The organism is Nonomuraea sp. NPDC003707 (assembly GCF_053587055.1).
In genome coordinates, this window is sequence record NZ_JBSFNK010000011.1 from 95,782 (window position 1) to 152,552 (window position 56,771).

The window sequence follows — 56,771 nt, forward strand, 5'->3', positions numbered from 1 at the left end:
CGTCCGGCCCTCGTCCGGCCCTCGTCCGGCCCTCGTCCGGCCCTCGTCCGGCCCTCGTCCGGCCCTCGTCCGGCCCTCGTCCGGCCCTCGTCCGGCCCTCGTCCGGCCCAGTCCGGCCCGCCCGCGGGCCGGACGGGAAGTCGGCTCAGGAGGCGCCGAGGATGTCCACCACGAACACGAGGGTGCTCTTGGCGGGGATGCCCTGCTGCGCCTGGTCGCCGTAGCCGAGGTCCGGCGGGATGCTCATCACGACCCGGCTGCCGACCGGCACCCCGGCCAGGCCCTGCTGCCAGCCCTTGATGACCCCCGACAGCGGGAACTCGGCCGGCTGGCCCCGCTCCCAGCTGGAGTCGAACTGCTTGTCGCTGCCCCACAGCTTGCCCGTGTAGTGGACGGTGAGCGTCTGGCTCGCCTCCACCTTCGGCCCGGTGCCCTCGATGAGCGTCTTGACGACGAGCTTGTCCGACGGCTTCTCATCGGTCTTCGTGGTCAGCGTCGGCGCCTTGTCGCCGCCCGGGCTGACGACCTTGACACCCTTGAGGCTGTCGCCGGTCTCCTTGCCGGTGGCGGCCTTCAGCGGCGGCGGCTGGGTGCCGACGATGTCGAACACGAACACCTTGGTCGGCTCGGCCGGCTGCGTGGCCTGCTGCTGGGCCATGCTGTCGTTGGCGAGCACGGCCAGCAGCCGCCCGCCGTGCTTGACCTTGGTGAAGCCCTCCTGCAGCACCTGCGGGATCTGCTGGTCGACCGCGATCGTCTCGGGCTTCTTGGTGTCGTAGGAGGAGCCCTGGACCGCGTTGCCCTTGCCGTCCCAGTTGTAGACGGTCAGGTTGACGATCACGCGGTCGCCGGCCTTGATCCCGTCGCCGGTGCCCGGCTGGATCACCTCGTACGACGACTTGCTGGCGGGCGTGCCGGCGGGGAAGGTCACCGTGGGCTTGCCGCCCACGTCACCGGTGACCTTGACCCCCGCCCCGGCGCCAGCGGCGGTGGCGGTGGCGCCGGTGCTCGCACCGTCGTCGGATCCGCAGGCGGCGGCGAACAGGATCAGTGGCACGGCGGCCAGTACGGCCATAGCGCGGCGCATGGGTTTCCCTCGGGAAGACGGCAGATTCGCGTCACCCTACCCGACATCCTGGTAGGCCCGAGGTAAACCACGCGCTACATCCCGGCTATGAGCTTGTCCACCCTCTCGTCCACGCTGCGGAACGGGTCCTTGCACAGCACCGTGCGCTGCGCCTGGTCGTTGAGCTTGAGATGCACCCAGTCGACGGTGAAGTCGCGCCGCTTCTCCTGCGCCTTGCGGATGAACTCGCCGCGCAGCCGCGCCCTGGTCGTCTGCGGCGGCACCGACTTGGCCTCGAAGATCTTCAGGTCGGACGCCACCCGCTCCACCGAGCCACGCTTCTGCAGCAGGTAGAACAGGCCGCGCTTGCGGTGCACGTCGTGGTAGGCCAGGTCGAGCTGGGCCACCCTGGGCGAGGACAGCGGCAGGTCGTACTTCTTCCGGTAACGCTCGATGAGCTGGTATTTCGTCACCCAGTCGATCTCCCGGGAGACCAGGTCGAGGTTGCCGGTGTCGACCGCGTTCAGCGTGCGCTCCCACAGCTCCAGCACCCGGTGGGCGATGGCGTCGCCGCCGCGGCGGTCGACGAAGTCCTTCGCCTTGGACAGGTATTCCTGCTGGATCTCCAGGCTGGAGGCCTCCCGGCCGTTGGCCAGGCGCACCCTGCGGCGGCCGGTCATGTCGTGGGAGACCTCGCGGATGGCCCTGATCGGGTTCTCCAGCGACAGGTCCCGCATCACCGTGCCCGACTCGATCATGCGCAGCACCAGGTCGGTGGCGCCGACCTTGAGCAGCATCGTGGTCTCGCTCATGTTGGAGTCGCCGACGATGACGTGCAGGCGGCGGAACCGCTCGGCGTCGGCGTGCGGCTCGTCCCGGGTGTTGATGATGGGCCGGGACCGGGTCGTGGCGCTGGAGACGCCCTCCCAGATGTGCTCGGCCCGCTGCGAGACGCAATAGACGGCGCCGCGCGGAGTCTGCAGGACCTTGCCGGCCCCGCAGATGATCTGCCGCGTCACCAGGAACGGGATCAGCACGTCCGCCAGCCGCCCGAACTCCCCGTGCCTGCCGACCAGGTAGTTCTCGTGGCAGCCGTAGGAGTTGCCGGCTGAGTCCGTGTTGTTCTTGAACAGATAGATGTCACCCGCGATGCCCTCTTCGCGAAGCCGTTTCTCGGCGTCGACCAGCAGGCCCTCGAGGATGCGCTCACCCGCCTTGTCGTGCGTGACGAGCTCGATGACGTTGTCACACTCGGGTGTTGCGTATTCAGGATGGCTGCCCACGTCGAGGTAGAGACGCGCGCCGTTGCGGAGGAAGACGTTGCTCGATCGGCCCCAGGACACGACCCGCCGGAACAGGTAGCGCGCGACCTCGTCGGGCGACAGCCTGCGCTGTCCCCTGAACGTGCAGGTCACACCGTACTCGTTCTCCAGCCCGAAGATGCGACGATCCATCACCTCACACTATGCCCATGGATCCGCGAGCGGGAGAGATCTTCCAGGTGTTTTCCCACCCGGCCCTCTGTGACCCCTCCTTTATCCCCTTGTCCCGCGCCCGCCCCCACGGGGCGCGGGTCCTTTTTCCCGCGTTTTCCAGGGCCCTCGTGTCAGGGCGTCCAGATCTCCTGAACCTGGACGATCTTCCCCTTGTAGACGGTGATGAGCGCGGGTTTCCCCTCCCGCTTCATCAGCACCGACCTGGAGCAGCGCTTGTCGCCCAGCCCGGTGTCCCGGTTGATCGTCATGCCGCCCTCCGACTTGCCGCAGCCGAACGCCGACAGGTAGACCACGTCCTTGGCGACGGGCGAGGCGTACGCCATGACGTCGCCCTCGGGCGGGCCCACGAAGTAGCCCTCGGTCTCGGTGCCCTTCTTCCACTTGATCGGCTGGTACTCGGCCACGTCACCGCGGATCAGGGTGATCCGGCCGCGCAGGATGCCGTCATGACGGGAGTGGATGCCCTTGGTGAAGTCGTGCTTCGGGTCGGACTGGAGGGTCGTGCCGAAAGGCTTGGGCGCCTTGAAGTTGGGGAACGCGGCGGCGTACCCGGAGGACGCGCCGACCACCGCGGAGGCGGCGTGGGCGGCGTGGGCGGCCACACCGGAGCTCAGCACCACGGCCACAGCGGCACCGGCCGCCAGGAGGCCACGCATGGGAGTGTTCACGGATTCTGAGATCCCATATCACCCCCCGAAGTTCGCCTCAACCCCAGTGATACAAGTCACACTCCCCCACACCTTCACCACCGATACCGCCTTCCCCACCACCCCACACCACCTCACCGACCTCTCCACCCCCTCACCACTCACAGCTCCCCCGCACACAGCACCCAACGGACCGCTGCCCATGCACCGGCCCGCGCACTCACCGCCCGTGCCCCGCTACCCCGACGCCCCGCTGCCGTGTCGCGCGACCGCCCGCACCCCTTCGGGCGACGGGCGCGGCGTCCGACGAGCCCCCGAGGCACCCGTCCAGGCCCGCGCCGCGAGTTGCCGAAATGACGGCTGTGCCCCGGAGTAATCGCCGCCGCCCCGTACCGGACCCGGGAAACCGTGGCACCCGTACCAGGCCCGGAAACCGCCACACCCGTACCGAGCCAACGAAAAACCCGCCAGGGGCTGCCGTAGCGGCCCCTGGCGGGTGTGAGAAGAGTGGACGGCTACAGCGGCGACGAGCCGTCGTCCACGTCGCCCTCAGGCCCCGTGGGAGGCGGGGTGTCCTCGGACGAGGGCTTGGCCGCGGGCGGCGGGGTGGCGGCCGGGGGCGGGGTGGTGGTCTGGGCCAGGAGGCGCTCCAGGCGGGCGCCCGTGAGCCGCAGGAACTTGCGGTGCTCCCGGTTGCGGTCGAGGACCGCCACCTCGAGCTGCGCCACCGGCGGCCGCTCGCCGCCCGGCTCGGTGAGCGCCGTCAGCGCCACCTCCAGCGCGTCGGCCAGCGACATCGAGTCGCGGTAACGCTCCTTGAGCCGGGTGGACACCGCGTCCGCCTGGCCGCCCATGGCCGCGAAGCCGTGCTCGTCGAAGACCGACCCGTCGAAGGTGAGCCGGTAGATCGCGTCGCCGTCCTTGGTCTCGCCGACCTCGGCGACCACGACCTCCACCTCCAGCGACTTGATCGACTCGGTGAAGATGCGGCCCAGGTTGGAGGCGTACAGGTTGGCCAGGCCGCGCCCGGTCACGTCGGAGCGGTCGTAGGTGTAGCCGTTGATGTCGGCGTAGCGGATGCCGCCGAGCCGCAGCTCCTCGAACTCGTTGTAGCGGCCCACGGCCGCGAACCCGATGCGGTCGTAGATCTCGCTGATCTTGTGCAGTGCCCGCGACGGGTTGGGCGCGACGAACAGGATGCCGTCGACATACTGCAGCACGACGACGGAGCGGCCCCGCGCGATGCCCTTGCGCGCGTAGTCGGCCTTGTCCCGCATGATCTGCTCAGGGGACGCATATCCAAAAGGCATGGACACGTGCGGTGGTCCTTTCTAGCGCAGCGGGGCGATGGGGCCGTCAGGCGAGATCAGGCGGGCTTCGAGCATCTGCTCCACATAGTCGGAGACCTGCTCCTCGCTCAGCCTGCGGAAGCCGTCGCCGTCGATCACCGACACGATCGGCCAGATCTTCCTGGTGACGTCGGGCCCACCGGTCGCCGAGTCGTCGTCGGCGGCGTCGTAAAGGGCCTGGATGAGCGTCATCACCATGTCGTCGGCCGACGAGCCGTCGCGGTAGAGCTTCTTCAACGACCCGCGCGCGAAGATCGAGCCGGAGCCGATCGCGTCGAACCTCTCCCGCTCGTACGGCCCGCCCGCGACGTCGTAGCTGAAGATCCGCCCCTCGTCCTTGTCGGGGTCGTACGCGGCGAACAGCGGCACCACCACCAGCCCCTGCATCGCCATCGGAAGGTTGCCCCTGATCATGGTGGCCAGCCGGTTGGCCTTGCCCGCCACCGACATCGTGCGGCCCTCGAGCTTCTCGTAGTGCTCCAGCTCCACCCGGAACAGCCGGGCGAACTCGATGCCGGTGCTGGCCGTGCCCGCGATGCCCATGCACGAGTAGTCGTCGGCGCGGAAGACCTTCTCCACATCGCGCTGGGAGATGATGTTGCCCGACGTCGCCCGCCGGTCGCCCGCCATGATCACGCCACCGGCGAAGGTGGCGGCCACGATCGTCGTCGCGTGCGGGACCTGGTCGCCGATCGGGGTGGCCAGCACCTCATTCCGCTGCGGCAGCAAATCAGGCGCATACGAGCTGACAAACTCCGTGAACGAGGAACTTCCGGTGTTGCGGAAAAGCTGGTTGACCAAGCCGGCGGGCAGATCCCTGTGCGATGCCACGCGACTCCCTCCAAACGTCAGTGTTCCTAGGGCGACCCTACTCATGTTGCGTTGTTGTCTGCACTTCCCACGATCAGCTCACGGCGAACCCGCGTGATCACACGCCGCCCCGTTCCGTGTTCAGATCGTTTCTTTACGGCTCCCGGCGGCCGTGCGACTGTCGGTATGTCTGCACGTCCTGAACAGGAGGCCGACATGCGATTCCCCAGCCGACCTGCGGTGATCGCCACCCTGGCCGCCCTCGCCCTCACGTCCTGCGGCACCGGCGCGGACTCCGGCGCAGGCAGCGTCTCCCTGACCATCGCCGCCAACTCCATCTCCGGCGGCAAGAACTCCGAGTCCGCCGACTGGATCAAGCGGTGGGTGATCCCCGAGTTCGAGAGGACGCACCGCGACGTCAAGGTCCTCTTCCAGCCCAGCGGCGTCGACGACGAGCAGTACAAGACGAAGATCGCGCTCGACCTCAAGTCCAGGACCGGCGCCGACGTGATCGACATCGACGGCATCTGGGTCGGCGAGTTCGCCCAGGCCGGCTACATCAAACCGCTGCCGGAGGTCGGCGGCGCCACCGTCGAACAGTGGGAGGGCTGGTCGCAGATCCCGCAGGCCGTGCAGAGCCTGGGCATCTTCGACGGCAAGAAGTACGGCCTGCCGCAGGGCACCGACGGCCGCGTCCTGTTCTACAACAAGACCCTGTTCGCCAAGGCCGGCCTGCCCGGCCCGTGGCAGCCCAAGAGCTGGCAGGACATCATCGACGCCGGCACCAGGCTCAAGGCCGCGGGCGTGCCCGTCCCCATCCAGATCGACGCCGGCACCGCCATGGGCGAGGCCACGACCATGCAGGGCGTGCTCCCCCTGCTCGCCGGCGCCGGATCCGAGATCTACGCCGCCGGCAAGTGGACCGGCGCCTCCCGGTCGCTCAAGGACGCGCTCGGCTTCTACCGGCAGATCTACGGCGGCAGCGGCCTCGGCGACCCCAAGCTGCAGCAGGAGGCCAAGGGCCGCGACAAGTCCTTCGCCCAGTTCGCCGCCGGCAAGATCGGCATCCTCGCCGAGAGCGACTACTTCTGGCGCTCCGTCGTCGAACCCCGGGCCGGCGTCGCCCCCATGAAGGACCGCGACCAGGTCGTCGGCTACGCCAAGATCCCCGCCGAGCGGCCCGGCGCCGGCGTCCGCGGCCAGGACTTCGTCAGCATGTCCGGCGGCGCCGTCCGCGTGCTCAACCCGAACTCCAAGAACCCCAGGCTCGCCTGGGACCTGCTCGCCTTCATGCACTCGGCGGCGGCCACGAAGGCGCAGCTGGCCGGGCAGGCGCGCATCAGCTCGCGCGCCGACGTCAACGACGAGGTGCTCACCGCCGACCCGATGCTGAAGTTCGTCGCCGACGAGGTGCTGCCCCTCACCGCCTACCGCCCCGGCCTGGCCGTCTACCCGCAGGTGTCGGCCGCGCTGCAGGAGGCCACCGCCGCCGTCGTCAGCGGCACGAGCCCCGACGAGGCCGCCGCCGCGTACCAGGCGAAGCTGGAGGACCTCGTCGGCGGCCCGGCCCACGTCGGCGGCTGAGCCCGGCCCCGCCATGAGCGGTGAGCCGACCACACAGACGAGGGAAGACACAGGATCCCGGCGATCGAGGGATCGCCATGAGCACCGACGCCGCAGGGCTCGGCAAAGGCAGGGCGGTCGCATTCGTGCTGCCCGCCCTCGTCCTCATCGCCGTCTTCCTGATCTTCCCCGCGCTGTGGACCATCTACCTCGGACTCACCGATCACCGCCTCACCGGCCTGGCCGCCGCCGAACCGCAGGTCGTCGGGCTCGGCAACCACGCCTCTCCCGCGTCCGCGTGCCCGGCCGGGACGCACTGCTCTACCTGCTCCTGCTGCTGTCATCGGTCGTCACCGGCACCGCCGCCATGGTGCCCATCTTCGAGCCGGCCACCCGGCTCGGCCTCATCGACACCCACCTCGGCGTCATCCTCGTCGTCTCCAGCGGCCTGCCGCCCACCGCGATCTTCATCCTCAAGGACTTCATGGACGAGACCCCCACCTCGAACGAGGAGTCCGCCCGCGTCTTCGGCGCCTCTCCCCTGCAGATCCCGCGCCACCTCGTGATCCCGCTCGTCCGCCCCGGCCTGGCCACCATCGCCGTGGTCCGCCGCTGGCCCGTCCGGCTGCGACAAGACCACGCCGCCGCGCACCATCGCCGACCCCGAAACCCCCACTGCCCCCGGAACCCCCGCCACCCTCATCCAGGCCGTCGTCCAAGAAGGCGACACACCACCCATCGGCAACCCCGCCTGGGCAGCCCCCGCCACGCCCTCACCTACCGCGACGACCGCCTCCACACCGCCTCACGACATACTGAAAACCATGAGGGACTGGATCCTCCACGTCGACCTCGACCAGTTCATCGCCGCCGTCGAGATCCTCCGCCACCCCGAACTCCGCGGCAAACCCGTCGTGGTCGGCGGCTCAGGAGACCCCACCCAACCCCGCACCGTGGCCGCCACCGCCACCTACGAAGCCCGCGAACACGGCATCCACTCCGGCATGCCACTGCGCACCGCACTCAAACGCTGCCCCGAAGCGATCTTCCTGCCCAGCGACCCACCCGCCTACGAAGCCGCCTCCGCCCACGTCATGGCCGTACTCCGCGAATTCCCCGTACGCGTCGAAATCTGGGGCTGGGACGAAGCCTTCCTCGGCGCCACCACCGACGACCCCGAAACCCTCGCCGCCACCATCCGCCAGACCGTACGCGAACGCACCCAGCTGTCCTGCTCCATCGGCATCGGCGACAACAAACACCAGGCCAAACTCGCCTCCGGCCTCGCCAAACCCGCCGGAATCCACCGCCTCACCAGCGACAACTGGGCCGAGACCATGAACGACCGCCCCACCGACGCGCTCTGGGGCATCGGCGCCAAGATCTCCAAAAAACTCGCCGCCCTGGGCCTCCACACCGTCGCCCAACTGGCCGCCGCCGACCCCGCCCACCTCGCCCGCCACTTCGGCCCCACCAACGGCCCCTGGTACCGCTACCTCGCCCTCGGCAAAGGCGAAGCCGAAATCGTCACCACACCCTGGATCGCCCGCGGCCACAGCCGCGAAACCACCTTCCAGCACGACCTCACCGACGAAGCCGACATCACCCACCACGTCGCCGCCCTCGCCACCCAGGTCGCCCACGACGCCCGCGAAGCCGGCCGCGACATCACCCGGGTATCGGTCAAGGTCCGCTTCACCCCGTTCCTCACCCGAACCCGCCAGTCAAAACTTCCCGCCCCCACCACGGACCCGGCCACCATCCAGCAGGCGGCCCTCACCATCCTCACCCGCTTCGACCTCACCCGCCCGGTCCGCCTCCTGGGCGTCGCCGTCGACTACACCCTCCCCAAAGCCGATCAGCCCACCCTCGACACCGTCGAATAGAACTCGCCCCGAAGCCGCTCCTCAGCCTCGACCAACCCCCGAAACTCCTCCTCCGAAACCTCGACCTCGTCGAACTCCTCAACGGTCGCCTCGACATAAGAAAGCGCCCGCCACACCACACCGGGATCATCCCTGAACTGCCCGATCCCCGTATTGCACGGCAGACACAACGCAAACCGCACATCACCCGTGCGATGACAATGGTCCACATGCTCGGGCGGCCGATCCCAGCACACCACACACAAACCATGCTGCGCCGAAATCATCCGCTCGACACCCTCATGCCGCACCCGATAGCGCTGCGTCAGGTGATAACTCCGCGTCCGCGCCACCTCATCCGAGGCGCGCTGCCGCGGGAGGACCACGAACTCGGGCCAGAGAATCTCCCCGTCCAGATAAAGGGCCGCCAACTCCAGCAACACCAGATTGTCGCCGAAGTGGCCGAGCCCGTTGTTGCAGTTGAAACAGAGGATGCCCCGGACCTGGCCGGTCTGATGACTGTGGTCGACGAACGTGCCGGGGACGGCCCGGCAGATGGCGCAGAGCCCGCCCTGGTGGGCGAGCATGCGCTCGAAGTCGTCCTCGGTGATGCCGTAGCGGCGCTTCAGGTGATAGTTGCGAGTGCTGCCGTGATTCTTGATCCGCTCCTCCCGCATCACGCTGTTGTGACACGGCTTGCAGTAATTGGTGAGGCCCGACTTCACCGCCCGGTTGCGCCCGAACTCCGTAACCGGCTTCACTTTCTCGCAACGAGGGCAGTATTTGTGCCCCTCGGGGACTTCCCGCACCTCTCGCACCGTTTTGCCTTGCTCAGCCATGCGTTTGCGATAGCTCTGAGTGGAACGCCTCCGAAAGCAGGCCTTGCAATACCGCGCACGACCATCAGCCAAGCGCTTATTGAGCCCGAACTCGGAGACCGCCTTGGTCTCACCGCAGTCCGGGCATCGCTTCACCTCGTCCGGCGTTTCCACCCGATTTGCCCCTTTTAAATGTCCGTTTTGCCCTACTCTCCGCCCTTTTGTACATAAGAGCGCACGAATTCCTCTGCGTTCTCTTCGAGAACTTCGTCGATTTCGTCCAGAATTGCGTCGACATCGTCCGTGAGCTTCTCCTGGCGCTCCTGAACGTCCGGCGTCGCCGAGGCCTCGGTCTCCTCGACTTCGCTCTCGCGCCGACCGGCCTGCTTCTGGCCTCCGGTGTCCTTGGTTGCCATGTCCTACCTCCGGTTGGGGGACTGCCTCTAAGGCATATCTTCCCCGAACCGAGCGACATTTCGCGCCGATCGCCCAGCGATCTTGCCGGCTTGACTAGATAGCCAAACTATCCAACAATGGATCCACCTACACACGAGGAGGTTCCGATGTCCCCCGCATCCCTGAGCACGGCCGGTGTGCTCCTCATCACAGTCCCCGGGGTGGCCTTCGGCGGCGTCACCCTGTTGAAGTTCCTGATGCGCAATGTCCCCGGCTACCTGGACAACCCGGTTCGGCGTGGCCTGTGGCGGGCCGGGCACGCGCATGCGGGCGTGCTGGTGCTGTTCTCGCTGGTGGCGATGCTCTATGTGGACCAGGCGAGTCTGCCGGAGGGTGTGAAGGCCCTGACGCGGGTGTTGATCGTGGCCGCGCCGATCCTGATGCCGCTGGGTTTCTTCCTGTCGGTGGTGCGTCCGGGTGACACGAAGCCGAGCAGGTTGATCTGGCTGACGGTGGCGGGCGGGGCGTGCCTGGCGGTGGGCACGCTGACGCTGGGTGTGGGGCTGTTGTAGGAGACCGGCCCGTGTGGGCCGGTCTCGTTCAGAGGGGCTCAGTCGCCGCCGGTGAGGGCGGCGACGAGGTCGGCGGCGGTGCGGCAGCGGTCGAAGAGTTCGCCGACGTGGGCTTTGGTGCCGCGCAGTGGTTCGAGGGTGGGTACGCGCTGGAGTGATTCGCGGCCGGGGATGTCGAAGATGACGGAGTCCCAGGAGGCGGCGGCGACGGATTCGCTGTATTGGCGCAGGCAGCGGCCGCGGAAGTAGGCGCGGGTGTCGTTGGGCGGGTGTTCGACGGCGCGCTGGACTTCGTCTTCGGTGACGAGGCGTTGCATGCGTCCGCGGGCGACGAGGCGGTTGTAGAGGCCGCGGTCGGGGCGGATGTCGGAGTATTGCAGGTCGACGAGCTGGAGTCTGGGGTGGGACCAGGGCAGGCCGTCGCGGGTGCGGTAGCCCTCGAGGAGTTCGAGTTTGGCGACCCAGTCGAGTTCGCGGGAGAGCTGCATGGGGTCTTCGGCGAGCCGGGTGAGGACGGACTCCCAGCGGTCGAGGATGTCCTTGTTCATCTCCTCTTGGGCGGTACCTCGCTCTTCGACGTATTTGCGCGCTTGTTCGAGGTATTCCATCTGGAGCTGGATGGCGGTGAGCTTGCGGCCGTCGCGCATGGCGATCTCGTAGCGGCAGGTGGGGTCGTGGGAGACGGCCCGGAGGGCTTGTACGGGGTTTTCGACGGCGAGGTCGCGGGTGAGGAAGCCTTCTTCGATCATGGCGAGGACGAGGGCGGTGGTGCCCAGCTTCAGATATGTCGAAATTTCCGACATGTTGGCGTCGCCGATGATCACGTGCAGCCGGCGGTACTTCTCGGGGTCGGCGTGCGGCTCGTCGCGGGTGTTGATGATGGGCCGCTTGAGCGTGGTCTCGAGGCCGACCTCGACCTCGAAGAAGTCGGCGCGCTGGCTGATCTGGAAGCCTTCGCCGCGGGAGTCCTGGCCGATGCCGACCTTGCCGGCGCCGACGACGACCTGGCGGGAGACGAAGAAGGGGGTGAGGTGCCGGACGATGTCGGCGAAGGGGGTGGCGCGCCGCATGAGGTAGTTCTCGTGGCAGCCGTAGGAGGCGCCCTTGGCGTCGGTGTTGTTCTTGTAGAGCTGGATGGGCGCGTTGGAGGGGATGGCGGAGGCCCGGGTGGCGGCGTCGTACATGACGCGTTCGCCGGCCTTGTCCCAGATGACGGCGGCCCGGGGGTTGGTGCACTCGGGCGAGCTGTATTCGGGGTGGGCGTGGTCGACGTAGAGCCGGGCGCCGTTGGTGAGGATGACGTTGGCGAGGCCGAGGTCCTCGTCGGTGAGCTGGCTGGGGTCGGCGACCTCTCTGGCCAGGTCGAAGCCGCGCGCGTCGCGGAGTGGGTTCTCCTCTTCGAAGTCCCACCGGGCCCTGCGCGCCCGGGCCGCCGAGGCGGCCAGGTAGGCGTTCACGACCTGTGAGGAGGTCACCATCGCGTTGGCGCCTGGCTGGCCGGGTACGGAGATGCCGTACTCGGTCTCGATGCCCATCACCCGACGCACCGTCATGCAACACCCTCTGTTCGTCCGGATCTGCCTATCCGCCGTTTATATGCCCGAGCCTATGCCCTTCACAGTGCCCCAGGGTCACAGAGTTATGGCACCGACGCCTTTTCAACCTGTACGGCCGGAGCTGATGGGGTTTGCGTGGGTCTGCGGGGCTTGAGTAGCCGCTGGATGGGCCGTTCGGCAAAGGAGTACACGAGATACGACAGCACCACGGCCGTCAGGACGGTCGTGGTGGCGATGGCCCAGGGGGGCATGTGGCCGGTGAGCACTGGGATGAGGGCCACCGCGACGACGCCATGGAACAGGTAAAGCGGGTATGTGATGCCGCCGAGCGCGGTGAGCGTCCTGGACGGTTTGAGGCGGATCAGCCCGAGGGCGGCGACGGCCATCACGGCGAAGATCAGCGTGATGGTGATGATCACGCTGACGTCGGTGACCGGCATGTTCTTGAACCCGACGTTGTCGACGCGCCGGTGGACCCGGTCGAGCGCGGAGCCGATCGACAGGGCGTACGCGCCGGCCACGTAGAGCCATGGGAGCCAGGCGCTGCCGTGTTTGTGGATGAGGTAGAGGGACATGCCGGCGATGAAGTAGGGCGCGTAGTCGGGCATGACGATCTCGTTGACGATCTCGTTGCCGAGCAGGTCGGCGCCGAAGGCGGCCACCAGCCAGACGCCGGAGAAGATCAGGACGCGCCCGTACGTGACCCCGATGATCACGAGGATGACCATCAGCAGGTAGAAGCGGAGCTCCGCCCACAGCGACCAGTAGACCTGGCTGGCGTCGGTGACCTTGAACAACCGCTGGAACATGGTGGCGTTCACCAGGTAGTCGCCTGGTGAAAGTTTTGGGTCCAGCGCCTTGGCGCCGGTGAGCCCGTAGAGCGCCGCGGTGGCGCCGAGACTGAGCCAGTACGCGGGATAGAGGCGGACGAACCTGGACTGGGCGAACCCGCCGAGGCCGCGCCCCCACACGGTCATGAGGATGACGAACCCGCTGATGATGAAGAACAGCTCGACACCGAGGATGCCTAACCCCGCGAAGGGCGCCAGCGGCGGGAACAGCGCGGCGGGCCTGGCCCCCCAGACGGACGCGTACGCCACCAGGTAGTGGAAGGCGACGACGGCCAGGGCGGCGATGAAGCGCAGGAGGTCGAGCTCGGCCAACCGGCCGTCCCCCCGAGCATGCTTGGGCCGGTTAGGTGCGTGCACGCCCTTTTTGACGTCACCTGGATCACTTTGGTTCCACGGGGCCCTCCGTTCCCACCACCAGCGGGCGGGAGGCGTCGTCGAGCCCGAGCGCGTCGCGGGCCGCGGGCGTGAGGGCGAGCAGGCCGGCGGCTCCGGCGGCGCCGCACCCGGATAGGTGGACGCCGTGGCCGGCCAGGAGGCGGGCGGCGTCGGCCGCCTGGTCGTCGGTGATCGTCATGTAGAGGTCGGCGAGGTGGTGGAGGAGCTGGAAAGCGATGACGGAGGGTTCCGGGCAGTCGAGGCGGCCGAGGATGGTGCGGCCGCTCTGGACGCGTACGGGCTCGCCGGCCCGGGCGCTTTCGATCAGGCAGGGCGCGCCTTCCGGCTCGACCACGACGATCTTGGGCTGCTCGCCCCAGCGGTCGCGCACGTACGCGGCCCCGGCGGCGGCGAGCCCGCCGACGCCCGCCTGGAGGAACACGTGGGTGGGCGCGCCCGCGGCCCCGTGGGGGGTGCTGTGGCCGCCGGTCAGGGCCGAGGAGCCGTTGAGCCTGCCCGAGTACGCCTCGAGGCCGGCGCGCGCTCCTGGGGGCGCGGCGGGGCCGCCGGTGCGCGCGGTCTGCGCGGGGACGGCGGGCAGGGCGCCCGGGTCGGCGAGTTCGTCGAACAGGACGGTGTAGCCGCGCATGACGTCGAGCGGGATGCCGGTGTAGCCGTTCCAGGAGCTGTCGGCGACGAGCCGCCAGCCGTTCCGTTCGGCGGCCTGGATCGCGGCGGCCATGCTGGCCTCGTAGTCCTCGCCGCTGCGCCGCACCTCGGCGCCGAGTCCGCGCAGCCGCTGCGCGAACGCCTCGGGGACGCCTTCGCTGAGGTAGACGACGCAGTCCACGCCGACCTCGGCGGCGCCGGAGGCGACGGAGATGCCGTGGTTGCCCGCGCTGGCGCACACGAACGGCGTGCCGCCGCCCTCGTGCTCGGCGAGCAGGTGGACGGCGTACGCGCCCCCGAGCGCCTTGAAGCTGCCCAGCCCCATGCGCCCGCTCTCGTCCTTGACGTGGACGGCTTCGGTTCCGGCCAGGTCCGGGATGGTGCGGACCGGCGTGGGCCGGTAGGAGGGGTGCCGGGCGAAGTGGGCGCGGGCCTGGCGGGCGTGCTCGGTCCCGATGAGCGCGCGGTCGTGCGCGGTGTACGGGGCGCGGGCGGGGTTGAGGTACTCCATGATCGCCATGCTAGGGCGACCGGCCGCTCTCCCCCGGCCCGCCACTCCGCCGCGATGAGAGCACGGTGAGGGCACGGTGAGGGCACGGTTAAGGGTGGTCAGGCGCGGTCGCGGGCGGCGGCGACGGCGGCCTGGCCGAGGCTGACGCCGCCGTCGCCGGGTGGCACGCGCACGTGCTTGAGCACCCGGAACCCGGCCGCGCGCAGCCGGGCCACGGTGGCCTCCAGCAGCAGCGCGTTCTGGAACATCCCGCCCGACAGCGCCACCGAGGTCAGCCCGGTGGCGTGGCGGAGGGTGTCGCAGGCGCGGGTGACGGCGTCGGCGAGGCCGTTGTGGAAGCGTCCGGCGATGGCGCGGGTGCAGGCTCCCGCGGCCAGGTCCGCGGCGGCGGCCCGGACGAGGTCGGCGCCCTCCACGACGAGCAGGTCGCCGTGGGTGATCCCGGCCTCGTACGTGCCGCGCTCGGCGGGGTCGGCGTGCTGTTCGAGCTCGACGACGGCCTGCCCCGCGTACGTGATCTTGTCGCGGACGCCGAGCAGCGCCGCGACGGCGTCGAAGAGGCGGGCCGCGCTGGAGGTCAGCGGGGAGCCGGGGGCGAGCCGGAGGGCGTCGGCCCAGGGGTTGCGGCGGGCCACGTCGAGGCCGGGGTGGTCGTCGCCGAGGTAGGCGGCGGTCATGCGCCAGGGCTGCCGCACGGCGGCGCTCCCGCCCGGCATGGGGACCTGGGCGAGGTGGCCGAGGCGTTCGAAGGAGGTCAGGTCGGCGCGCAGGAACTCGCCGCCCCACAGGGTGCCGTCGGGGCCGTGGCCGAGCCCGTCGAGGGCCACGCCGAGCACGGGCCCGGGGTCGCCGTTGTCGGCCAGGCAGGAGGCGATGTGGGCGTGGTGGTGCTGGACGCCGAGGAGTTCGACGCCGTGGATCTCCATGGCGTGCCGGGTGGACAGGTAGCCGGGGTGCAGGTCGTGCGCCACGACCTCGGGCCGGATGCCGAACAGGCCGCAGAAGTGGTCGATGCTCTCGACGAACGACCGGAGCGTCTCGTGGTTCTCCAGGGTGCCGATGTGCTGGGAGACGAACGCGCGCCGTCCTTCGGCCAGGCAGAAGGTGCTCTTCAGCTCGGCGCCGCAGGCGAGCACGGGCCGGGGCGCGGGCCAGCGCATCGCGAGCGGTTCGGGCGCGTACCCGCGGGCCCGGCGCAGCACGGTCACCTCGCCCGCCATGGGGCGCACGACCGAGTCGTCGGCGCGTACGTGGATGGGGCGGTCGTGGATGAGGAAGGCGTCGGCGATGCCGCTCAGGCGGGTCAGCGCGTCGTCGTCCTCGTAGGCGATGGGCTCGCCGGAGACGTTGCCGCCGGTGAGGACCATGGGTTCGGCGAGCTCGGCGAGCAGGAGATGGTGCAGGGCCGTGTAGGGCAGCATGAGGCCGAGGCTGCGGGTGGCGGGCGCCACGGAGGCGGCGACGGGGGCGCCGGGCAGGCGGGGCAGCAGCACGATGGGCCGGGCGCGGCCGGTGAGCAGCTCGGCGGCGTGCTCGTCGATCTCGCACAGCCGCCGCGCCTGCGCCAGGTCGGCCGTCATGACGGCGAACGGCTGCTCCTCCCGGTGCTTGCGGCCGCGCAGCGCCGCGGCGGCCCGCTCGTCGGCGGCGGGCACGGCGAGGTGGAAGCCGCCGAGGCCCTTGACGGCGACGACGCGCCCGGCGCGCAGCAGGGTGACGGCGCCGGCGATGGGGTCGCCGCACAGCTCGGTGCCGCGGGCGTCGCGCAGCCGCAGCCGGGGCCCGCAGGCGGGGCAGCAGGTGGGCTGGGCGTGGTGGCGGCGGTTGCCGGGGTCGTGGTACTCGGCCGCGCACGCCTGGCACATGCCGAAGCCGGCCATGGTGGTCAGGGGCCGGTCGTACGGGACGCCGCGCACGATCGTGAAGCGGGGGCCGCAGTTGGCGCAGTTGATGAACGGGTAGCCGTGGCGGCGGTCGGCGGGGTCGGCCAGCTCGCGCAGGCAGTCGTCGCAGGTGGCGCCGTCGGCGCGGACGAGGGGCCGCAGCGGGCCCGACGGGAGGCCGGCGGCGATGGTGAAGCCGTTGTGGCCGGTGGGGCGGGCGCTGACGACGGTGACGCGTTCGATCTCGGACAGGGCGGGCGCGTCGCGTTCGAGCGCGGTCAGGAACTCCTCGACGCCGGCCAGGGCGCCTTCGACCTCGATGTGCACTCCGTCGACGTCGTTGTGCACCCGCCCGGCCAGACCCAGCCGGCGGGCGAGCGAGTGCACGAAGGGGCGGAAGCCGACGCCCTGGACGACGCCTTCGACGTGCACGTCTACTCGTTTGAGCGTGGTCATCAGCCCAGTGTGCGCCTGATCGGGGCGGCGTGCATGCGTATCGGCCGTGTCGCATCCGGCGTCCTCGCCGGGGTCGCCGCGGCGGGGGGCGGACATGCGAACGGGAGGGCCGCGGCGGGCCCTCCCGTTCGGGGGTTCTACAGGTACTGGCCGGTGTTGGCGACGGTGTCGATGGACCGGCCGGCTTCGGTGCCCTGCTTGCCGGAGACGAGCGTGCGGATGTAGACGATCCGCTCACCCTTCTTGCCGGAGATGCGGGCCCAGTCGTCGGGGTTGGTGGTGTTGGGCAGGTCCTCGTTCTCGGAGAACTCGTCCACGCAGGCCGTGAGCAGGTGCTGCACCCGCAGGCCCTTCTGGCCGGTTTCGAGGAACTGCTTGATGGCCATCTTCTTGCCACGGTCGACGATGTTCTGGATCATCGCGCCGGAGTTGAAGTCCTTGAAGTAGAGGACTTCCTTGTCGCCGTTGGCGTAGGTCACCTCGAGGAAGCGGTTTTCCTCGCTCTCGGTGTACATGCGCTCGACGACGCTCTGGATCATGCCCTGGATGGTGCCCTCGCGGGAGTCGGAGTGCTCCGTGAGGTCGTCCGGGTGCAGCGGCAGCTCGGCGATGAGGTACTTGGAGAAGATGTCCTTGGCCGCCTCGGCGTCCGGCCGCTCGATCTTGATCTTGACGTCCAGGCGGCCGGGCCGCAGGATCGCCGGGTCGATCATGTCCTCGCGGTTGGAGGCACCGATGACGATGACGTTCTCCAGGCCCTCGACGCCGTCGATCTCCGACAGCAGCTGAGGGACGATGGTGTTCTCCACGTCGGAGGACACGCCGGAGCCTCGGGTGCGGAAGATCGAGTCCATCTCGTCGAAGAACACGATCACCGGGGTGCCCTCGGAGGCCTTCTCACGGGCCCGCTGGAAGACCAGGCGGATGTGCCGCTCGGTCTCACCGACGTACTTGTTGAGCAGCTCGGGGCCCTTGATGTTGAGGAAGAAGCTCTTGCCGGACTGGCCGGTCTTCTCCGCGACCTGCTTGGCCAGGGAGTTGGCGACCGCCTTGGCGATGAGCGTCTTGCCGCATCCGGGCGGCCCGTACAGCAGCACGCCCTTGGGGGGCCGGAGCTTGTGCTCGCGGAACAGGTCGGCGTGCAGGTAGGGCAGCTCGATGGCGTCCCTGATCTGCTCGATCTGCCTGCCGAGGCCGCCGATCTCCTCGTAGGAGATGTCGGGGACCTCCTCGAGGACGAGCTCTTCGACTTCGGACTTGGGAATGCGCTCGTAGACGTAGCCGGAGCGCGGCTCGAGCAGGAGCGAGTCGCCGGCCCTGATGGGCTGGCCGACCAGCGACTCGGCCAGTCGCACGACGCGCTCTTCGTCGGCGTGCGAGATGACCAGGGCCCGCTTGCCCTCGTCGAGCAGCTCTTTCAGCATGACGATCTCGCCGACCTCTTCGTAGCCGAGAGCTTCGACCACGTTGAGCGCTTCGTTGAGCATGACCTCCTGGCCACGCCGCAGCGAGTCGATGTCGACGGCAGGGCTGACGTTCACCCGGAGCTTGCGGCCGCCGGTGAACACCTCGATGGTGCCGTCTTCTCTGGCCTCGAGGAAGGTGCCGAAACCGGATGGCGGCTGCGCCAGCCGGTCGACCTCCTCCTTGAGGGCGACGATTTGGTCCCGGGCCTCCTTCAGTGTGGCGACCAGGCGTTCGTTCTGGCCGGTCACGGCCGCGAGATTCGCCTGCGCCTCATGAAGACGCTCTTCGAGGACCCTGGCCTGACGGGGTGACTCGGCCAGCTTCCGCCTCAGCGCGGTGATCTCCTCCTGGAGGAAGGAGACCTGTGTTGAAAGATCAGCGACCTCCCGTTCGCGCTGCGCGGCTCGAGCCTCAGCATCATCGCGAGCTGCCACGCCCGTCACCTCCTTCCCAGTCGAGGGCGACTACTTAGGACCTTACCTATCTCGGGCCCCTCCGTAACCTGGCCGGGCAGTGTTCGTAGAGTGACATTCAGTATTCGGTGAATAATCCTCAATAGTGCGTTTAATACTCCCAGCACCTGCACACGGGAATCTGTTCCCGTGTCACGCACCAACGCACCCTCGTGGCCAAATTGTCATAGTTCTTCGGTGGTCCCCTTCGGTCGACGGCGTCTCGGCGGGGGCGTCACTCCGTCCGCCATGCGGCGGGCGGTGACCAGGAATCCCGTGTGACCGATCATCCGATGATCCGGTCTCACCGCGAGCCCTTCGACGTGCCAGTCGCGAACCAGGGTCTCCCACGCATGCGGCTCCGTGAAACACCCGTGATCGCGAATCATCTCGACCGTCTTGGACAACTGCGTGGTCGTGGCGACATAACAGCAGATCACGCCACCCGGGGTGAGCGCCTTGGCGGCGGCGTCGACGCACTCCCACGGGGCGAGCATGTCGAGGATCACCCGGTCGACGTCGCTCTCGTCGATGGAGGCGACCAGGTCGCCGACGACCAGGCGCCAGTTGTCGTCCATGGGGCCGCCGAAGAACTTCTCCACGTTCTTGCTCGCCACGTCGGCGAACTCCTGGCGCCGCTCGTACGAGGTGACGTGCCCGTCGGGGCCGACGGCCCGCAGCAGGAAGCACGTCAGCGCGCCGGAGCCGACGCCGGCCTCGATCACCCGCGCGCCCGGGAAGATGTCGGCCATGCCGACGATCATCGAGGCGTCCTTGGGGTAGATGACGGCCGCGCCGCGCGGCATGGCCAGCGTGTAGTCCTGCAGCAGGTGGCGGAAGGCGAGGTACTGGGTGCCCCCCGAGGAGCGCACGACGGAGCCTTCAGGCTGCCCGATCAGGTCGCTGTGCGGGATGGCGCCCTTGTGGGTGTGGAAGACGCCGTCCTCCTTGAGCGTGATCGTGTGGCGTTTGTTCTTGGGGTCGGTGAGCTGCACCTGATCCCCCGCCTGGAAAGGCCCATGCCTGCGGAAACCCATGGCCGCAAGGTTATAGGGCTTTCGAGTGCGTCCGGACGCACGGTATCTATGGGGGATGCTTCCGCGCGACGTGATCTCCACCGGTCCCCTGATTCTCCGGCCTCCCGCGGAGGAGGACGTCGAGGCGATCGTGAAGGTGTGCAACGACCCGGTGACCGCCCGGTTCCTGCCGGCGTTGCCGTCGCCGTACCGTCTCCAGGACGCGCACGGCTTCCTGGAGACGGCGGCGGCGAAGTGGGCGGACGGCGGCGCGGAGTTCGTGATCACGCAGGACGGCGGCTACGTGGGCGCCATCGGGATCGTGCGGCCCGATCAGTGGGGCGTGGCCTCGATCGGCTACGTGGTCGCGCCGTGGGCTCGGGGCAGGAACGTCGCGGCGACGGCGGCCAGGGCGGTCACCGACTGGCTGTTCGACCACGGGGTGCGCAGGGTCGAGCTGCAGGCCGCGGTGGAGAACGTGGCGAGCCTGCGGGTGGCCGTCAAGGCGGGCTTCCTCGAGGAGGGGCGCCGGCGGGACGCCAAGCGGCTGCGCGACGGCCGCTACGTCGACATGGTCACCTTCGCCCGGCTGGCGGAGGACGCGGTGACGGCGGAGCCGTACCTGCCGTTCTTCGCGGACGGGGAGCTGTGCGACAGCGTGGTGCGGCTGGTGCCGCTGGCCGTGGAGGACGCCGGCGACTTCCACCGGATGCTGGCCGACCCGACCGTGGCGGCCTATCACTTCGGGCCGATGGGCACGCTGGAGGAGCACGAGCGGCGCTGCCGCTACACCGGCTACTGGTGGGTGTCGGGGCAGCGGATCGAGCTGGCCGTCAGGGACGCGGCGTCGGGGGCGTTCGCCGGGCACATCCAGCTGGCGCACGTCGTCCCGTCGCTGGGGCAGGCCATGGTGGGCTACTCGCTGGTGCCCGGGTTCCGGGGCAAGGGGTTCATGACGCGGGCGGTCCGGCTGCTGGTGGACTGGGCGTTCGCGAACACGGCGCTGCACCGGATCGTGGCCGGCACCGACCCGGGCAACGCGGCCTCGCACGCGGTGCTGGAGCGGGCCGGGTTCAGCCGGGAGGGCGTGCACCGGGGGCTGTTCGTCAAGGCGGACGGGACGCGGGCGGACGACCTGGCGTGGTCGGTGCTGCGTCCCACGTGACGCGTGCGGACCGGGAGGGGGCAGAAATCCCGATTTCCTGTTGAGGGCTAGTCAGGAGCCGCGTCGGGGGTGATAGTCAGGGCACCCGCACTTCAGTTTCGCGCGATCGGGCCGCGCGATCTCTCCTCCCCCCGAGGGACCACCGCGATGTCATACAACCATGCCGATGCCGCCATGCGTGAACTCATCGCCTCGTTCTCCTGCCTGGAGGCCGTCGACCTGCTCGATCGGCTGGCGCGTACCGCCGCCGCCGTCACGGGCACGGCCTACGCGGGATTCGTGCGCGTGGACGCCCTGCGGCTGGAGGCCGACGCGATCCACACGCACGCCCCTCCCGGCGATCCCCAGCGCGTGCGCCGGTGGCTGGCCGAGTCGGGGGTGCTGAAGGAGCTGGCGACCGTGCCGGCGACGGTCCGGCTGGCGCGCGACGCGGCGGTGGGCGAGCCGGGCTTCCTGGCCACTCCCCTGCCGCTGGCGACGCGGGACCACACGTTCGTGTGGGTCGCCGGTCGGAGGTTCGGCGACGGGGACGAGCACCTGCTGAGCCGCTTCTCGACCGCCGCAGGGCGGGCGCTGGAGGCGGCGAGCGGGCTGGAGGCCGCGGTACGGCTGTTGCGCGGGGTACGGGCGTTCTGCCCGGCCCAGCCGCCGACCCTCCCCGTTGGAGGCGACCGGATCCCGGGGTAAGGGACGACCGGTTGCCTGCCTGGATCCGGCGGAGAATGGCCGCTTCCTACCCGCCCCATTTGTCCGAAGATTTTGCGGATATTTGACCATTTATCAATAAATCATGGGCCTTTGGCTCTCCGCGAGAATGCTCCCGGAGCCTGAGCGGCGCACGAGAACGCCCGCGGCCCCGGGACGGGGGCGCGGGCGTTCCGGCGGCCGGGTTATCCCCGGTGCGCCTCGAAGCGGAGCGTGCGGGAGACGCCGACCCGGACCGTCGTGCCGGGGGCGATGGTGACCGGCTCGTTCGGCGGGATGTCGTAGAAGTTGGGGTCACCGGGCGGCTGGATCTGGGTGCCGTTGACCGAGCCCAGGTCGACCAGGTTGACGTCCCACCCGTCGAGCGCCACCCGCAGGTGGCGGCGCGACACCGAGCCGTCCGGGCTGGTCACCTTGGCGGGCCTGGCGGTGCCGCCGGCCACCTCGGGCGCCCGCTCGGGGTCGCGGCCCAGCAGGTAGTCGCTCTCCAGCGGCAGCGCGGTGCCGTCGTCGAGGATGAGCACCCCGAGCGACGGGCGCGGCCCCTTGTAGGGGACGAGCGTGCGCTGCACCAGCGCGATGCCGCAGACCGCGCAGTAGGGCGAGCGCGGGTCGTTGAAGTGGTCGTTCTTGCAGTCGACGCCGTAGACCAGGGGGCGGTCGCCGTGGTCCTGCTGCTGCGGCTCCTGCGGCGGCTGGCCCGGATGGTCGAAGTGGTCGGGCGGGCCGAGCAGGGGCGGCGCGGGCTGGTCGAAGTGGTCGGACGGGCCCAGGTGCTGCGGCATGGGCTGGTCGGCCACGCCGTTGCCGGGGGGCGGCTCGTCGTAGGAGGGGAACTGCTGCGGCTCCGGCAGGGGCGGCGGCTGATCCTGCGGCGGCGCGAAGAAGGGGGCCGGCTGATCCTGCGGCGTGTGGTAGGGCGGCGGGTCCTGGGGCGGGACGTACGGGGGCTGGTCCTGGGGCGAGAGGTACGACGGCTGCTCCACCGGCGCGGGCTGCGGGCCCGACGGCGGCCCCGGCACGACCGGCGGCTGGTCGGCCAGCGGGTACGGCGGCCGCTCCACCGGCGCGGGCGGCTGCTGGACCAGGTCGGCCTCGAGGTGGAAGGCCGTGGCGGGCATCTCGCTGGTGAGCGGCCTGGACGGGGCGGGGGCCGAGGACCGCTCGGTGAGGTCGCCCACGAGGCCGCCGCCGTGCACCACGCCGCCGTCGAAGCGGACCGCGGGGTGCGGGGTGCCGGCGCCGGGCAGGCTCAGCTCGACCCGCTCGACGGGCCCGGTGACGAGCCGGTCGGCCCACGTCAGCGAGTCGCTGCCGGCCAGCCGCGTCTCACCGCCCAGGGTGCCGATGACGGCCGCGGCCGAGCCGCTGACCAGGACGGCCACGCCTTCTCCGACCCGGCCCGCGACGGCGCAGGTGGCCGGGTCGCCGGCCATGTTGGCCGCGAGCACCTGAGCGGCGCGGCGGGCCAGCGCCCTGCCGTCGCCGCCGGACGCGGCCGTCTCGCGCAGCGCGTCGAGCAGGTCGTCGGCCGCGGCCTCGCCGGCGTCGCACACCAGCAGCAGCCCGCCCGCGTAGGCGACAAGCCCGTTACCGGGAAGCGGACGCACCACTCCGAAGCCTTGGTCGGTCATGCGTCCTCCCTCATGACGACGGCGCTGCGCTGCTCATCGGTGCCCTCGCTGCGCTCGGTCACTCGTGTCTCCTCCCCGGAAGCCGGCGAAATTACGGCACCCGCACTGCCGTGCCGGCCACCAGCCATACGCATACCCAGACGAAGGGGCCGTGCCGCGGCCACGTCGTCTCGATTCGGTGAACCGATGGACTGCGGCAAACCCCTCAACTGTGCAAGTCTGGCCAAACAGAACACTATCGGCCAGTCGTCACATCGCAGTAACCGGCCGGAGTCGGCTCCGGCCGCCCGAAACTGCTGGACACGACCCTATCCATGGCCCGCCGCTTAAACGAGTGGGACAAATCAGACGCCCGTGAAAACCCGGTTCACGTCGGCCGTGGCGAGCACCCCGTAGATCTCGCCGCCCCGTTCCACCAGGAGGTACTCGCTGCCCGGGGCCTCGCGCATGGCGTCGATGAGCGGCTCTCCGGTCAGGTCGGCCGCGAGCACCATGGTGGGCTCCAGGGACTTGGCGACCGAGCCGACGCTCACCCAGGGGCGGCGGTGTTCGGGGGTGGCCTGGACGGCGGCCTCGTTCACGATGGCCAGGGGCTCGCCGTCGTGGCCGATCACGACGAGGGCGCCCGCGTTGCGCTCGGCGGCCTGCCGCAGCGCCTCCGACAGCGGCGTCTCGGCGGTCACCGGGATCGCCCTGCGCGCCAGCGCGCGGGCGTTGACCTGCGGGATCCTGGCGCGGATCTTGGCCACGCGCAGCGACTGGCTCGCGCCGAGCCAGATGAACGACGCCAGCACGAACGGCCACAGCAGGTCCAGCGGGTCGGTCACCTGGCCGCTCTGCAGGGCCGTGGCGATCGAGAACACGACGAGCAGCACGGCCAGCACGCGGCCGCCCCAGGCGGCGACGATGGTGCCGGAGCTGGGGTTCTTGGTCAGCTTCCAGACTCCGGCGCGCAGCATCCGGCCGCCGTCCAGGGGCAGGCCGGGCAGCAGGTTGAACACGCCGACGATGAGGTTGGCGACCCACAGCCACCAGATGAGCACCTCGACGATGCCGCCGCCGTTGATCACGTAGACGTCGGCGGCCAGGCCGAGCCCGGCCAGGCCCAGCGACAGCGCCGGCCCCGCCGCGGCGACCAGGAACTCCTTGGCCGGCGTGGGCGGCTCCTTCTCGATCTCCGACACGCCGCCGAGCAGGTAGAGGGTGATCCTGCGCACCGGCAGGCCGTAGAACTTGGCCAGCACGCTGTGGGCCAGCTCGTGCAGCAGCACCGACACGTACAGCAGCACCGCGAACACGAACGCGACCGCGTAGGCGGCCGCGCTGTCGAGCTCGGGCAGCATGTTGGTCACCCGGCGCCCGAACACCCAGGTGATGACCGCCGCCACGATGAACCATGTCCACGAGACGTACACCGGAATGCCGAACGGCTTCCCCATCCGAAGACCGGAGAACTCCTGCCGGGGGCTCTGCTCGCTCACCGCGCTCCTTGAACGTCCATTACGTGCTGTTGCTGCCTTGATGCTACGCGCCGGATCGGGTGATCATCGTGGCGCGAGGGCTATTCTGTCGGGGTCTTGACCTAGAGTGCGGTGCATGACGTTGACCGAGCCGGAGATCATCGGAGCTCTCTCCCCGTCCCGGGCGGGCGATTTCATGACCTGTCCGCTGCTCTACCGCTTCCGGGTGATCGACCAGCTCCCCGAGAAGCCTTCGCAGGCGGCGGTGCGCGGCACGGTGGTGCACGCGGTCCTGGAGCGCCTCTACGACCTACCGGCGCCGCGGCGCTCGGTCCAGGCGGCGCTGGAGCTCCTGGAGCCGCAGTGGCAGCGGCTGCTGGACGAGGACGCGCAGTACGCGCAGATGTTCGCCGACGAGGCCGAGCAGGCGGAGTGGCTGGTCCAGGCGCGCGGCATGCTGGAGCGCTACTTCACGCTGGAGGACCCGACGCGGCTGGAGCCCGCCGAGCGCGAGCTCTACGTGGAGGCGGTCCTCGACGGGGGGCTCATGCTGCGCGGCTACGTCGACCGGCTCGACGTGGCGCCGACCGGCGAGGTCCGGGTGGTCGACTACAAGACGGGCAGCGCGCCGGGCCCCGACTTCGAGGCCAAGGCGCTGTTCCAGATGAAGTTCTACGCCCTGGTGCTGTGGCGGCTGCGCGGCCAGGTGCCTCGGCTGCTGCAGCTGGTCTATCTGGGCGGGCAGGGCGAGGTGCTGCGCTACGCCCCGGACGAGGCCGACCTGCTGGCCACCGAGCGCAAGGTGATGGCGCTGTGGACGGCGATCGAGCGGTCGCTGGAGTCCGGCGAGTGGCGGGCCCGCCGCAGCCGCCTGTGCGACTGGTGCGACCACCAGGCCCTGTGCCCGGAGTTCGGCGGCACACCCCCACCGATCCCGGCCCGCCAACCGGGCGACACCACCCGCTCCCACCGCCGCGCCGCCACCGACGAACTCTGACCCACCCCAAGCGCATCCCCCGCGCCGGGGCGGCGCGGGTTTGGGGCGCGTGGGTGGTAATCCTCCCGAGGGAGGAGGTTACGGGTTTTCACCTGGGCCTACAGTGAAGCGGTGCGCATAGACCGGACCACGTTCCACGACTCCGTGCTCGCCGGGGTTGTGGCCGTGGCGTCGGTGGCGATGTTCGTGCTCTACGGTCCCGACCACCTGGAGGCGCAGGGCCTGGCGGTCGACGGCATGCGCGCCCCCGACCCGCTGGGCGGGGTCCTGGTGGTGCTGGCGTGCGTGCCCGTGGCGGCGCGCAGGAGGTGGCCGCTGGCGGCGATGTGCGCCGAGCTGGTGCCCGAGACGCTGCTGACCGTGCTCGGCTACGGGACCGGGATCTCGGGGCCGGCCGGGCTGGTGCTGCTGTACTCGGTGGCCTCCTACCGCGGGCTGGCGATGGCGCTGGCGGGGCTGCTGATCTCGCTGGTGACGTACGTGCTGGGCGCCCTGGCGGGCCCGGTCAGGGCGACGAGCTGGAGCGAGCACGTCGTGGTGGCCGTGGTGCTGGTGGCCGTGTGGGGCGCGGGGCGGAGCCTGCGGCTGCGCCGGGCGTACCTGGACGAGCTCAAGGACCGGGCGGAGCGGCTGGAGCGGGCGCGCGCGGCCGACACGAGGGCGGCCCGCGCCGAGGAGCGCTCGCGGATCGCCCGCGAGCTGCACGACGTGGTGGCCCACCACGTCAGCGTGATGACCGTGCAGGCGGCCGCGGCGCGCCGGGTGCTGGCCTCCGATCCCGACCTGGCGCGCGAGGCGCTGTCGGCGATCGAGCACACAGGCCGGATGGCGATGACGGAGATGCGCAGCATCGTCGGCGTCCTGCGTACCGACGCGCGCGCCGAGCTGGGCCCGCAGCCCGGCGTGCACGATCTGCCCGCGCTGGTGGAGCAGATGCGCGAGGCGGGGCTGGCGACCCGGCTGATCGTGGAGGGAGAGCCGCGGCCGCTGCCCGCGGGGGTCGACCTGGCCGCCTACCGGCTGGCCCAGGAGGGCCTGACGAACAGCCTGCGGCACGCCGGGGCGGGCGCGAAGGCCGTGGTGACCGTCCGCCACGACCCCCGTGAGCTGGACGTACGGGTGAAGGACGACGGGCTGGGCACGGCCGGGGTGTCCGCGCCGCCAGGGCACGGTTTGGTGGGCATTCGCGAACGGGTCGCACTCTATGGTGGAATCCTCAACATCGGTCCGCTACCGGGGGGCGGTTTCGAAGTGCGGGCGAGGTTCCCGTTGAAGGACGGCCAATGACGATCAGAGTGCTGCTGGTGGACGACCAGCCGCTGCTGCGTACGGGATTCCGCCTGATTCTGGAGGCCGAGTCCGACATCACGGTGGTGGGGCAGGCGGGCGACGGCAAGGACGCCATGGAGCAGACGCGGGCGCTGCTGCCCGACGTGGTGCTGATGGACATCCGCATGCCGGGCGTCGACGGCATCGAGGCGACCCGCAGGATCGTGCGGGAGGCGGCGCCGACGGCGCACGTGCCGAAGGTGCTGGTGCTGACGACGTTCGACCTGGACGAGTACATCGTGGAGGCGCTGCGCTCGGGCGCGTCCGGGTTCCTGCTGAAGGACGTGCCGCCCGACGAGCTGGTGCAGGCGATCCGGGTGGTGGCGGCGGGCGACGCGATCGTGGCGCCGAGCGTGACGCGGCGGCTGCTCGACAGGTTCGCCAAGCGGCTGCCGTCGGCGTACGAGCAGCCCGCTCCGGCGCGGCTGGACCGGCTGACGGAGCGGGAGCTGGAGGTGCTGCGGCTGATCGCCAAGGGCATGTCCAACGCGGAGATCGCGGCCAAGCTCGTCGTGAGCGAGACGACGGTCAAGACCCACGTCGGCAACGTGCTGACCAAGCTGGGGCTGCGCGACCGCGTGCAGGCCGTGGTGCTGGCCTACGAGACCGGGTTGATCACGCCGGGCACGTACTCCTGAGACCGGGGGCGCACCCCCGGTCAGGACACCCTCAGGACGCGGCGGCGGGGGCGGCCTCGGCGGAGGCGGGGGCGTTCTCCGGGAAGTGGCAGGCGACGCGGTGGCCGCTGGCCAGCTCCTCCAGGGGCGGCTCGACCGTCTTGCAGATCTCCTGCGCCTTCCAGCAGCGGGTGTGGAAGCGGCAGGCGGGCGGCGGGTTGAGCGGGCTGGGCACGTCGCCGGCCAGCCGGATGCGCTCGCGCTCCTTGCGCGCCTTGGGGTCGGGCACGGGCACGGCCGACATCAGGGCGTTGGTGTACGGGTGCATCGGCGCGCTGTAGAGCTGCTTGCGGTCGCCGATCTCCACGATCTTGCCCAGGTACATGACGGCCACCCGGTCGCTGATGTGCCGCACCACCGACAGGTCGTGGGCGATCACGACGTAGGTGAGGTCCAGCTCGTTCTGCAGGTCTTCGAGCAGGTTGACGACCTGGGCCTGGATGGAGACGTCGAGCGCGGAGACCGGCTCGTCGGCGATGATCAGCTTGGGCTTGAGCGCGAGGGTTCGGGCGATGCCGATGCGCTGCCGCTGGCCGCCGGAGAACTCGTGCGGGTAGCGGTTGTAGTGCTCGGGGTTGAGCCCGACCAGGGCGAGGATGTCCTGGACGGCCCGCTTGACGCCGTGCTCGGTCTTGACGCCCTGGATGCGGAACGGCGCGCCGACGATGGTGCCGACCGTGTGGCGGGGGTTGAGCGACGAGTACGGGTCCTGGAAGATCATCTGCATGTCGCGGCGGAGCGGCCTCAGCTTGCCCTGCCCCATGTGCGTGATGTCCTCGCCCTCGAAGATCACCTTGCCGGCGGTGGGTTCGAGGAGCCGGGTGACCAGCCGGCCGGTGGTGGACTTGCCGCAGCCGGACTCCCCCACCAGGCCGAGCGTCTCGCCCTTGAACACGTCGAAGCTGATCCCGTCGACCGCCTTGACGGCGCCGACCTGCCGCTTGAGCAGGCCCTTCGTCACGGGGAAGTGCTTCTCCAGGCCCTGTACGGAAAGGAGCGGCTCGTTCTTGGGCTCGGTCACTGGGTCTCCAGCAGTGGCTTGATCTCGTTCTCCCACAGCTCCCGCCGCTCCGTCCGGTCCATGTGGCAGCGCACCAGGTGGCCGCCCTGGGTCTGGAGCAGCTCCGGAACCTCGGACTTGGCCTTGTCTCCGGTCCGCTCGACGTACGGGCAGCGGGGGTTGAAGGCGCAGCCCGGCGGCACGTTGATCAGCGACGGCGGGGAGCCCTTGATCGGCAGCAGCCGTTCGGTGGGCTCCCGGTCGAGCCGGGGCATCGATCCCAGTAGACCCCATGTGTAGGGGTGCTCGGGACGGTAGAAGATGTCGTCGGCGCTGCCGTACTCGATGCACTTGCCCGCGTACATGACCAGGATGTCGTCGGACAGCTCGGCCACCACGCCCAGGTCGTGGGTGATGATGATCAGCGCGGAGTTGAACTCGCGCTGCAGGTCGACCATGAGGTCGAGGATCTGGGCCTGCACGGTCACGTCGAGCGCGGTGGTGGGCTCGTCGGCGATGAGCAGCTCGGGGTCGCACGACAGCGCCATGGCGATCATGGCGCGCTGGCGCATGCCGCCGGAGAACTCGTGCGGGTAGGAGTCGACGCGGCTCTTCGGCTCGGGGATGCCGACCCGGCCGAGCATGTCGATGGCGTGCTTCTTCGCCACGGCCTTGGTGACCTTGTGGTGGATGCGGTACGCCTCGATGATCTGGTCGCCGACCGTGTAGAAGGGGTGCATCGACGACAGCGGATCCTGGAAGATCATCGCCATCTTCTTGCCGCGCAGCCCGCGCACGTGCTCCTGCGAGGCGCCGACGAGCTCCTCGCCGTCGAGCCAGATCTCCCCGGAGACGTTGGCGCCCTTGCCCTTGTGCAGGCCGAGGATGCCGAGGCTGGTGACCGACTTGCCGGAGCCGGACTCGCCGACGATGCCGAGCGTCTTGCCGCGTTCGAGGTCGAACGTCAGCCCGTCGACGGACCTGACCAGGCCGTCGTCGGTCGGGAAGTGGATCTTGAGGTCCTTGACCTGCAGGAAAGCACTCACGACAGCCTCACCCTCGGGTCCACGACCGCGTAGAGCAGGTCGACGATCAGGTTGGCGACGATGATGAAGGCCGCCGCCACCAGGGTGACGCCCATCACCTGGGGCAGGTCGTTGCGTTCGATGGCGTCCCTGGCGTACTTGCCGATGCCGGGCAGCGAGAACGTGCTCTCGGTCAGCACCGCGCCGCCGAGCAGCAGGCCCAGGTCCAGGCCGAACATGGTCAGCACCGGGGTGAGCGTGGCTCTCAGCCCGTGTTTGAGCACCACGGCCCGCTCGGGCAGGCCCTTGGCTCTGGCCGTGCGTATGTAGTCCTCGGACATGGTCTCCAGCATGCCCGCCCTGGTGAGCCGGGCATAACCGGCGGCGTACAGGAAGGCGAGCGTGATCCAGGGCAGCATCAGGTTGTTGGCCCAGGTGAGCGGGTCCTCGCTGAACGGCACCCAGTCGGCGACGTCGCCGACGAGGCCGAGCTGGTCACGGAAGATGGCCAGCGACACGATGCCGGTGAAGAAGATCGGCAGCGACACGCCGGCCAGGGCGACGCCCATGGAGATGCGGTCGAAGAAGCTGCCGCGCCGCAGCGCGGACACCACGCCGGTGGCCACGCCGAAGAACACCCACACCAGGGCCGCGCCGAGCGCCAGCGACAGCGTGATCGGTATGCGGTCGAGCAGGTCGGGCAGGACCGGGTTCTGCGTGACGTACGAGTAGCCGAGGCAGGGCGCCGGGCACAGCTCGACGCCGGGGCCGTAGTTGCGCTCCACGCCGACGAAGATGCCCTTCACGAACCGCCCGTACTGGACCAGGAGCGGATCGTAGAACCCCAGCCGGATCGCCGTATCGTGGATGACCTGCTCGTTGGCGGCCTTGCCGACATAACGAGAGGCGAGGTCGTCAGCGGACATCCCAGCGAGCCGAGGCACGAGGAAGAAGATGGCGAACGTCGTGATGCTCACCACGAAGAGCAGCATGACGGCCGCTATCAACCGTCTGAGAATGTATGTGAACACTGATCTCGGCCATGGCGGCCGGGCCTCGTGAGCCCGGCCGCCGGAGCCTTCACCTGCTTTCGACGGACGTGTCCGGCGGGGTCGCCTGACCGGTTACTGGGTGCCCAGCGTGAGGTACTCGTACATGCCCCAGTTCTGGCTGACGAAGGCGTTCTTCAGCGTCGGCGGCCGGTAGAACAGACCGTGCGCCCAGACGTAGGGCAGGATGAACGCCGAGTCCATGACCTGCTTGTCGACCTGCGCCCAGATGGCGTTGCGCTTGGCGGCGTCGGTCTCCCCGGCGGCCTGGTCGATGAGCTCGTCGATCTTCGGGTCCTTGACGCCGAGGTTGGTGTTACCGGCGTCGCGGATCACGCGGCTGTCGACGATCTGCTGGAAGAAGCCGAAGCCCTCGGGGTAGTCGGCGCCCCAGCCGTAGACCATGAGGCCGAGGTTGTTCTTCTTGGCGAAGTCGGGCTTGCCGGCGTACAGCTTGAAGTAGTCGCCCTGCGGGTAGCCCTTGATCTCCAGCTTGATGCCGATGCGGCCGAGCGACTGCTGCAGCGACTCGGCGGTCAGCTTCTCGGCGGCGCGCTCGTTGCGGTAGGAGATGGTGGTGCTGAAGCCGTTGGGCTGGCCGCAGGCCGTCAGCTCCTCCTTCGCCTTGGTGAGGTCGCCGGTCGGGTTGGCCTCGACGCCGTACGGGTCGATCTTCTGGTAGCCGGTCATCTTCGACGGCATGAGGCTGAGCGCGACGTCGCCGCCGGCGTCGGGGCCGCCGTAGGCGCCCTGGATCGCGGAGCGGTCGGCAGCGTACATCACGGCCTTGCGGCAGTGGATGTTGTCGAACGGCTTGACGTCACCGTTGATGTTGGTGAACCAGGTCCGGTCGATCGCGGCCGAGTCGGCGTACTGCTTGACCTTCGGGTCGGTCAGGACCGTCTTGCGGGCGTTGGCCGCCACGCCGGTGCTGTTGATCTTGACGTCGATCTTGCCGGACAGCAGGCGCTGGTCGAGGTCGTCCTCGTTCTGGCCGAGCAGCACCTCGACGGAGTCGTTGAGCTGCTTGCGGTTGGGGTCGGTGGCCGGGTCCCAGTTGGGGTTCTTCACGAGCTCGATGCGCTTGGTGAGCTCGTGCGACTTGAACATGTAGGGGCCGGTCGAGACCGGGTGCTCCTTGTACTTCGAGCCGGTGTCCTTGGCCGCGGGCACCGGGGCCGTCTGCGGGAGCATGGCGAAGTAGTCGAAGCCGCCGTAGGCCTTCTTCAGGTGGAAGACGACGGTGTAGTCATCAGGCGTCTCGACGGCCTTGAAGTCGTCGAGCTTGTCCTTCATCTTGTACGGGCCGGTGTAGCCCTGCAGGTCGAGCCAGTCGTTGAAGTAGGTCGGGCCGCTGGGCAGGATGTCCTTGTCCAGGGAGCGGGCCACGGCGTACTTGACGTCCTTGGCGGTGACGGGGCTGCCGTCCTCGAACTTGATGCCCTTGCGCAGCTTGTACGTCCACGTCTTGCCGCCGTCGCTGGGCTTGCCCAGGTCCTCGGCCAGGTCGCCGACGAGCTGCAGGCCCTCCTCGCCCGGCACCGGCTTGAACATGGTCAGCGCGCGCGTGTAGAAGCGGGAGAAGTTCCACGCGTAGCCGTAGTACTGGTCGCCGGGGTCGACGGAGTCGAAGTCGCCCGGCATGCCCATGTGCAGGGTGCCGCCGGTCTTCTCCGACGGGTTGACGACCTGCGTGACACCCGCGTTGTACTGGCTCGCGGGCTTCTCGTCACTGCCGGTGCCGCTGGTGCTCTTGGCACCGCCACCGCCGCCACACGCCGAGACGACCACGGCGAGAGCGGCGGTCAACGCCACTGCCGACGCCTTTGATCTTGTCTTCATCGACCTGACACACCCCTTGTATCTAGGAGTTGAGAACTTGCTGAAAACTCACGAGGGCTATCGGGCCTTGGGGTCGAAGGCGTCCCTGAGGCCGTCACCGAGCAGGTTGAACGCCAGCACGGTGATGAAGATCGCGAGACCGGGGAAGATCATGAAGTTGGGCGCCACCTGGTAGTTGTGGACGGCGTCCGACAACATGCCTCCCCACGTGGGAGTCGGCGGCCGCACGCCCACGCCGAGGAACGACAGCGCGGCCTCGAACAGGATGTTCGAGGGGATCAGCAGCGTCGAGTAGACGAGGATCGGCGCCAGGAGGTTGGGCAGGATCTCCTTGAACAGGATGGTGTGGTTGCGCGCGCCCAGGCTCCTGGAGGCGTCGACGAACTCCCGTTCGCGGAGGGACAGCGTCTGACCTCGGATGATGCGTCCGATATAGGGCCAGTTGAAGAACCCGATGATGAACACCAGCAGGCTGATCCGCAGCGTGTCACCCGACAGGCCGAACGCCTTGTCGGGGATGACGCCGGCCAGCGCCAGCGCGAACACCAGCAGCGGGAAGGCCAGGAAGATGTCCATGAGGCGGCTGATGACGGTGTCGACCCAGCCGCCGAAGAAGCCGGCGATCATCCCGAGGACGGTGCCGAGCACCACGCACAGCAGGGTCGCGAAGAACGCGATCAGCAGCGAGATGCGGGCCCCGTACAGGACGCGGCTGAACAGGTCGCGGCCCGAGTCGGGCTCCACGCCGAACAGGAAGTCGCCGCTGATGCCGCCGAAGGCGCCCAGCGGCGCGCCGATGGAGGGGTCGAGCTTCTCCCGGTGCCACTCACCCGGCGGGTGCCCGAACCACGACACCAGCAGCGGGGCGAAGACGGCGACCAGGATGAGCAGCAGGATGACGATGCCACCGGTCATCGCGATGCGGTCGCGCTTGAGGCGCATCCACGCGATCTGCCCCAGGGAACGTCCCCTGATGACCGAGGTCTCCGCTCCCTCAAGAACGGTCTCCGGCCCTGCTTCGATGGCCGATTCCGGAACATCGAGCGGTGCGGTCATGCCAGTAGCCCCCTGGATTCCAGACGACATCGTCCGTGTCGGCGCGGTCCCGGTCAGGGTAGTGCGCCCATGCGAGCGAGGTCCGCCGTGTCGCGGCCCCAGGAGGCAGAATCTATGGCCTGAGCTGGTGTGACTAGTCCCTCTGAGCTCTATGTGGCTCAACTGTGATTGACCAGAAACTCATTCGTATCGATCTTGAGGAGAATGTCTACGAGCCGTCCCGGTTACGTCTCGGAACTGTGACACAGCCGATTTCGTCCTTGTATTCAGCTGATGCCACGCTTTTTGAGCAGCGCCTCGATATCGGAGAAGTCGTCCTCTGCCTTGGCAGTTTGCTTGGAAGCGACGGCGGGCTGCTGAGGTTTGGGCACGGTTTTGTTCGCTGAGGGCTTAACCTCGGGGGCCTCTCCGGGGGTCTTCTTCCTGAAGCTCGCCAGTTTCCGGCCGCGCATGACGCCCGACGCGACGAACAGCACCGCCGACAGCCCCGCGACGGCGACGCCCGCCCACACCAAGGGGTTGAACACCAGCTGCGTCACGAAACCCACGACGGTGGCGCCGATGGTCCACAACGCCTGCAGCGCGCCCGTCAGATAGGCCGCCACCGGCAGCAGCGCCCACGCCGCCATCCGCATGCCCGCGGCCGCCCCCCTGCGCCTGAAGGCCAGGAAGCTGAACACCAGGCCCACCGCGCTCAGTCCGGCGCACAGCGGCAGCCAGGCGATCGAATTGAACATCACGCCGCCCCTCATATCGACTACGTCTCCATCCTGGCACGCGAAACGCCACCCGCCGCTCCTCCGCAAGAACCACTTGCCCCCTAGGGGTCCGGCTCCCCATCCCTGGGCGCGGCGGTCGCGCTCGTGTCGGCGGGCGGGTGGCGGGGGCCGCGACCGGCGACGTGCCAACGGGACGGTCAGCCCGATCGATCCGGCAGCGGCGGCGCTCGTGTGGGCCGCCGGGGCGTTGAAGGCGCGGACGGCAGCGAGCGTGGCGCGGGTGCGCGGCGTGGCGCGGGTGCGCGGCCAGCGTGGCGTGGCGAGCGTGGCGCGGGTGCGCGGCAACAGCACGTCGCCCAGCGGCGTCGACCGTACGGGAGCGGCGCGGTGCACGAGTTCGCCCTGCGGCGCACGTTCCAGGGAGGCGAGCGAATGCGACACCGACGACTGGCTCATGCCGAGCAACGGCGGCCGCCGCCCCGAGTCCACGGGCAGTCAGCTCCCCGCCCCGGACGGCGGCACCATCGGCGAGGACGTCCAGCACGGTGCCGAGTAGGGGGCACAGGGCGAACCAGCGGAGCCACCCAGCAAGCACGCGTGGAAGGGGTTACGCGGCCAGCATGCGGCCGACGCAGGGAGGCGGGGACGCAGGGAGGCGGGGACGGATGGGGTGCGGGACCGATGGGGGGTCAGGTTGAGATGAGGGCGCGGAGGTCGGCGACGGTGACCTGCTCCAGGGACGGCACCACCAGCCGGCCGGGAGCGGGGTCGACGGCCAGCAGGCTCGGGACGGCCACCACCGCGCAACCCGCCGCAGTCGCGGCCGCCACGCCGTTGGGAGAGTCCTCCAGCACCACGCACCGCACCGGCTCCACCCCGAGCAGCCGCGCAGCCGTCAGGTACGGCTCAGGGTCAGGTTTGGTACGCGTGACGTCGTCCGCCGTGACCACGACGTCGAACCGGTCACGCCCCACGCTCTTGAGGACCGCCTCAGCGATCTCCTTCAGCGACGAGGTGACCAGCCCCACGGGCACCCCCTCGTCCCGCAGCGCCCCCAGCAGTTCCAAGGCGCCCGGCATGACGTGCACGCCCGCCGTCAGCCGCCGCACCATCCCGCCGGTCATCCATTCCCGCACCATCTCGGCGGGCACGTCGGCCCCCGAGACGGCCAGCATGTAGTCGACCGTTCGCTCCATGGATCCGCCCACCAGGTGGACCTGGTGCTCCGGCGTCCACTGAGCGCCGAGCCTGGCCATCACGTCGGTCTCGATCTCCAGCCAGACCCGCTCGCTGTCGACGAGCAGCCCGTCCATGTCGAAGAAGACCGCTTCCATGCATGCCCCCGATCGGTAGTGTTTTGCCCGCTATTGTCCCTGCCCCGCCCGGCGCGCGGAGAGGCCGCCCCCGTCACCGCCCCCCGTCACCGGCACCAGCACCAGCACCAGCACCAGTGACTCGTGGGGCGCTGCCGTCTGGGGAGCGGGCGCCGGTCACCCATCCGCAGGGTGAACGGCGTATCGACGCGATGCCGAGTGCCCTCTCCCCGCCACCAATGAGCGCCGGTGGAGCGCCGGAGCGGGAAGCCCCCCGCCCGGCGACCTGTGAGCGGCCGTCCGCCCGAGCTGGGAAGCCGCCCCCATCCGCCGACCAGTGAGCGGTCGTCCTCCCTCGGGCCGGGGAGCCCCGCCATCCGCCCGCCTCCCGGTGAAGGACCGAACGCCCGGTGAAGGACCGGGCGGGCGGTGAAGGGCCGGGTGGGGGTCAGACGTTGAAGTATTTGGCCTCGGGGTGGTGGGCGACCAGGGCCGAGGTGGCCTGCTCCGGGTGGAGCTGGAACTCCTCCGACAGCGACACCCCGATGCGCTCGGGGTCGAGCAGCTCGAACAGCTGCTTCTGGTCCTCCAGGTTGGGGCAGGCCGGGTAGCCGAAGGAGTAGCGGCAGCCCTGGATGTTGACCTTGAGCATGTCGTCGAGCGACTCCTCGCCGCCGATCGACCACTCCGAGCGCACCCTGGCGTGCCAGTATTCGGCCAGCGCCTCGGTGAGCTGCACCGACAGGCCGTGGAGCTCGAGGTAGTCGCGGTAGGCGTCCTTGGCGAACAGCTCGGCCGTGGCCTCGGCGATCTTGGCGCCCATGGTGGCGACCTGGAAGCCGACCACGTCGACCTCGCCGGAGTCCTTGGCGCGGAAGAAGTCGGACAGGCACAGGTGGCGGTCGCGGCGCTGGCGCGGGAACGTGAAGCGGGTGCGCTCCTTGCCGTCGTCGTCGAGGATGATCAGCGAGTCGCCGTCGGAGACGCACGGGAAGTGGCCGTAGACGACCGCCGCCTCCAGCAGCCCCTCGGTCTGGATGCGGTCGAGCCACATGCGCAGCCGCGGCCGCCCCTCGAGCTCGACCAGCTCGTCGTAGTCGGGCCCCGAGCCGCCCCTGGTGGGCTTGAGCCCCCACTGGCCGAGGAACAGGGCGCGCTCGTCGAGGAAGGCGGCGTACTCGGTCAGGGAGATGCCCTTGACTACGCGGTCACCGTAGAAGGGGACGGCGGGGACGGGGTTGTCGGCGGCCACGTCGGAGCGGGCGGGCAGCTCCTCGACGGGCGTGCGCTGCAGCACCGCGCCGGTCTTGACGCGCCGCTCGCGCAGCGGCGGCAGCGTCGCGCCCGCGACGCCGCGCTTGACGGCCATGAACGAGTCCATCAGCCGCAGCCCCTCGAACGCGTCGCGCGCGTAGCGCACCTCGCCCTCGAACAGCTCGGCCAGGTCCTGCTCGACGTAGGCGCGGGTCAGGGCGGCGCCGCCGAGCAGGACGGGGTATCTCTCGGACAGGCCCCTGGAGTTCATCTCCTCCAGGTTTTCCTTCATGATGACCGTCGACTTCACCAGCAGCCCCGACATGCCGATGACGTCGGCCTTCTGATCGTCGGCGGCCTCGAGGATGGCCGAGACCGGCTGCTTGATGCCGAGGTTGACGACCTGGTAGCCGTTGTTGGACAGGATGATGTCGACGAGGTTCTTGCCGATGTCGTGTACGTCGCCCTTGACGGTGGCCAGCACGATGCGGCCCTTCGACTCGCCCTCGAGCCGGTCCATGTGGGGCTCGAGGTAGGCGACGGCGGCCTTCATGACCTCGGCCGACTGCAGCACGAACGGCAGCTGCATCTGTCCGGAGCCGAACAGCTCGCCCACCGTCTTCATGCCGTCGAGCAGCACGTCGTTGATGATCTCGAGGGCGGGCCGCTGCTCCAGCGCGGTGTCGAGGTCGGTCTCCAGGCCCTTGCGCTCGCCGTCGATGATGCGCCGCTTGAGCCGCTCCCACAGCGGCAGTGCGGCCAGCTCCTCGGCCTTGCCGGCGCGCAGGGCGGCCGCGTCGACGCCCTCGAACAGGTCCATGAACCGCTGCAGCGGGTCGTAGCCCTCGCGGCGGCGGTCGTAGACCATGTCGAGCGCGACCTGGCGCTGCTCGTCGGGGATGCGGGCCATCGGCAGGATCTTGGAGGCGTGCACGATGGCGGAGTCGAGCCCGGCGTTGACGCACTCGTTGAGGAAGACCGAGTTGAGCACCATGCGGGCGGCCGGGTTGAGGCCGAAGCTGATGTTGGACAGGCCCAGCGTGGTCTGCACGCCCGGGTAGCGGCGCTTGAGCTCGCGGATGGCCTCGATGGTCTCCAGGCCGTCGCGCCTGGTCTCCTCCTGGCCGGTGGCGATGGGGAAGGTCAGGCAGTCGACAATGATGTCCTCGACCCGCATGCCCCAGTTGGTGGTCAGGTCCTCGACGAGGCGGCTGGCCACCCGCACCTTCCAGTCGGCGGTGCGGGCCTGGCCCTCCTCGTCGATGGTGAGCGCGACGACGGCCGAGCCGTGCTCGCGGACGAGGCGCATGATCTTCTGGAAGCGGGAGTCGGGGCCGTCGCCGTCCTCGTAGTTGACGGAGTTGACCGCGGCGCGCCCGCCGAGCATCTCGAGACCGGCCTGCAGCACCGCGGGCTCGGTCGAGTCGAGCATGATCGGCAGCGTGGACGCGGTGGCGAACCGGAACGCCAGCTCCTTCATGTCGGCCACGCCGTCGCGGCCGACGTAGTCGACGCACAGGTCGAGCATGTGGGCGCCGTCGCGCGCCTGGTCGCGGGCCGTCTCGACGCAGTCGTCCCAGGCGCCCGCCAGCATGGCCTCGCGGAAGGCCTTGGAGCCGTTGGTGTTGCAGCGCTCACCGATGGCCAGGTAGGAGGTGTCCTGGCGGAACGGGACCGTCTGGTAGAGCGAGGACGCGCCCGGCTCGGGGTGCGGCCGGCGCGGCGCGACCTGCTTGCCGCGGACGCGCTCGACGACCTGGCGCAGGTGCTCGGGCGTGGTGCCGCAGCAGCCGCCGACCAGGGACAGGCCGTAGTCGCGGGTGAAGGTGCCGTGCGCGTCGGCCAGCTCCTGCGCGCTCAGCGGGTAGTACGCGCCGTCGGCCGTCAGGACCGGCAGGCCGGCGTTGGGCATGCAGGAGAGCTTGAGCCGCGAGTGGCGGGCGAGGTAGCGCAGGTGCTCGCTCATCTCGGCGGGGCCGGTCGCGCAGTTGAGGCCCACGACGTCGACGCCGAGCGGCTCGATCGCGGTCAGCGCGGCGCCGATCTCGGAGCCGAGCAGCATCGCGCCGTTGGTCTCGATGGTGACCTGGGCGATGATCGGGATGTCGCGGCCGGAGTCTTCGGCGGCCCGCTTGGCGCCGATGACGGCGGCCTTGACCTGGAGCAGGTCCTGGCAGGTCTCGATGATCAGGGCGTCGGCGCCGCCCGCGATCAGGCCCGCGGCGTTGTCGCGGTAGGCGTCGCGCAGGAGGGCGTACGGCAGGTGGCCGAGGGTCGGGAGCTTGGTGCCGGGCCCCATGGAGCCGAGCACGAAGCGCGGCTGGTCGGGCGTGGACCAGTGGTCGGCGGCCTCGCGGGCGATCCTGGCCCCCGCCTCGGAGTATTCGAAGACGCGGTCGGAGATGTCGTATTCGCCGAGGGCGGCGAGGTTGGCGCCGAAGGTGTTGGTCTCGACGCAGTCGACGCCGACGGCGAAGTAGGCGTCGTGGACGCCGCGCACGATGTCGGGCCTGGTGACGTTGAGCACCTCGTTGCAGCCCTCGTGACCGTGGAAGTCGTCGAGCGTCGGGTCCTGGGCCTGGAGCATCGTGCCCATCGCCCCGTCGGCCACGATGACGCGCTGGGACAACACTTCTCGGAAGGACGGGGAGATGCTCATGGGGTAGAGCTTATCGGGTGCGCCTGGAGCCCTACTCGCAAGCGGCCCGTACGCCTGTTCGCTTTGGGCGCGAAATCGGGGCCTCCAGGGGCGTGAGCGTTCCGGTCCGCGGGACCCGGGCGGCCCTGGGGTGGGTGCCGGGCGCTATCGTACCGACTGTCAATTGAACGCCGCGTCCAATTGGGGGTCTCCGTGACCTACCGCACCGTACTCGTCGGCACCGACGGCTCGGCCTCCTCCTTCCGCGCCGTCTCCGCGGCGGGGTCCCTGGCCGCGGCGACCGGCGCCACCCTGGTCCTGGCCTGCGCGTACCTGCCGATGCGGGAGAGCGAGCGCGCCGCGGCCGCCGACCGGCTGGGCGACCTCGCGTACAAGGTGGGCGGCTCCACCCCGGCCGACGACGCCCTGCGGGCGGCGCGCGGGCACGCCGTGGCGGCCGGCGCCTCCGACGTGGTCCTGGCCGCCGAGCAGGGGGACGCCGTGGACGTGCTCGTCTCGCTGGCCGCCCGGCACCGCGCCGACCTGCTGGTTGTGGGTAATCGCGGGCTCAACAGCCTGGCGGGGCGGCTGCTCGGCTCCGTGCCGTCCGCGGTCTCCCACCGCGCCGCCTGCGACGTCCTGATCGTCCGCACGACCGACGGCCGCTGATCCTTCGCCGCTTGTCTTATGTCTTACGCGCACGCGCGCGCGAGGGGGGCATCCCCTGGCCTGGGACGCGGGTGGCGTAGGTCGCGGGGAGATCACGTATGCATCGCAGCGGGTAGATACGTGGCCACAGGGGGCATATCAGGCGCATAGAACGGCACATTGCACACAAGGCACACCAGCCGCAGGGGACGCAAGCCCCGCAGCGGACGCGTCCGGCGCAGCGCCTGCACAGCGCGCAGGAGGCACGGGTGTGCGGGAGGCGGACGGTGCTGGAGCGCAGGAGAGGCGCGGCGGTGTGAGCGGGTGCGGCTGTCGGAGTAGGGCGGGAGTGGGAGTGCAGGAGAGGCGTCGCGGCGGTGCGAGTGGTCGGGGCGGGTGTGCGGGAGAGGGTGCGGATGGAGCGGTGGGAGGGGTGGGGAGTGGGAGAGCGATTGGGTGTGGGAGGGCCGGAGGGGTTGCGGGTGGTGGAGGCGGGATAAGGGTGCAGGAGGTATGGGTGACGCGGGGCGGCGTAGGGGTTTCGGACGGGTCTGGTGGCGGGCTGGGATGGGTGGTGGGGAGGCGCGGTGAGGTGTTCGCCTGAGGGGACGGCGATGGCGCGTTCGCACGTGAGACGCGGGTTGCGCATTCGCGGGGAGATCGGTGACGCCGAGTACTCCCGACCGCATAGGCTTAGCGAGACGATGGAGAGAGGAGGCGACACGTGATAGAGCTCGAAAGGCTCCCCGAGCTCGTAGACCCGGTGCTCATTGCCGCGTTCGAGGGGTGGAACGACGCGGGCGAGGCCTCCAGCGGTGTGATCGCCCATCTCGAGTCCGCCTGGAAGGCCGAGCCGCTGATCGCGCTCGACCCGGACGACTACTACGACTTCCAGGTCACCCGGCCCGTCGTGGAGATGGGCGAGGGGCTGACGCGTTCGATCGTGTGGCCGACGACGCGCCTGCTGCGCGCCCGCCCGCCGGGTCTGGAGCGCGACGTCGTGCTGCTGCGCGGCATCGAGCCCAACATGCGCTGGCGCTCGTTCTGCGCCGACATCATCGAGATCTGCCGCGAGCTGGGCATCGAGCTGGCCGTCATGCTGGGCGCGCTGCTCAACGACTCGCCGCACACCCGGCCCGTGCCCATTCTCGGCGGCGCGACGGACGAGGCGCTGGCCCGTTCGACGAACCTGGAGCTGAGCCGCTACGAAGGCCCGACCGGCATCGTCGGGGTGCTGCAGCACGCGTTCGGCGAGGCGGGGCTCGACGCCATCTCGCTGTGGGCGTCGGTGCCGCACTACGTGGCCCAGCCGCCCAACCCGAAGGCGACGCTCGCGCTGCTGCGCCGTCTGGAGGACGTGCTGGAGATCCCCATGCCCCTGGGCGACCTCGACGAGGAGGCCCGCGCGTGGGAGCGCGGCGTCGACGAGCTGGCCTCGCAGGACAGCGAGGTGGCCGAGTACGTCAAGGAGCTGGAGGAGCGCAAGGACGCCGCCGAGTTGCCCGAGGCCAGCGGCGACGCGATCGCGGCGGAGTTCGAGCGCTACCTGCGCCGCCGTGACCGGGACACTGACAGCTAACCCTCAGGGATAAAAACCGCGAAATTTTCGGGATTTCGGGTAATAATCGGGGCCGTACAAGATTGCACCAAGTTGCGGCTCCAGACACAAAGCCCGATAAATCCAGAAAACTCCCTCGGCTTCGCGCCGTGATGCCTACTCAACTGACCGCGCACGTTAGGCACGCCATGGCGACTTCCCATGTTGACCCGCACCAAAGAAGTCAGGACACCAGGCGCCGCATCCTCGAGATGGCCGTCTCCCTCCGGGAGGACCGCTCCGGGGGCTCCGTGGACCACTTCCTCGCGCTGCTGCAGGACCGCCTTCCGCTCTGGCTGAGCATTCTTCACAATCTCTCCTATCGCATCGGAAAAGGGTGCGTAGCGGACAACCTTCTCCCCATTGCCCGAGCAGGCATTAATTACTACATCGACGTACAAAGTGCGGCACTTCCCGTTTTCACCTCGCCGAACGTGACGGTCCGCTTCCGCGAGGCCGTCCGTGACACGGGGCTGGGGCCGCGCACCGAGGTCGCGCCGCTGGCCGCGTACCTGGCGGCCGAGCAGGACCTCGGCCGGATAGGGCCGGAGGTGGACCCGGAGGCCAGCGCGCGACTGCTGATCGCGGGCTGCTTCCACCGGGCCCACCTCGAGATGTTCGTCGGCGCCGACGCCGGCCCGACGCTGGAGGCCAGCGCTCGCGAGATCGTCCGCGAGTTGCGCCTCGATCCCGTCCCCGCCTGACGGCGACAACACCCCGGCCCCGCCCGCGGCGACCCCGCGGGCGGGGCCGGGGTGTTCGTGCGCGCAAAATCTTGCCAAGAGATTGAACGTGCGTTTAGCATTCTGAACGTGTGTTCAGCGCATTCAGACTTGACCGCGCAGGCGAAGATCCGCGACGCGGCCATCGCCCACTTCGCCCGCGACGGCTTCCAGAAGACGAACCTGCGGGCCGTCGCCGCCACCGCGGGCGTGAGCGCCGCCCTGGTCATCCACCACTTCGGCAGCAAGGAGAAGCTGCGGAGCGCCTGCGACGACCACGTGTTCGGCGTGCTGGTACGGCGGTCGCACGCGGCCGGGACGGCCGGCCTGCTGGGCGAGTTCTTGGCGGACCCGGCGGAGTATCAGCTCAAGGTGCGCTACATGGTCCGGGCGATCGAGGAGGACACCCCCGCGGGGGGCAGGTTCGTCGACACGCTGGTGGCCGAGTCGGAGTCGATCCTGCGGGCCGGGATCGCCGAGGGTTCGGTGCGGCCGTCCTCGGACGTGCGGGCGATGGCCGTGCTCACCGTGCTGACCAGCCTCGCCATGCTGACCATGGCGCCACCCCTGACGCGCGCGCTCGGGCACGAAGGCTTCGGCCCCGAGGTCCTGCGCCGGATGACGCTGCCCACGCTGGAGCTCTTCACCCACGGCCTGTACGCGGACGACGCGCCGCTGAAGGCGGCCACGGCCGCCTGGGAGGCCTCTCAAGAGAACAGGGACGAATGACCGATGACGACCCCCGTTCCCGCTCTGACCCCACTCCAGGACACCCTGTGGCTGACGCTGTGCGGCAGGGCGCTCGACAACCGCCTGCCCCGCCCCGTCCTGGGCGACCGGATGGCCGACGAGATCGTCCGCAAGGTCGGCTACGACTACGGCAAGCTCCACATCCCCTCCTCCAGCGCCCTCTACATCGCGCACCGGGCCAGGAAGCTGGACGAGATCGCCCAGCGCTTCCTCGCCCGCCACCCCGACGCGATCGGCCTCGATCTGGGGGCCGGCCTCGACAGCCGGGCGCTGCGCATCGCCCCGCCGCCCACCGCCGAATGGCACGACGTCGACTTCCCCGAGGTCCTCGCCGCCCGGCGGCAGTTGCTGCCGGATGAAGCCAGGCCCCACGACCTCGCCGCGGACGTCACCGACCCCGCATGGCTGGACGGCCTGCCCTCCGACCGGCCGGCGGTGATCGTCGCCGACGGGCTGATCGCGTTCCTCTCCCTGGAGGAGATGATCGCGCTGGTGAACCGCCTCATCGGCCACTTCCCCACCGGCGAGATCGCCTTCAACGGCTACAGCAAATTCGCCGTGTGGGCCCAGAAGCGGTTCGCCGTCGGCAAGAACATCATCGACGTCTCCAAGTTCCCCGGCCTCGACGACCCAAGGGAGCCCGAACGCTGGCACCCGAAGCTGAAGCTGGTCAAGGAGGTCCTGATGACGCGGGAGCCCGAGGTGGCCGGGTTCCCGGCGTGGCTGCGGCTGATGAACCGCCTGACCGCGCCCAGCGCGGTGTTGTCGCGGAAGGGGAACGTGGTTCTCCACTACCGCTTCTAGGGTTAGACTGATTGTCAGTCGTACTGACGATCTGGAGAGCTGACCATGATTCTGATCACCGGCGGGCTGGGCTTCATCGGCACGCACACCACCCAGGCCCTGCTCGACCTCGGCGAATCCTGCGTGCTCGTCCAGCGCAGGCCCGCCGTGCTGCCCGAGAGGTTCGCGGACGCGCCCGTCGCCGTCGAGCAGGCCGACCTCACCGACGAGGCGGCCCTCCTGGCCGTCGGCGAGCGGCACAAGATCACCGGCATCGTGCACCTCGCCGGCTCCATCCCGTGGCCGCCCGGCGCGTACCAGCCCCTGGAGGGCGCGGACAAGTCCATCCGCAGCCTCCTGAACGTGTTCCGCGCCGCGAGCGAGTGGCAGGTGACGCGGCTCGGCCTGGCCAGCACGATCGGCGTGTACGGCGGCGTCACCGGCGAGGGCGCGCTCCAGGAGGACCTCCCCCTGCCGATGACGTCACCCCACTCGATCCCGGCGTTCAAGAAGATCGGCGAGCTGCTCGGCGACCATCTGGCCGGGGCCATGGGCCTCGACGTGGTCCACTACCGCATCGGCGCCATCTGGGGGCCGCTCGGCCACACCCGGTCGCCGTTCTTCGCCGCTCCCCAGCTCGTGCACGCCGCCGCGCGCGGCACCGAGCCCGACCTGTCCACGCTGCGCGCCGGCGCGTACATGGAGGACGGCATCGACCTGTGCTACGCGAAGGACTGCGGCCGCGCTCTCGCGCTGCTCCAGCTCGCGGACCGGCTGGCGCACCGCACGTACAACGTGGCCTCCGGGAGGGCGACGACCAACGGCGAGGTCGCCGCGGCGATCAGGAAGCTCGTCCCCGACGCCCGCGTCGGCCTCCCGGAGGGCCGCGACCCCGCCGCGCAGAACACCTGGCTCGACATCACCCGCCTGCGCGAGGACACGGGATACGAGCCCGCCTACGACCCCGAGCGGGCGGTCGCCGACTACCTGGCCTGGCTGCGCGCCGGGAACGAGCGTTAGGCGCGGGCGCTCAGCCTCCGAGCGCGGCCAGGCGGCCGACCGTACCGTTGACGGCCTGCGTGTACACGGCCTCGGTCAGCTCGGCGACGCGCGCCCAGCCGTACCTGTCGCGGGCCCTGCGAGCCCCGGCGGCGGCGAGCGCCGCCCGCTTGCCCGGGTGGTCGAGGACGTCGCTCAGCGCCCTGGCCAGGGCGCGCGGGCGGCGCGGCGGCACCAGGACGCCGCAGCCGGCGACCGTGTCCAGGTGTCCCCCGACCGCCGAGGCCACGACGGGCACGCCGCAGGCCATCGCCTCGATCGCCACCATGCCGAACGGCTCGTACCACGGCACCGTCACCAGGACGTCGGCCGAGCGCATGAGGGCCGGCACGTGCTCGCGGGGCACGCTGCCGATCACGTGGACCCGGCGTTCGAGCCCGTAGGCCCGCGCCAGCTCGTACAGTCTGACCGCCTCCTCGTCGTCCTGACGGCCGCCCGCGATCACCAGGTCGGCGTCCGGGATCCGGCGCAGCGCCCTGATCACGGTGTCCACGCCGTTGCGCGGCACCAGCCTGCCGATGCTGAGGATCAGCTTGCCGCCCGTGCGCGGCGCCACCGGCCCGCCGGGGCGGAACACCGACAGGTCCACCCCGCACGGCACGACCGCGATGCGCCGTTCGGGGACGCCCATCGCGCGCAGCTCGGCCACCTCGTCGCCGCAGGTGGCCAGCACGGCGTCGGCGCGCCTGCCGATCGCGCGCTCGGTGTCGATCCGGTGGGCGGGGCTGGTGTCGGCGTCGCCCTGCCAGCGCCGCTTGACGGTGCCGAGCGCGTGGAACGTCTGCACCACCGGCACCCCGCCGGCCGCCCGCAGCGCCGCCTGCCCGCTCATCCAGAAGTGGGCGTGGACGACGTCCGGGGGGCTCGCGGCCCAGCGGTCGGCCAGGCGCTCGGTGAACTCGGCCAGGTACGGGGGCAGCTCGTCCTTGGGGACGGGGACCGGCGGCCCGGCCGTGACGTACTCGACCGTGACGCCGGGCGCCATGGTCACCGACCCGGGCTGCCGCCCGGACGAGCGCCGGGTGTGGACGACGACCGTGTGCCCGCGCCCGGCCAGCGCGCGGGCCAGTTCGGCGACGTGGACGTTCTGGCCGCCGGAGTCGACGTCGCCGACCTGCGCCAGCGGGTCCGCGTGCTCGGAGATGAGATCGACCTTCACTGCGTCAGCTCCCTCACTGCCTTGACCACCTGCTCGCTTGTCACGTGGGACAGGCACGGGTGCCCGGGCACCGGGCAGGCGCGCGCCCCGCTTGCGCGGCAGGGCGCCTCCTGGTCTCCGAGCAGCACCGTGGGCACGCCGTACGGGGCCCACCGCGCCGCGGGGACGACGGGGGCGAACAGGCTCACGACCGGCGTCCCGACCGCCGCCGCCAGGTGCGCGGGACCGGTGTTGCCGGCCACGAGCACCCCGGCGCCGTCGATGACGGCGGCGAGTTCGGCGAACGTGGTCACGCCTCCGAGATCGACGGCGACGCCGCCGGCCACATAGGCGGTGAGGTCACGTTCGTTGCCGGTCACGACGACCCGGTGTCCGTCCTGCGCCAGCTCCCGTACGGTCCTCCGATGCCGTTCGGCCGGCCAGGTCCGCGCGGGGGCCGATGCCCCTGGGTGCACCACGACGTACGTGCCTTTGCCGGCATCGGCGCCGGCATCCAGCAGTTGCCCCAAATTTCCGCCTATATCCGGCAATGGCCGCTGAACAGCGAGTTTGCCGTCATCGCCCGTCGGCAACTCGAACCCGGCCGCCCTGGCGACCGCCAGCATCCGCTCCGCCTCGGGCACGTCGACGCTCTCGTCCACGACGTGCCGGACGTCCAGGAGCGAGCCGGGGTAGTCGTCGCTGATGGCGGTGATCCTGGGGACGCCGGCCAGCCTGAGCAGCAGGGCCAGCGGCAGCGCCGACTGGTGGAACGAGGTGAGGATCACCGCCTCGTCGACGCCCGCGAGCCGGCCGACCAGGTCGGCCGCCTGTCCCTTGGTGACGGGCGGCGGGGTGTGGTCGATCCACGGGGCCCGCCATTCGATCACCCGGTCCACGCCGGGCAGCAGCTCGGCCGCCGGCCTGCCGTCCGGGCCGGCCAGGAAGACCAGCTCGCGGGCCAGCGTGCGCACGGCCCTGACGGCGGGCCCGGCCAGCAGCACGGCGCCGGCGCCGTCCAGCCGCGCCACCAGCACCCGGCCCCGGTCGCCCGGGCCGCGGTGGCTCACGGCGCGCACGGCCCGTCTCCTGGCCGACGCGCGCGGGATCGTTCTCATCCTCCGGCGCGGGGCCGGGTCGCACAGCACCGCTCCCGGCATGCGACCGTTCATCGCCGCCTGCGCGCGCGGGCACCAGGCGGCCGGCTCGTGGAAGATCGCGTCGATGCCGAGAAACCTCATCGTTCCCCCTCAGAGGACGGGAACCGCTACCGAGAGGAGCGATGCCCAAACCTTCCCCACGCCCATGAGATGCGCAAACAGGAGAAACGGCCTGGACTTGGTCACGCTAAGTAGTTGTTTGCCTGGTTAGGCCCCGGGTAGCTGGCGGGCACGCGACGGAGGTGGAAGGTGTTCGAAAAGCGACGTCCCGGCGCGGTGCTCTTCGACCGGGACGGGACCTTGATCAGGGACGTGCCGTACAACGGCGACCCGGACCTCGTCGAGCCCATGCCGGGCGCGGTGGAGGCGGTGGCCAGGCTCAGACGGGCCGAGGTGCCGGTGGCCGTGGTCACCAACCAGTCCGGCGTGGCCAAGGGTCTGCTGTCCCCGGACGACATGGATCAGGTGAACGCCCGGGTGGAGGAGCTGCTGGGGCCGTTCGACGCGTGGGCGATCTGCGTGCACGACGACGCCGACGGCTGCACCTGCCGCAAACCGGCCCCCGGGCTCGTGATCAGAGCCGCCGCCGTGCTCGACGTCAGCCCCCGCGACTGCGTGGTCGTGGGGGACATCGGCAGGGACATGGAGGCCGCCAGGGCCGCCGGGGCCAGGGGCATCCTGGTCCCCACCCCGCAGACGCGCCAGGAGGAGATCCTGCAGGCCGCCGAGGTCGCGGACGATCTGATCGACGTCGTCGACCTGGTGCTCAGCGACGCGGAGGCGCCGGTGCCGGCCATCAGCGCGCCGTGGGCCCGCGCTCTAGGTTGGAGCCGCTGGTGAGCCGGCGGAGGTATGAGAGCAGGTCGGCTGGGTAGACGCGAGCAACATGATGATGCTCGACTGGACCCGCAGGGCCGCCTGCCTCGAACTGGACCCGGAACTGTTCTTCCCGATCTCTCTGGAAGGGCCGAGCCAGTCGCAGGCCGAACGGGCCAAGCATGTGTGCGCCGGCTGCCCCGTACGTGAGCCGTGCCTGGAGTACGCGCTGACCACGCGGCAGGCGTACGGCGTGTGGGGCGGCACCGACCCGCAGCAGCGCAGGGAGCTCGCCGTGCACTCGGCAGCCTGAACGACGCCCCTCAGCCGGGCAGGGCCGCCGCCAGGAAGCGCTCCCGCTCGGCCGCCTCCAGATGGTCGCTGAACAGCACGCCGTCGAGATGGTCGACCTCGTGCTGCAGCACCCTGGCCAGCACCCCCAGCGCGCGAACCGTCACAGGCTTGCCCATCATGTCGCGGCCACGCGCTGTGACCATGTAGGAACGTTCCAGTGGCCACCACAGCCCCGGCGCCGACAGGCACGCCTCGTCGGCCGTGACCCGCCGCTCCGACAGCTCCAGGCGGGGGTTGACCAGATGGCCCGACTTGCCGTCGTAGGAGTAGACCACCACCCGCACCGGCTCGCCCACCTGCGGCGCCGCCAGGCCCGCGCGGCCGGCGCCGGCGCGCATCGTGGCGGTCAGCGACTTGACCAGGCGCCGCAGCTCCCGGTCGAAGTCTTGCACCGGCTCCGCGACCGAACGCAGCACCGGATCGTCGAACGTGCGAATAGGCCGGACCGTCACCCGCAACTCCCCGATAGGCCACGTCGTCACCGTCAACGTTTCCCGTGACCGCGCCTCGCCAATCCCTGAGGACCCGGCTTGTAGCACAGCGGTAACAGAGGAGACCCGCGGGTGAAACCACCCGAAAGCAGTATCGGAGGGTGATCTCACTTGCGTCACACGTGCCTGTGATGCCTGGCCGGGTGCTCGGGGCCCGGCCAGGCATCTTCGACTACCTGGAGGTGCCGGCATGAGCGTGCTTGCCCTTGAGGGCGGATCTTCCCCGGAGACGGCCCCCGACGCCCTGTCGGGCTTCACGGTCGGCGTGACCGCGACGAGGCGGCGCGAGGAGTTCGGCGCGCTGCTGGAGCGGCGCGGCGCCCGCGTGGTCAGCGCCCCCGCGATCCGGCTGGTCCCGCTGGCCGAGGACGCCGACCTGCTCGCCGCGACCCGGCTCAGCCTGGCGGAGCCGCTCGACGACGTGGTGGTCACCACCGGCGTCGGCTTCCGCGGGTGGATGGCCGCCGCCGAAGGCTGGGGCCTGTCGTCCGACCTGGGCGAGCACCTGGCCAACGCGCGGCTGCTGACCCGCGGCCCCAAGGCCCGGGGCGCGGTGCGCGCCGCCGGCCTCAACGACCACTGGACGCCCGCCACCGAATCGTGCCAGGAGGTCAAGCAGTACCTGCTCGACCAGGACCTGCACGGGCGGCGCATCGCGGTGCAGCAGCACGGCGAGCCGCTCAGCGACTTCGTGGCGGACCTGCGCCACGCGGGGGCCGAGGTGATCGAGATCCCGGTCTACCGGTGGCTGCCGTACCGCGACATCTCGCCGCTGCGCCGCCTCATCAGCCAGACCATCTCCGGCTCGGTGGACGCGGTGGCCTTCACCAGCGCGCCCGCCGTACACGCGATGCTGGGCGCGGCCCGCGCCGAAGGGCTGGAGGAGTCGCTGCTGTCGGCGTTCAGCGGGACGGTCGTGGCCGCCTGCGTCGGGCCCGTCACCGCCGAGCCGCTGACCTCGCGCGGCGTGCCGACGCTGCAGCCCGAACGCTCGCGCCTCGGCGCGCTGGCCCGAGCCCTGGCCCGGCACCTGCCCGAGCACGGGGTGACCCGGCTCGTGGCGGGCGAGCACCGGCTGGAGATCCGCGGCCACGCGGTGGTGGTGGACGGCGAGCTGCGCCCGCTGCCCCCGGCCCCGATGGCGGTGCTCAAGCGCCTGGCCGACAAGCCGGGCCACGTGGTGTCCCGCGCCGACCTGCGTACCGTGCTGCCCGGCAGCGTCGCCCGCGACTCGGCCGAGCACGCCGTGGAGATGGCGATCACGCGGCTGCGGCGGGCGCTCGGGCCGAGCGGGATCGTGGAGACGGTGGTCAAGCGCGGCTACCGGCTCGCCTGCCAGTACGAGGCGGGGCTGTGATCGAACGTACGGCCACGCTCGTCCTGGCCGCGCACGGCACGCGGAGCGCCGCCGGGGAGTCGACCCTGTCGGCCCTGGCGGAGACGGTCAGGAGGGCCCGTCCCGGGCACCGGGTCGAGCTGAGCTACCTCGAGATCAGCTCGCCCCTGCTGTCCGACGTGCTGCCCGCCGTCCGCGGACCCGTGGTCGTCGTCCCGCTGCTGCTGGCGGGCGGCTACCACGCCCACATCGACCTGCCGGAGGTCATCGCCTCCCGCCGCCCCGACGCCGTGGTCGCCGGCTGGCTGGGGCCGCACCGGCTGCTGACCTCCGCGCTGGCCCGCAAGCTGGCACGCGCCGGCCTGCGCGCCACGGACGCGGTCCTGCTCGGGGCCGCGGGCTCCTCCGACCCGTCCGCCCTCGCCGACGTCCGCGCCGCCGCCCACCGGCTCGCCGTGCGCCTGGCGCGGCCAGTCACGGCCGCCTTCGCCTCGGCCGGCTCGCCGTCCCTGGAGGAGGCCATGGAACGGCTCGCCTCGACCCCGGCCGCCCGGGTGGCCATCGCCTCGTACGTGCTCGCGCCCGGCCACTTCCATGACCGGCTGGCTTCGGCGGGAGCGGGGCTGGTGAGCGACCCGCTCGGCCCGGACCCGGACGTGGCGGCGCTCATCTGGCACCGCTACGACACCGCCCTCACCAGGCGCCACGCGCTCCCCCGGCATTCACCCGGCCTGCACCAGGCGTCCCTCTAGCGGAGGTGCGACGCCCCGCCGAGCGCCGTTCGACCCGGCGCTCGCGGGACGGTGTCAGAGGGCGATGCCCAGGAGGGCGTCGGTGAGGTCGCGGACCAGAGCGGGGGCTGAGGCGTCGGGGCCGCCCTGGGCGAGAGCCTCGTCGACCCAGGCGTCGACGGCGGCCAGGGCGCCCGGCGAGTCGAGGTCGTCGGCCATCCGGGCGCGTACCGTGGCCAGCAGTTCGTCGGCGCGCGGCCCCGACGGCAGCGCGACCGCCTCCCGCCACCGCGCCAGCCGCCGCTCGGCGTCGGCCATCAGGGGCGGGACGTACTCCCAGTCCGCGCGGTAGTGGTGGGCCAGCAGCACCAGCCGGACCGCCATCGGGTCGTGGGCCACCCGCAGCCTGGACACGAACACCAGGTTGCCCTTGGACTTGGACATCTTCTCGCCGTCGAGCGCCACCATGCCCGCGTGCGTGTAGAACTTGGCGAACGGCCACTCGCCGGTGAGGGCATGCCCCTCGGAGGCGCCGCACTCGTGGTGCGGGAAGATCAGGTCCGAGCCGCCGCCCGCGACGTCGTAGCCGCCCCCCAGGCTGTCCAGGGCGATCGCCGTGCACTCGATGTGCCATCCGGGCCGACCCCGGCCCAGCGGGGAGTCCCAGGCGGGCTCTCCGGGCCGCTCGGCCCGCCACAGCAGCCAGTCGAGAGGGTGGCGCTTGCCCGCCCTGTCGGGGTCGCCTCCGCGTTCGGCGAACAGGGCCGGCATCTCCGCCTCGTCGTAGCCGGACACCTGGCCGAACTTGGGGGCGTCGGCCACGCTGAAGTAGACGTCGCCGTCCAGGCCGTACGTGACGCCCTTGGCGGACAGCTTGGAGATCAGCTCGGCCACCCGGCCGACGACCTCGGTGACGCCCACGTACTCGCGGGGCGGCAGGATCCGCAGCGCCTCCATGTCGCCGCGGAACAGCTCGATCTCCCGCTCGGCCAGGTCACGCCAGTCGATGCCGGTCTGCTCGGCCCGCTCCAGCAGCGGGTCGTCCACGTCGGTCGCGTTCTGGGTGTAGTGGACCTCGTGGCCCGCGTCCCGCCACATCCGGCCGACGAGATCGAAGGCGTGGTAGGTGTTGGCGTGGCCGAGGTGGGTGGCGTCATAAGGGGTGATGCCGCAGACGTACATCCTGGCGGTCGGCCCCGGATCGGTCTGCCTCACCTGCTTGGCCGAGGTGTCATAGAGACTCAGCGGAATGCTCTCACCTGGGAGCTTTGGAACGTTCTGGGCAGCCCACGATCTCATGTGTTTGAGCCTATCTGTCCCGATCAGCGGTCAGGTCAGTGAACTGGTACGTCACGTCCTCCGCGGAGAGTGAGACCTCCATCACCGACAGGGAGGCGAAGACGCGCCCGCCGGGGAGTTCGTGCCGGACGATGAGCGCGCCGGGGTCGGCGGACGGCTCCGCCTTGATGAGCTCGCTCCAGGTCTCGCTCTCGAACCTGGGCAGGTACACGACGACCCGTTCGCTCGCCGGGTCCAGGCCCGTGTTCACGATCATGCTGACGCCGTCGGGCAGGTCGGTGGTGGTCAGCCGGTCGCCGTCCCAGCTGAACATGCGGATCCGCGCCAGGTCGGCGAGCACCAGGTGGAAGGGGTCGTAGCGGGTCAGGTCGGGGCCGGGCGGCTCGCCGGTGGACACGGCCCGCAGCGCCAGGTCGCCGCGCGAGAGCCGGTCCGACTCCGGCGCGTGCCGGCCGCGCCCGTTGAGCAGCGCGGCGGCGCGGCGGGCCGCCGGGTTGACGGCCAGCCAGGTGCCGCCGGCCTTGAGGTCGCGCCCGCCGACCACGCCCGGATGCTCCGGCCAGTGCTCGCCCGGCGCCTCCCACGGGCGGTCGGTGAACTCGTCTCTGACGCCCATGAGGGTGAGCGTCCGCCCGGGTTTCACGATCAGCGTGCACATGGGGCAAAGGGTAATAAACGGGCTTCGGCCGCCGCCGGGAGGGGCTGGCCCTGACGGGCCCGGGAACGCTTTAGATCGGGGGCCAGGGGATGGCGGGCCAGCCTTCGGAGGGGTACGGATGCACGCCGGTGTCCAGCAGCCGCCTGACCCGCTGCCAGGTGGCCTCGACCTCCTCCAGGCTCAGCAGCTCGCGCAGCCTGCGCCCGAGGGCGCCGGACTCGATGTCGCGCTCCAGTTTGGCCAGCACGGCCACCGCCTCGCGGGCGAGGGGCTTGCCGCGCCACTGCCACAGCACGGTGCGCAGCTTGTCCTCGACGGAGAAGCAGACCCCGTGATCGACCCCGTAGACGTGCCCCGTGGGCAGCGGCAGCAGGTGGCCGCCCTTGCGGTCGGCGTTGTTGACGATCGCGTCGAACACCGCCATCCGGCGCACCAGCGGATTTCGGCTCTTGACCAGCCGCTGGAGGTCGATCTCGCGCTCGGTGTCGATCCACAGCTGGACCATGCCGGGGCCGAAGGGGCCGTCGCGGTAGACGGTGGGCGGCACGATGTTCCAGCTGGTCGCCTGCGACACCTCGAACGCGGCCACCTCCCGGGCGGCCAGCGTGCCGTCGGGGAAGTCCCACAACGGGCGCTCGCCGCGTACCGGCTTGTAGACGCAGGCGGCCGAGCGGGAGCCCAGCTTGACCGAGCAGTAGAGCGTCATGTTGGTGGCCTCGACGAGGCGGCCGGCCACCTCCAGCCGGCCGTCGCGCAGCAGCGCGAGGGCCTCATCCTCCTGCATGGACGGCGGCTGCCGGGACGGCTTGACTGCCGGTTCGCTCTCCGGAGCGGTCATGAAGCCGCCTCACCCCCGCGATATCCGTTGAGGCGCACGCAGACGTGCCCGGAAGCGTCGAGCGGCTGTCCGCACAGCGGGCACGGTGGCCGGCCCGCGGAGACGATCTCGAGGGCCCGCTGGGTGAAGGCGCGAGCGGCTCCCGCGCTGATGCGCACCCGCAGCACCGCGGGGTCGGCGGCCTCGACGTCTTCCTCGTCGACGACCTCCTGCGCCTCGATCACCACTTGCGATCTCTCCGCGTCCCAGGCCAGCGCCATGGTGCCCACCCGGAAGTCCTCGGCGACGGGCACCTCGAGCGGCGCGTCGTCGGCCAGGTCGGCCGGGGCCAGCGCCGGGACGTGCGCGGTGCCCCCGCTCAGGCGCAGCACCTCGTCCAGCAGCTCGTCCAGCCTGCCCGCGAGGGCGGCGACCTGCAACTTCTCCAGCGCCACCGTGGTCAGTCTGCCCTCGGCCCTGGCCTGCAGAAAAAAGGCGCGCGCGCCCGGCTGCCCCAGGGCACCGGCGACGAACCTCTCTGGTGGGTCGTAGTCGAAGACCGGCATACGCTGACCTTACGTGGTTCCGGGTCCGCCGCCGACGGCGGCATCGCTCCCGGTGATGTTTTCTCCCCCGTCTTTCTCCTCCGAATCCTCGGGGAGCCGCAATTCCCCCATATCGTTGAGCCTGAGAACAAAGGGGCGCAGGGGGGCATAGCGAATGATGGTCAGGGCCGCAGGATCGGCTGTTATCCGCTGAAAGTGATCGAGGTGCAGGCCCAGAGCGTCCGCGACGATCGATTTGATCACGTCGCCGTGGCTGCAAACCAGGTAGACAGCCTTCTCCCCCAGGCGTTGATTCCACTCCCGGACCGCCGCGACGGCCCGGTGTTGCATACCGGCCAGGGACTCCCCTTCCGGAAATGTCACGGCACTGGGATGCGCCTGCACCACCTGCCACAGCGGCTCCTGGGCGAGCTCCTTCAGCGGGCGGCCGGTCCAGCCGCCGTAGCCGCACTCGATGAACCGGTCGTCGATCAGCACGTCCATCCCGCGCCCGTCGGCGACCGCGTGGGCCGTCTCCCGGCAGCGTTCGAGAGGGCTGGAGACGACGGCGTCCAGCCTGACGCCCGCGACGCGGGCGGCCAGCGCCTCGGCCTGCGCCCGGCCGGCCTCGCTCAGATGCACCCCCGGCGTACGCCCGGCCAGCACCGGGCCGGTGAGGTCCGTCAGCCCGTGGCGGGCCAAAAGCAGCGTGGTCACCCGGCAAGTGTCTCAGGCGTGGATCACAACATTTCACCGTGGGCCGCCGCCGCCGCGCCAACCGCGAACAACAGTGGTGCGTCAGCCCGATGAGCAGGTTTCTTGTTGGTAACCTGGCGGGATCATGCAGCAGCGCTATGTCGGCCACAGTGGCCTGTCGGTGTCCCGGCTGGGGCTCGGCACGATGACCTGGGGGCGTGACACCGACGCCGACGAGGCGGCCGCCCAGCTCCGGACGTTCCTGGACGCGGGTGGCAATCTCGTCGACACGGCCGACGTCTACACCGGTGGCGACTCGGAGCGGCTGCTGGGCCGGATGCTGCGCGACTCGGTGCCGCGTTCGGAGCTGGTGATCTCCACCAAGGCCGTGGTGACGCCGACCGGCCGCCGGCCGCGCGACGCCTCCAGGCGCCACCTGATCGCCGCGGTCGACGACTCGCTCAACCGGCTCGGGCTCGACTACGTCGACCTGTGGCAGCTGCACACGTACGACGCCGAGGTGCCGATGGAGGAGACCCTGGCCGCGCTCGACGCGATCGTCTCCTCCGGACGCGCCGTCTACGCGGGCGTGTGCGACTACACGGGCTGGCAGCTGGCCGTCGCGGCGGTCACCCAGAAGATGATCCCCGGCCGCATCCCGATCACCTCGGCGCAGGCCGAATACTCGCTGCTGGCCCGCGAGCCCGAGCGCGAGCTGCTGCCCGCCGCCGCCGAGCTGGGCGTGGGCGTGCTGGCCTGGTCGCCGCTGGGCCGCGGGGTGCTGACCGGGAAATACCGCACCGGCATCCCGGCCGACTCCCGGGCCGCCACCCCGCACTTCGCCGACTTCGTCCGGCCGTATCTGGATGAGCGCAGCCGCAGCGTCGTCGAGTCGGTCATGACCGCCGCCGACGGGCTCGGCGTCTCACCGCTGGCGGTCGCCCTGTCCTGGGTCCGCGATCAGCCGGGGGTCGCCTCGGCCATCGTCGGAGCCCGTACGCACGCGCAGCTCACGGGGGCCCTGACGGCCGAGGACGTGGTGCTGCCCATAGAGATCCGAGATGCCCTCGATGACGTGTCGTCACTCGACTGACCCCTCGCCCCAGGAACGAGAGACCCCCTCGCGTATCACTACTCGATACCGAATCGCAACTTTACCTGCCAAACGCCTGCGTCTCATGTCCGATGTCCATAAAGATTTCCCCCGGAAGCGACGCAGGAGGGGACGGATGGGGAGCAGGGCCGCGATCTCGGCTGGAGTTCTCGCGGTGGCGCTGGCGGCCGTCCCAGGGGCCGCGACAGCCGCGGCGGCCGACGCGCAGGACTGTACGCGCGACGGGGGCCTGCTCTCCGGGGTGACCAACACACTGTGCGACGTGGTGAACACGCTCACCGGCACGGTCGACACCCTGACCGGCGGGACCACCAAAAAGGTGACGGACGGCGTGAACGACACCACCGACGAGGTGCTCGGCCGGGTCGGAGAGGTG

General features: G+C 70.4%; 53 protein-coding genes and 1 pseudogene (1 of these 54 running past the window's edge). 22 read left to right on the forward strand and 32 right to left on the reverse strand.

Annotated features, from left to right (window positions below):
* Positions 1–145 precede the first annotated feature (145 nt).
* The 5 genes from ACWDRB_RS28325 to prcB form a co-directional block, all read right to left on the reverse strand.
* A complete protein-coding gene (locus ACWDRB_RS28325) occupies positions 146–1,087 on the reverse strand; it encodes an FKBP-type peptidyl-prolyl cis-trans isomerase (RefSeq protein WP_449898574.1) in 942 nt (313 codons plus the stop codon).
* A gap of 74 nt (positions 1,088–1,161) precedes the next feature.
* A complete protein-coding gene (gene pafA, locus ACWDRB_RS28330; protein WP_185076838.1) occupies positions 1,162–2,520 on the reverse strand; it encodes a Pup--protein ligase in 1,359 nt (452 codons plus the stop codon).
* A gap of 152 nt (positions 2,521–2,672) precedes the next feature.
* The gene (locus ACWDRB_RS28335) at positions 2,673–3,218 is read right to left on the reverse strand and encodes a hypothetical protein (protein ID WP_449898577.1); all 546 of its coding nucleotides are present in this window, start codon (positions 3,216–3,218) and stop codon (positions 2,673–2,675) included.
* 506 nt (positions 3,219–3,724) lie between these two features.
* Positions 3,725–4,519, reverse strand: coding sequence for a proteasome subunit alpha (gene prcA, locus ACWDRB_RS28340; protein ID WP_449898976.1), 795 nt, complete (start codon positions 4,517–4,519; stop codon positions 3,725–3,727).
* 21 nt (positions 4,520–4,540) lie between these two features.
* Complete coding sequence (prcB, locus tag ACWDRB_RS28345; protein ID WP_397370080.1) at positions 4,541–5,389, reverse strand: proteasome subunit beta; 849 nt, start codon at positions 5,387–5,389, stop codon at positions 4,541–4,543.
* Positions 5,390–5,584: 195 nt separating this feature from the next.
* Here prcB and ACWDRB_RS28350 point away from each other — a divergent pair, with 195 nt between their 5' ends.
* Entirely contained in the window at positions 5,585–6,952 is a 1,368-nt protein-coding gene (locus ACWDRB_RS28350) for an extracellular solute-binding protein (protein ID WP_449898580.1), read from the forward strand.
* A gap of 300 nt (positions 6,953–7,252) precedes the next feature.
* Here ACWDRB_RS28350 and ACWDRB_RS28355 read toward each other — a convergent pair whose 3' ends face one another.
* Positions 7,253–7,417, reverse strand: a complete 165-nt coding sequence (locus ACWDRB_RS28355) for a hypothetical protein (RefSeq protein ID WP_449898582.1) — start codon at positions 7,415–7,417, stop codon at positions 7,253–7,255.
* On the opposite strand from ACWDRB_RS28355, the pseudogene ACWDRB_RS28360 reads away from it, so the two are divergent.
* Positions 7,359–7,478, forward strand: a pseudogene (locus tag ACWDRB_RS28360) (carbohydrate ABC transporter permease); the annotation flags it as partial. The gene ACWDRB_RS28355 and the pseudogene ACWDRB_RS28360 overlap by 59 nt on opposite strands.
* 277 nt (positions 7,479–7,755) lie before the next feature.
* The gene (locus ACWDRB_RS28365; protein WP_449898584.1) at positions 7,756–8,817 is read left to right on the forward strand and encodes a DNA polymerase IV; all 1,062 of its coding nucleotides are present in this window, start codon (positions 7,756–7,758) and stop codon (positions 8,815–8,817) included.
* On the opposite strand, the gene ACWDRB_RS28370 is transcribed toward ACWDRB_RS28365, so the two are convergent.
* Both ACWDRB_RS28370 and ACWDRB_RS28375 read right to left on the reverse strand, forming a co-directional pair.
* A complete protein-coding gene (locus ACWDRB_RS28370; RefSeq protein ID WP_449898586.1) occupies positions 8,790–9,788 on the reverse strand; it encodes an endonuclease domain-containing protein in 999 nt (332 codons plus the stop codon). The two genes, ACWDRB_RS28365 and ACWDRB_RS28370, sit on opposite strands and share 28 nt — an antisense overlap.
* Before the next feature lie 32 nt (positions 9,789–9,820).
* Positions 9,821–10,030 carry a ubiquitin-like protein Pup gene (locus ACWDRB_RS28375; protein WP_185076845.1) on the reverse strand — a complete coding sequence of 70 codons (210 nt, stop codon included), beginning with the start codon at positions 10,028–10,030 and terminating at the stop codon, positions 9,821–9,823.
* A gap of 147 nt (positions 10,031–10,177) precedes the next feature.
* On the opposite strand from ACWDRB_RS28375, the gene ACWDRB_RS28380 reads away from it, so the two are divergent.
* Positions 10,178–10,582 carry a hypothetical protein gene (locus tag ACWDRB_RS28380; protein ID WP_350735389.1) on the forward strand — a complete coding sequence of 135 codons (405 nt, stop codon included), beginning with the start codon at positions 10,178–10,180 and terminating at the stop codon, positions 10,580–10,582.
* Positions 10,583–10,620: 38 nt separating this feature from the next.
* Here the strand turns inward: ACWDRB_RS28380 and dop are convergent, their stop codons facing one another.
* The 6 genes from dop to ACWDRB_RS28410 all read right to left on the reverse strand — a co-directional run bounded on the left by dop (position 10,621) and on the right by ACWDRB_RS28410 (position 19,839).
* The gene (gene dop / locus ACWDRB_RS28385; protein ID WP_363969745.1) at positions 10,621–12,135 is read right to left on the reverse strand and encodes a depupylase/deamidase Dop; all 1,515 of its coding nucleotides are present in this window, start codon (positions 12,133–12,135) and stop codon (positions 10,621–10,623) included.
* 86 nt (positions 12,136–12,221) lie between these two features.
* The gene (locus ACWDRB_RS28390) at positions 12,222–13,301 is read right to left on the reverse strand and encodes an acyltransferase family protein (protein ID WP_449898592.1); all 1,080 of its coding nucleotides are present in this window, start codon (positions 13,299–13,301) and stop codon (positions 12,222–12,224) included.
* Positions 13,302–13,368: 67 nt separating this feature from the next.
* Positions 13,369–14,544, reverse strand: a complete 1,176-nt coding sequence (locus ACWDRB_RS28395; RefSeq protein WP_449898594.1) for a pyridoxal-phosphate dependent enzyme — start codon at positions 14,542–14,544, stop codon at positions 13,369–13,371.
* 98 nt (positions 14,545–14,642) lie between these two features.
* Positions 14,643–16,883 (reverse strand): carbamoyltransferase HypF, encoded by a 2,241-nt coding sequence (gene hypF, locus ACWDRB_RS28400; RefSeq protein ID WP_449898596.1) that lies wholly within the window; start codon positions 16,881–16,883, stop codon positions 14,643–14,645.
* A 137-nt stretch (positions 16,884–17,020) separates the two neighbouring features.
* Positions 17,021–18,793: a proteasome ATPase gene (gene arc, locus ACWDRB_RS28405; protein WP_449898598.1), complete on the reverse strand. Its 1,773-nt coding sequence runs from the start codon at positions 18,791–18,793 to the stop codon at positions 17,021–17,023.
* Between the two features lie 194 nt (positions 18,794–18,987).
* Positions 18,988–19,839 carry a tRNA (adenine-N1)-methyltransferase gene (locus ACWDRB_RS28410; protein ID WP_350735376.1) on the reverse strand — a complete coding sequence of 284 codons (852 nt, stop codon included), beginning with the start codon at positions 19,837–19,839 and terminating at the stop codon, positions 18,988–18,990.
* A gap of 55 nt (positions 19,840–19,894) precedes the next feature.
* On the opposite strand from ACWDRB_RS28410, the gene ACWDRB_RS28415 reads away from it, so the two are divergent.
* Entirely contained in the window at positions 19,895–20,983 is a 1,089-nt protein-coding gene (locus ACWDRB_RS28415) for a GNAT family N-acetyltransferase (protein ID WP_449898600.1), read from the forward strand.
* Positions 20,984–21,130: 147 nt separating this feature from the next.
* Positions 21,131–21,670, forward strand: a complete 540-nt coding sequence (locus ACWDRB_RS28420) for a hypothetical protein (RefSeq protein ID WP_449898603.1) — start codon at positions 21,131–21,133, stop codon at positions 21,668–21,670.
* A gap of 203 nt (positions 21,671–21,873) precedes the next feature.
* Here ACWDRB_RS28420 and ACWDRB_RS28425 read toward each other — a convergent pair whose 3' ends face one another.
* On the reverse strand, positions 21,874–23,322 hold the full coding sequence (locus tag ACWDRB_RS28425) for an FHA domain-containing protein (protein ID WP_449898605.1): 1,449 nt from the start codon (positions 23,320–23,322) through the stop codon (positions 21,874–21,876).
* 344 nt (positions 23,323–23,666) lie between these two features.
* Complete coding sequence (locus ACWDRB_RS28430; RefSeq protein WP_449898607.1) at positions 23,667–24,803, reverse strand: site-2 protease family protein; 1,137 nt, start codon at positions 24,801–24,803, stop codon at positions 23,667–23,669.
* Between the two features lie 115 nt (positions 24,804–24,918).
* On the opposite strand from ACWDRB_RS28430, the gene ACWDRB_RS28435 reads away from it, so the two are divergent.
* The 3 genes from ACWDRB_RS28435 (at position 24,919) to ACWDRB_RS28445 (ending at position 27,746) form a co-directional block, all read left to right on the forward strand.
* The gene (locus ACWDRB_RS28435; protein ID WP_357742721.1) at positions 24,919–25,779 is read left to right on the forward strand and encodes a RecB family exonuclease; all 861 of its coding nucleotides are present in this window, start codon (positions 24,919–24,921) and stop codon (positions 25,777–25,779) included.
* A gap of 111 nt (positions 25,780–25,890) precedes the next feature.
* Complete coding sequence (locus ACWDRB_RS28440) at positions 25,891–27,066, forward strand: sensor histidine kinase (protein WP_449898609.1); 1,176 nt, start codon at positions 25,891–25,893, stop codon at positions 27,064–27,066.
* Positions 27,063–27,746, forward strand: a complete 684-nt coding sequence (locus ACWDRB_RS28445; RefSeq protein WP_185076857.1) for a response regulator — start codon at positions 27,063–27,065, stop codon at positions 27,744–27,746. The genes ACWDRB_RS28440 and ACWDRB_RS28445 overlap by 4 nt, the downstream gene beginning before the upstream one ends.
* A gap of 31 nt (positions 27,747–27,777) precedes the next feature.
* Here the strand turns inward: ACWDRB_RS28445 and ACWDRB_RS28450 are convergent, their stop codons facing one another.
* The 6 genes from ACWDRB_RS28450 to ACWDRB_RS28475 form a co-directional block, all read right to left on the reverse strand.
* Entirely contained in the window at positions 27,778–28,806 is a 1,029-nt protein-coding gene (locus tag ACWDRB_RS28450; RefSeq protein WP_350735355.1) for an ABC transporter ATP-binding protein, read from the reverse strand.
* Complete coding sequence (locus ACWDRB_RS28455) at positions 28,803–29,831, reverse strand: ABC transporter ATP-binding protein (protein WP_449898612.1); 1,029 nt, start codon at positions 29,829–29,831, stop codon at positions 28,803–28,805. The genes ACWDRB_RS28450 and ACWDRB_RS28455 overlap by 4 nt, the downstream gene beginning before the upstream one ends.
* Positions 29,828–30,841, reverse strand: coding sequence for an ABC transporter permease (locus ACWDRB_RS28460; RefSeq protein ID WP_350735351.1), 1,014 nt, complete (start codon positions 30,839–30,841; stop codon positions 29,828–29,830). Before ACWDRB_RS28460 ends, ACWDRB_RS28455 begins: the two co-directional genes overlap by 4 nt.
* A 93-nt stretch (positions 30,842–30,934) precedes the next feature.
* Positions 30,935–32,674: an ABC transporter substrate-binding protein gene (locus ACWDRB_RS28465; RefSeq protein ID WP_449898614.1), complete on the reverse strand. Its 1,740-nt coding sequence runs from the start codon at positions 32,672–32,674 to the stop codon at positions 30,935–30,937.
* A gap of 84 nt (positions 32,675–32,758) precedes the next feature.
* Positions 32,759–33,757 carry an ABC transporter permease gene (locus ACWDRB_RS28470; protein WP_397370064.1) on the reverse strand — a complete coding sequence of 333 codons (999 nt, stop codon included), beginning with the start codon at positions 33,755–33,757 and terminating at the stop codon, positions 32,759–32,761.
* 266 nt (positions 33,758–34,023) lie between these two features.
* Positions 34,024–34,494 (reverse strand): cellulose synthase, encoded by a 471-nt coding sequence (locus ACWDRB_RS28475; RefSeq protein ID WP_449898618.1) that lies wholly within the window; start codon positions 34,492–34,494, stop codon positions 34,024–34,026.
* Between the two features lie 253 nt (positions 34,495–34,747).
* Between ACWDRB_RS28475 and ACWDRB_RS28480 the strand changes: the two genes are divergently transcribed.
* A complete protein-coding gene (locus ACWDRB_RS28480) occupies positions 34,748–35,032 on the forward strand; it encodes a hypothetical protein (protein ID WP_449898620.1) in 285 nt (94 codons plus the stop codon).
* A 133-nt stretch (positions 35,033–35,165) separates the two neighbouring features.
* Here ACWDRB_RS28480 and ACWDRB_RS28485 read toward each other — a convergent pair whose 3' ends face one another.
* Both ACWDRB_RS28485 and metH read right to left on the reverse strand, forming a co-directional pair.
* Positions 35,166–35,810, reverse strand: coding sequence for an HAD family hydrolase (locus ACWDRB_RS28485; RefSeq protein WP_449898622.1), 645 nt, complete (start codon positions 35,808–35,810; stop codon positions 35,166–35,168).
* Positions 35,811–36,237: 427 nt separating this feature from the next.
* Positions 36,238–39,702: a methionine synthase gene (metH, locus tag ACWDRB_RS28490; RefSeq protein WP_449898625.1), complete on the reverse strand. Its 3,465-nt coding sequence runs from the start codon at positions 39,700–39,702 to the stop codon at positions 36,238–36,240.
* A gap of 192 nt (positions 39,703–39,894) precedes the next feature.
* Between metH and ACWDRB_RS28495 the strand changes: the two genes are divergently transcribed.
* From ACWDRB_RS28495 to ACWDRB_RS28520, 6 genes are all read left to right on the forward strand, one after another.
* Complete coding sequence (locus ACWDRB_RS28495) at positions 39,895–40,350, forward strand: universal stress protein (RefSeq protein WP_355200827.1); 456 nt, start codon at positions 39,895–39,897, stop codon at positions 40,348–40,350.
* A 703-nt stretch (positions 40,351–41,053) separates the two neighbouring features.
* Positions 41,054–41,908, forward strand: a complete 855-nt coding sequence (locus ACWDRB_RS28500; protein ID WP_350735337.1) for a PAC2 family protein — start codon at positions 41,054–41,056, stop codon at positions 41,906–41,908.
* Between the two features lie 269 nt (positions 41,909–42,177).
* Positions 42,178–42,630 carry a hypothetical protein gene (locus ACWDRB_RS28505; protein WP_449898629.1) on the forward strand — a complete coding sequence of 151 codons (453 nt, stop codon included), beginning with the start codon at positions 42,178–42,180 and terminating at the stop codon, positions 42,628–42,630.
* Positions 42,631–42,759: 129 nt separating this feature from the next.
* Positions 42,760–43,377 (forward strand): TetR family transcriptional regulator, encoded by a 618-nt coding sequence (locus ACWDRB_RS28510; RefSeq protein ID WP_449898632.1) that lies wholly within the window; start codon positions 42,760–42,762, stop codon positions 43,375–43,377.
* Between the two features lie 3 nt (positions 43,378–43,380).
* Positions 43,381–44,202 carry a class I SAM-dependent methyltransferase gene (locus ACWDRB_RS28515; RefSeq protein ID WP_449898635.1) on the forward strand — a complete coding sequence of 274 codons (822 nt, stop codon included), beginning with the start codon at positions 43,381–43,383 and terminating at the stop codon, positions 44,200–44,202.
* Between the two features lie 45 nt (positions 44,203–44,247).
* Positions 44,248–45,201, forward strand: coding sequence for an NAD-dependent epimerase/dehydratase family protein (locus tag ACWDRB_RS28520; protein WP_449898637.1), 954 nt, complete (start codon positions 44,248–44,250; stop codon positions 45,199–45,201).
* Positions 45,202–45,211: 10 nt separating this feature from the next.
* On the opposite strand, the gene ACWDRB_RS28525 is transcribed toward ACWDRB_RS28520, so the two are convergent.
* Together ACWDRB_RS28525 and ACWDRB_RS28530 are read right to left on the reverse strand one after the other, a co-directional pair.
* Positions 45,212–46,399 carry a glycosyltransferase gene (locus ACWDRB_RS28525; protein ID WP_449898640.1) on the reverse strand — a complete coding sequence of 396 codons (1,188 nt, stop codon included), beginning with the start codon at positions 46,397–46,399 and terminating at the stop codon, positions 45,212–45,214.
* Positions 46,396–47,619: a glycosyltransferase family 9 protein gene (locus tag ACWDRB_RS28530; RefSeq protein WP_449898642.1), complete on the reverse strand. Its 1,224-nt coding sequence runs from the start codon at positions 47,617–47,619 to the stop codon at positions 46,396–46,398. Before ACWDRB_RS28530 ends, ACWDRB_RS28525 begins: the two co-directional genes overlap by 4 nt.
* 168 nt (positions 47,620–47,787) lie before the next feature.
* Between ACWDRB_RS28530 and ACWDRB_RS28535 the strand changes: the two genes are divergently transcribed.
* Complete coding sequence (locus ACWDRB_RS28535) at positions 47,788–48,378, forward strand: D-glycero-alpha-D-manno-heptose-1,7-bisphosphate 7-phosphatase (RefSeq protein WP_364256547.1); 591 nt, start codon at positions 47,788–47,790, stop codon at positions 48,376–48,378.
* Positions 48,379–48,424: 46 nt separating this feature from the next.
* On the forward strand, positions 48,425–48,667 hold the full coding sequence (locus ACWDRB_RS28540) for a WhiB family transcriptional regulator (RefSeq protein WP_449898644.1): 243 nt from the start codon (positions 48,425–48,427) through the stop codon (positions 48,665–48,667).
* Positions 48,668–48,677: 10 nt separating this feature from the next.
* Here ACWDRB_RS28540 and def read toward each other — a convergent pair whose 3' ends face one another.
* Positions 48,678–49,190 carry a peptide deformylase gene (gene def / locus ACWDRB_RS28545; protein ID WP_363969794.1) on the reverse strand — a complete coding sequence of 171 codons (513 nt, stop codon included), beginning with the start codon at positions 49,188–49,190 and terminating at the stop codon, positions 48,678–48,680.
* Positions 49,191–49,389: 199 nt separating this feature from the next.
* Between def and ACWDRB_RS28550 the strand changes: the two genes are divergently transcribed.
* The gene (locus ACWDRB_RS28550; RefSeq protein ID WP_449898647.1) at positions 49,390–50,556 is read left to right on the forward strand and encodes a uroporphyrinogen-III synthase; all 1,167 of its coding nucleotides are present in this window, start codon (positions 49,390–49,392) and stop codon (positions 50,554–50,556) included.
* The gene (locus tag ACWDRB_RS28555; RefSeq protein ID WP_449898649.1) at positions 50,553–51,287 is read left to right on the forward strand and encodes a sirohydrochlorin chelatase; all 735 of its coding nucleotides are present in this window, start codon (positions 50,553–50,555) and stop codon (positions 51,285–51,287) included. Before ACWDRB_RS28550 ends, ACWDRB_RS28555 begins: the two co-directional genes overlap by 4 nt.
* 54 nt (positions 51,288–51,341) lie before the next feature.
* Here the strand turns inward: ACWDRB_RS28555 and mshC are convergent, their stop codons facing one another.
* The 5 genes from mshC to ACWDRB_RS28580 form a co-directional block, all read right to left on the reverse strand.
* Positions 51,342–52,565: a cysteine--1-D-myo-inosityl 2-amino-2-deoxy-alpha-D-glucopyranoside ligase gene (gene mshC, locus ACWDRB_RS28560; RefSeq protein WP_449898651.1), complete on the reverse strand. Its 1,224-nt coding sequence runs from the start codon at positions 52,563–52,565 to the stop codon at positions 51,342–51,344.
* Between the two features lie 10 nt (positions 52,566–52,575).
* Positions 52,576–53,223, reverse strand: coding sequence for an NRDE family protein (locus tag ACWDRB_RS28565; protein ID WP_449898653.1), 648 nt, complete (start codon positions 53,221–53,223; stop codon positions 52,576–52,578).
* Positions 53,224–53,293: 70 nt separating this feature from the next.
* Positions 53,294–54,061 carry an SCO1664 family protein gene (locus ACWDRB_RS28570; protein WP_350735314.1) on the reverse strand — a complete coding sequence of 256 codons (768 nt, stop codon included), beginning with the start codon at positions 54,059–54,061 and terminating at the stop codon, positions 53,294–53,296.
* On the reverse strand, positions 54,058–54,606 hold the full coding sequence (locus ACWDRB_RS28575) for a DUF3090 domain-containing protein (RefSeq protein ID WP_355200806.1): 549 nt from the start codon (positions 54,604–54,606) through the stop codon (positions 54,058–54,060). The genes ACWDRB_RS28570 and ACWDRB_RS28575 overlap by 4 nt, the downstream gene beginning before the upstream one ends.
* Positions 54,607–54,615: 9 nt before the next feature.
* Positions 54,616–55,302: a histidine phosphatase family protein gene (locus ACWDRB_RS28580; protein WP_350735311.1), complete on the reverse strand. Its 687-nt coding sequence runs from the start codon at positions 55,300–55,302 to the stop codon at positions 54,616–54,618.
* Positions 55,303–55,426: 124 nt separating this feature from the next.
* On the opposite strand from ACWDRB_RS28580, the gene ACWDRB_RS28585 reads away from it, so the two are divergent.
* Positions 55,427–56,374, forward strand: coding sequence for an aldo/keto reductase (locus tag ACWDRB_RS28585; RefSeq protein WP_350735310.1), 948 nt, complete (start codon positions 55,427–55,429; stop codon positions 56,372–56,374).
* 136 nt (positions 56,375–56,510) lie between these two features.
* A protein-coding gene (locus ACWDRB_RS28590; protein ID WP_449898657.1) for a hypothetical protein crosses the window boundary here: on the forward strand, positions 56,511–56,771 show its beginning. Its footprint extends 570 nt past the window's final position; 261 of the gene's 831 nt are visible here — the first part of the coding sequence; it begins with the start codon at positions 56,511–56,513; its stop codon lies beyond the right edge, outside the window.

Coding starts and splice junctions, on each gene's coding strand:
- ACWDRB_RS28325 (WP_449898574.1), bottom strand. CDS start 1,087: ATGCGCCGCGCTATGGCCGTACTGGCCGCCGTGCCACTGATCCTGTTC.
- pafA (WP_185076838.1), bottom strand. CDS start 2,520: ATGGATCGTCGCATCTTCGGGCTGGAGAACGAGTACGGTGTGACCTGC.
- ACWDRB_RS28335 (WP_449898577.1), bottom strand. CDS start 3,218: ATGCGTGGCCTCCTGGCGGCCGGTGCCGCTGTGGCCGTGGTGCTGAGC.
- prcA (WP_449898976.1), bottom strand. CDS start 4,519: ATGCCTTTTGGATATGCGTCCCCTGAGCAGATCATGCGGGACAAGGCC.
- ACWDRB_RS28350 (WP_449898580.1), top strand. CDS start 5,585: ATGCGATTCCCCAGCCGACCTGCGGTGATCGCCACCCTGGCCGCCCTC.
- ACWDRB_RS28355 (WP_449898582.1), bottom strand. CDS start 7,417: ATGAAGTCCTTGAGGATGAAGATCGCGGTGGGCGGCAGGCCGCTGGAG.
- ACWDRB_RS28365 (WP_449898584.1), top strand. CDS start 7,756: ATGAGGGACTGGATCCTCCACGTCGACCTCGACCAGTTCATCGCCGCC.
- ACWDRB_RS28375 (WP_185076845.1), bottom strand. CDS start 10,030: ATGGCAACCAAGGACACCGGAGGCCAGAAGCAGGCCGGTCGGCGCGAG.
- ACWDRB_RS28380 (WP_350735389.1), top strand. CDS start 10,178: ATGTCCCCCGCATCCCTGAGCACGGCCGGTGTGCTCCTCATCACAGTC.
- dop (WP_363969745.1), bottom strand. CDS start 12,135: ATGACGGTGCGTCGGGTGATGGGCATCGAGACCGAGTACGGCATCTCC.
- ACWDRB_RS28395 (WP_449898594.1), bottom strand. CDS start 14,544: ATGGAGTACCTCAACCCCGCCCGCGCCCCGTACACCGCGCACGACCGC.
- hypF (WP_449898596.1), bottom strand. CDS start 16,883: ATGACCACGCTCAAACGAGTAGACGTGCACGTCGAAGGCGTCGTCCAG.
- ACWDRB_RS28410 (WP_350735376.1), bottom strand. CDS start 19,839: ATGGGTTTCCGCAGGCATGGGCCTTTCCAGGCGGGGGATCAGGTGCAG.
- ACWDRB_RS28415 (WP_449898600.1), top strand. CDS start 19,895: ATGCTTCCGCGCGACGTGATCTCCACCGGTCCCCTGATTCTCCGGCCT.
- ACWDRB_RS28420 (WP_449898603.1), top strand. CDS start 21,131: ATGTCATACAACCATGCCGATGCCGCCATGCGTGAACTCATCGCCTCG.
- ACWDRB_RS28425 (WP_449898605.1), bottom strand. CDS start 23,322: ATGACCGACCAAGGCTTCGGAGTGGTGCGTCCGCTTCCCGGTAACGGG.
- ACWDRB_RS28435 (WP_357742721.1), top strand. CDS start 24,919: ATGACGTTGACCGAGCCGGAGATCATCGGAGCTCTCTCCCCGTCCCGG.
- ACWDRB_RS28445 (WP_185076857.1), top strand. CDS start 27,063: ATGACGATCAGAGTGCTGCTGGTGGACGACCAGCCGCTGCTGCGTACG.
- ACWDRB_RS28470 (WP_397370064.1), bottom strand. CDS start 33,757: ATGACCGCACCGCTCGATGTTCCGGAATCGGCCATCGAAGCAGGGCCG.
- ACWDRB_RS28475 (WP_449898618.1), bottom strand. CDS start 34,494: ATGTTCAATTCGATCGCCTGGCTGCCGCTGTGCGCCGGACTGAGCGCG.
- ACWDRB_RS28485 (WP_449898622.1), bottom strand. CDS start 35,810: ATGGAAGCGGTCTTCTTCGACATGGACGGGCTGCTCGTCGACAGCGAG.
- metH (WP_449898625.1), bottom strand. CDS start 39,702: ATGAGCATCTCCCCGTCCTTCCGAGAAGTGTTGTCCCAGCGCGTCATC.
- ACWDRB_RS28515 (WP_449898635.1), top strand. CDS start 43,381: ATGACGACCCCCGTTCCCGCTCTGACCCCACTCCAGGACACCCTGTGG.
- ACWDRB_RS28520 (WP_449898637.1), top strand. CDS start 44,248: ATGATTCTGATCACCGGCGGGCTGGGCTTCATCGGCACGCACACCACC.
- ACWDRB_RS28530 (WP_449898642.1), bottom strand. CDS start 47,619: ATGAGGTTTCTCGGCATCGACGCGATCTTCCACGAGCCGGCCGCCTGG.
- ACWDRB_RS28540 (WP_449898644.1), top strand. CDS start 48,425: ATGATGATGCTCGACTGGACCCGCAGGGCCGCCTGCCTCGAACTGGAC.
- ACWDRB_RS28550 (WP_449898647.1), top strand. CDS start 49,390: ATGAGCGTGCTTGCCCTTGAGGGCGGATCTTCCCCGGAGACGGCCCCC.
- mshC (WP_449898651.1), bottom strand. CDS start 52,565: ATGAGATCGTGGGCTGCCCAGAACGTTCCAAAGCTCCCAGGTGAGAGC.
- ACWDRB_RS28565 (WP_449898653.1), bottom strand. CDS start 53,223: ATGTGCACGCTGATCGTGAAACCCGGGCGGACGCTCACCCTCATGGGC.
- ACWDRB_RS28570 (WP_350735314.1), bottom strand. CDS start 54,061: ATGACCGCTCCGGAGAGCGAACCGGCAGTCAAGCCGTCCCGGCAGCCG.
- ACWDRB_RS28575 (WP_355200806.1), bottom strand. CDS start 54,606: ATGCCGGTCTTCGACTACGACCCACCAGAGAGGTTCGTCGCCGGTGCC.
- ACWDRB_RS28585 (WP_350735310.1), top strand. CDS start 55,427: ATGCAGCAGCGCTATGTCGGCCACAGTGGCCTGTCGGTGTCCCGGCTG.